Source organism: Klebsiella indica (assembly GCF_005860775.1).
Classification (GTDB): domain Bacteria; phylum Pseudomonadota; class Gammaproteobacteria; order Enterobacterales; family Enterobacteriaceae; genus Klebsiella; species Klebsiella indica.
Window position 1 is genome coordinate 57,672 of sequence record NZ_VCHQ01000011.1, and the last position, 57,671, is coordinate 115,342.

The window sequence follows — 57,671 nt, forward strand, 5'->3', positions numbered from 1 at the left end:
CTTCCGCCTCCTGAATTTCCCGCCGGGCGACGAAGAACGGGCATTCCCGGTAATAGTAGCAGTTACGGTTCAGGCAACTGGCTTTATCGGTGCTCAGACGGCTCCATAAAGAATCATCAATATTTTTATCGCTATGATCGCGCAGGCCGTCCCATTTATAGCTATCGAGATCGGTTTTCAGGGTCGCGCACAGCTGCTGTTCCGCCTGGTTATTGGGGGTCAGTTCGTCATCCAGAAAGGCGAGCAAATCCTGCTGCGTCGGCTCACTGCTGGCCAGCGCGGCCAGATTACGCGGGCAGACATAGCGGCCGCGGCCAAAAGCGGCGGTAAAGCGCAGGTCGGGGATAATTTTGCGCAGCAGCGGCAGATCTTTACTGTAGATTTGATCCTGTAGCGCAACGTTGGCGGTGCTGACCACCAGCGTTTTTTGATCTTCACGGGCAATGGCGATGCCGGGAATCAGGTATGACAAGGTTTTGCCGACGCCGGTCGGCGCTTCAATCGCCAGGTGCCGCCCCTCTTCCCCGGCGAGCGTCTTCGCCACATCGGCGATCATCTGCCTCTGCGGCGGACGGGGGATAAAGTCCGGAATCTGTTCCTGAAGCGCCTTATACCAGGCGGCAATTTGCGCTTTTAGCGCAGTGGTCAAAGCCATGAGAAAACCCGAATACTGTATAAACAGCCACTATTGTGCCATTTTTTCGCTAACGGAAGGAATGTCTTTCTGAGGAAACTGGAATTACGATCGAGCGTAGACATGCGAGAAGAACAGAACGTTCCGGGCAAGATCCCTTGCCCGGATAATCAAACCTGTAACGCTGACCGCGGAACCGCCGCGATAGCCACAGGAATGCGCTAATATCGCTACTCAGCAGCGCCAGGTTTGCGCGGGCGGCGGCGACGCGGCGGTCTACCGTCCTGGGTACGCGCTTTTGGCGCTTCGCCATCGTTCCGGCGCAGCGCGGACTGCTGAACGCGCCCCTGACCACCACGCCCTTGACCTCCGCGACCGCCGCCGCGCTGCTGGCGACCGTTCTGAATCGGCTCAGCCTTGATCGACGGGTCCGGCTCATAGCCAGCAAGGGCGATGCGCGGGATCTCTTTTTTCAGCAAACGTTCGATATCCCGCAGCAGTTTATGTTCATCTACGCAGACCAGCGACAGCGCTTCGCCGGTTGCCGCAGCGCGACCGGTACGACCAATGCGGTGCACATAATCTTCCGGAACGTTTGGCAGCTCGTAGTTCACGACATGCGGGAGTTCTTCAATATCCAGGCCACGCGCGGCGATATCGGTCGCCACCAGCACACGAATACCGCCGGATTTAAAGTCAGCCAGGGCGCGGGTTCGCGCGCCCTGGCTCTTGTTACCGTGAATAGCGGCGCTACGGATGCCATCTTTATTAAGCTGTTCCGCCAGATGGTTCGCGCCGTGCTTGGTACGGGTAAAGACCAGAACCTGCTGCCAGTTGCCTTCACCTATCATCTGCGACAACAGCTCACGCTTGCGCTTTTTATCGACGAAATGCACCCGTTGACTAACCTGCTCGGACGCGGTGTTGCGGCGAGCCACTTCAATTTCCAGCGGGTTATGCAGCAGTTTCTCCGCCAGCGATTTAATGTCGTCGGAGAAAGTTGCCGAGAACAGCAGATTCTGGCGTTTCGCCGGCAGTTTCGCCAGTACGCGACGAATATCGTGGATAAAGCCCATATCCAGCATTCGGTCAGCCTCATCCAGCACCAGCACTTCAACCTTATCCAGATTGACGGCATTTTGATGCTCAAGATCCAGCAGACGACCCGGCGTCGCCACCAGAATATCAACGCCGCCGCGCAGCTTCATCATTTGCGGGTTAATGCTGACGCCGCCGAAAACCACCAGAGAACGCACGTTGAGATATTTGCTGTAATCCCGCACGTTCTCACCAATCTGGGCCGCCAGTTCACGTGTTGGGGTCAGAATCAGGGCGCGCACCGGGCGGCGGCCTTTAGCATGCGGTTCTTTCTGGATCAGATGCTGAAGCAGCGGCAGCGTAAAGCCCGCCGTTTTACCGGTGCCGGTCTGGGCGCTGGCCATCAGATCGCGCCCCTGTAATACCGCAGGAATCGCCTGCTGCTGAATGGGGGTTGGCTCAACGTAGCCCTGTTCAGCGACTGCGCGCAGGATTTCAGGATTCAGGCCAAGGGAATCAAAAGACATAACAACTCCGAACCGCCCCGGCCCGTCACAGGCGTAGTTTTCAGGGAGATTATTGCGAAAGAGATGGCAAAAACCACAATGCCATGAAGGGGCGCATTCTAGCAGAATTTGTGACGGACCGCATAAAATATCCCACTGGCTTTTATCTGCAAAATAATGCTCGTCTGTTCTGCGACGAATTCAGTCGGGCAGAGGCTGGACAAGGTTACGGATTGGTCATATTCTTAATCAATCGATTGATTAATTTTTTCAGCACAATGACTTCGACCACCATAACCAGTAAAGGCGAACAGGCGAAGAGCCAGCTTATCGCAGCCGCGCTTGCCCAGTTCGGCGAATACGGCCTGCATGCCACAACCCGCGATATCGCCGCCCTGGCCGGGCAAAATATCGCCGCGATCACCTACTATTTTGGTTCCAAGGACGATCTCTACCTCGCCTGTGCCCAGTGGATTGCCGATTTTATTGAGCGAAATTTCCGCCCTCATCGCCAGTCGGCAGAGGAACTTCTCGCGCAACCTTCGCCGGATAAAGCCGCCATTCGCACCCTGATTCTGCACGCCTGCCAAAATATGATCTTGCTGCTGACCCAGGATAATACGGTGAATTTAAGCAAATTTATCTCCCGCGAACAGTTGTCGCCGACCCCGGCCTACCAGCTTATCCACGATCAGGTAATCGCCCCGCTACACTGCTATCTGACCCGTTTAATCGCCGCGTTCACCGGCCTTGACGCTAACAGCACACAACTGATTCTTCACACCCACGCGCTACTGGGGGAGGTTCTCGCCTTTCGTCTTGGTCGGGAAACGGTTCTGCGTCGCACCGGTTGGGTGGAGTTCGATCGAGAAAAAACTGAGCAAATTTTTGAGGTTATCGCTTGCCACATTGATTTCGTTCTACAGGGATTAGCGCAAAGGAGTCTGAAGTCATGAAAAAACCCCTCATCATCGTTCTGCTGCTGCTCCTTCTGGCCGCTGTGATTGGCGGTAGCTGGTGGTATCAGAGCCGTCAGCCAAAAGAGCTCACGCTATATGGCAACGTTGATATTCGTACCGTCAATCTGAGCTTCCGCGTGGGCGGGCGGCTGGCGTCGCTGAACGTTGATGAAGGCGATACGATAAAGGCCGGACAAACGCTGGGCGAGCTGGATCGCGCCCCTTATGAAAACGCGCTGCAACAGGCGCAGGCCAATGTTTCTACTGCGCAGGCGCAGTATGATCTGATGATGGCGGGATACCGTTCAGAAGAGATTGCTCAGGTTGCCGCCGCGGTCAATCAGGCGCAGGCGGCGTATGATTACGCACAGAACTTTTACCAGCGCCAGTCCGGGCTGCGTAAAAGCAGCGCCATCTCCGCTAACGATCTGGAAAATGCCCGTTCCTCACGCGATCAGGCCCTGGCCACGCTGAAATCAGCCCAGGATAAACTGCGCCAGTACCGGACCGGTAACCGCCCGCAAGAAATCGCTCAGGCCAAAGCCAGTCTTGAGCAGACGCTGGCCGCGCTGGCGCAGGCGAAACTCGACCTGCACGATACCATCCTGACCTCCCCTTCCGATGGAACGCTGATGACCCGCGCCGTCGAACCGGGCAGCATGCTCAGCGCAGGCGGCACAGTGCTGACGTTATCGTTAACCCATCCTGTTTGGGTACGCGCTTACATTGATGAAAAAAACCTCGGTCAGGCCCGACCGGGGCGCGAGGTCCTGCTCTATACCGACAGCCGGCCAAATAAACCTTACCGTGGGAAAATCGGCTTCGTCTCTCCCAGCGCGGAATTTACGCCAAAAACGGTGGAGACGCCCGATCTGCGCACCGATCTGGTTTATCGCCTGCGGATCGTGGTGACTGATGCTGATGATGCGCTACGTCAGGGAATGCCGGTCACCATCACCTTCAGTAACGGAAGCGGACAATGAATGAGGATGTCATCACGCTGAGCGGATTGACCCGACGTTTTCCGGGAATGAATCGTCCGGCCGTTGCGCCGCTGGATTGTACCCTTCGTTCCGGCTATGTAACCGGCCTGGTCGGCCCCGACGGCGCCGGGAAAACAACGCTGATGCGCATGCTTGCCGGGCTGCTGAAGGCCGACGAAGGTCGCGCAAAAGTAATCGGTTTCGATCCTGTTGCCGACGATAGCGCCCTGCACGCGGTGCTTGGCTATATGCCGCAGAAATTTGGCCTGTATGAAGATCTGACGGTCATGGAAAACCTGATCCTCTACGCCGACCTGCGCAGCGTCACCGGCGCAGCACGGGAGAAGACCTTTGCCCGACTGCTGGAGTTTACCTCACTTGGTCCCTTTACCAGCCGACTGGCGGGCAAGCTTTCCGGCGGTATGAAGCAAAAACTCGGTCTGGCCTGTACCCTTGTCGGCGAACCTCAGGTGTTGCTGCTGGACGAACCCGGCGTCGGCGTCGATCCCATCTCGCGTCGTGAATTGTGGCAAATGGTCCACGAACTGGCGGGCGACGGGATGCTGATCCTCTGGAGTACCTCCTATCTTGATGAGGCCGAACAGTGCCGTGACGTGCTGTTGATGAACGAAGGCCAGCTTCTTTACCAGGGCCCGCCAAAAGAGCTGACTCAGACGATGATGGGACGCAGTTTTTTAATCTCCAGCGCTGAGGAAAATAACCGCCGTCTGCTCCAGCGGACGCTGAAATTGCCGCAGGTGAGCGATGGCGTGATTCAGGGGAAATCGGTGCGCCTGATCCTCAAAAAAAATGCCAACATCCGCGACCTACAGAACGCCGCCGATATGCCAACGCTGGATGTGACCGAAACCGCTCCGCGCTTTGAAGACGCCTTTATTGACCTGCTCGGCGGTGCCAATACCGCTGAATCGCCGCTGGGGAAAATCATCCATACTGTTGAAGGCGCTCATGACGAGACGGTGATTGAAGCGCAGGCGCTGACGAAGAAATTCGCTGATTTCGCCGCCACCGACCATGTCGATTTCCAGGTTAAGCGCGGCGAAATCTTCGGCCTCCTCGGCCCTAACGGCGCAGGCAAGTCCACCACCTTCAAAATGATGTGCGGACTGCTGGTGCCCACCTCCGGTAAAGCGCTGGTTCTGGGCATGGATCTCAAAGTCAGCTCCGGCAAGGCGCGCCAGCATCTCGGCTATATGGCGCAGAAATTCTCACTCTATGGCAATCTTACCGTCGAGCAAAATCTGCGCTTCTTCTCCGGCGTTTACGGCCTGCGCGGGCGCCTGCAGGACGCAAAGATCGCCAGCATGAGCGAGGCTTTCGGCCTGAAAAGTATTGCCCGGCAGGCGGCCGATGACCTGCCGCTCGGTTATAAGCAGCGTCTGGCGCTGGCCTGTTCACTGATGCATGAGCCGGATATCCTGTTTCTTGATGAACCCACTTCCGGGGTCGATCCTCTCACCCGCCGCGAGTTCTGGCTGCATATCAACAGCATGGTGGATAAAGGCGTGACGGTAATGGTGACCACCCACTTTATGGATGAAGCGGAATATTGCGATCGCATCGGCCTGGTCTACCACGGCAAACTGATCGCCAGCGGTACACCGGACGACCTGAAAGCCCAGGCGGCGGATGATCAACAGCCAGACCCGACGATGGAACAAGCCTTTATTACCCTCATCCACGACTGGGATAAGGAGAACGCTGGTGAGCGCTAAAATACTATCGTGGCGGCGCGTGCGCGCCTTGTGCGTCAAAGAGACCCGGCAGATAGTCCGCGACCCCAGCAGTTGGTTGATTGCGGTGGTGATCCCGCTGCTACTGCTGTTTATTTTTGGCTATGGTATTAATCTTGACTCCAGTAAGCTGCGGGTCGGCGTATTGCTGGAACAGCAGAGTGAAGACGCGCTGGATTTCGTCCACGCCATGACCGGTTCACCCTACATTGACGCTACCATTAGCGACAACCGCCAGCAGTTAATGCAAATGATGCAGGCCGGGCAAATCCGCGCGCTGGTGGTGGTGCCGGTAGATTTCGCGCAGAAGATGGCTCGCCCAGGGGATAGCGCGCCAATCCAGCTTATCACCGATGGCAGCGAACCGAACACCGCGAATTTTGCCCAGAACTACGTCGAGGGTATCTGGCAAATCTGGCAGCAACAGCAAGCGGAAGATCGTGGTGAAACCTTCGAGCCGCTGATTGATGTCAGGGCCCGCTACTGGTTTAATCCGGCGACCATCAGTCAGCACTTTATTATCCCTGGTGCAATCACCATCATTATGACGGTAGTCGGCGCGATTCTGACTTCGCTGGTGGTGGCCCGCGAGTGGGAGCGCGGCACCATGGAGGCACTGCTGTCGACCGAAATTACCCGCGCCGAACTGCTGCTGTGTAAGCTGATCCCCTACTACTTCCTCGGCATGCTGGCGATGCTGCTTTGCATGCTGGTGGCGGTATTTATTCTCGACGTGCCGTTTCGCGGTTCGCTGATGATCCTGTTTTTTATCGCCAGTCTATTTTTACTGAGTACGCTGGGAATGGGGCTACTGATTTCCACTATCACCCGCAACCAGTTCAACGCCGCCCAGGTCGCGCTAAATGCCGCATTTTTGCCGTCAATTATGTTGTCCGGATTTATTTTTCAGATAGACAGTATGCCAGCGATAATCCGCGCGGTGACCTACGTGATCCCGGCGCGCTATTTTGTCAGCACCCTGCAAAGCCTGTTTCTGGCGGGCAATATTCCGGTGGTGCTGCTGGTAAACGTCATGTTCCTGATCGCTTCAGCGGTGATGTTTATCGGCCTGACGTGGCTGAAAACCCGACGTCGACTGGATTAATCCTGGCCCGCGTATTTTGCCCGGCGGCGCCATGGGTACCGGACCTGCGGGCCATGCAGACCCGGTAAGCGCAGCGCCACCCGACATGAGGACGGTACTATGTTTCATCGCTTATGGACACTGATCCGCAAAGAGTTGCAGTCGCTGTTGCGCGAACCGCAAACGCGGGCGATTTTGATTATGCCAGTGCTGATTCAGGTGCTGTTGTTTCCTTTCGCCGCGACGCTGGAAGTCACCAATGCCACCATCGCTGTCTATAGCGAAGACAACGGCCAGCACGCGGTGGAACTGACTCAGCGCTTCGCTCGCGCCAAAGCCTTCCCCCACGTCCTGTTGCTGAAAAGCCCGCAGGAGATAGGGCCAACCATCAATGAACAAAAAGCGCTACTGGTCGTGCGCTTTCCGCCGGATTTCTCGCGCAATCTGGATAGCTGGCAGGCCGCGCAGCTCCAGCTACTGCTGGATGGACGGAATTCGAATAGCGCGCAAATCGCCGCTAACTATCTCCAGCAGATTGTTAAAAACTATCAGCAGGAACTGATGGCGGGAAAAACAACCCTGAACAACAGTGAGCTGGTCGTGCGTAACTGGTATAACCCGAATCTCGATTACAAATGGTTCGTAGTACCGTCGCTGATCGCGATGATCACCACTATCGGCGTGCTGATCGTCACCTCCCTTTCCGTTGCCCGCGAACGCGAACAGGGCACGCTCGATCAGTTGCTGGTCTCGCCGCTGGCGACCTGGCAGATTTTTATCGGCAAAGCGGTACCGGCACTGATTGTCGCCACTCTGCAGGCAACCATCGTACTGGTCGTGGGGATCTGGGGCTATCAGATTCCCTTTGCCGGTTCGCTGCTGCTATTTTACTTCACGATGATTATTTATGGCTTATCGCTGGTAGGATTCGGGCTGCTGATTTCATCGCTGTGCTCCACGCAGCAGCAGGCGTTTATCGGCGTATTCGTCTTTATGATGCCGGCGATTCTGCTCTCGGGCTACGTTTCGCCAGTGGAGAATATGCCGCAATGGTTACAGGACGTCACGTGGATAAATCCTATCCGTCACTTTACCGATATCACCAAGCAGATCTATCTGAAGGATGCGAGTCTGGAAATTGTATGGGGAAGTTTGTGGCCGCTATTAGTCATAGCGGCCACCACTGGCTCAGTTGCGTATGCGATGTTTCGCAGAAAGATTGCCTGATTCCCGCCATCGTTCAAACCACAACGGACAGGCTGTCCTGTTGCATAGCTACCGATGCTTCTGGGGATTCACGGCGCTGTCGCCTTGCTGTAGCCCGAAAGCTTTAGGGTAGCGGTTTTTATCTTTCGCCAGCAGCGACACAATCGCCGGACCGGCCAGTATTGCCAGCCCGGCAAGGGCCAACAGCAGATTATTGTGCAGCACGCGCGACAGCAGCCACAGCACGATAACCGCCGCGCCGAAGTACCAGGTGGTGGTGAGTTCCTCAAGGAAATCACCCACATCGCGCCAGCGCTCATCGTGGTGACGCTGCAAAAACAGCATCGCCAGTAGCGTGACGCCATACAGCACACACAAACCTAACCCGACACGTACCAGCGCGCCGCTCATCCAGCCTGCCACCAGTACCGCCACGACCAGTAGATGCAACATAATCTGCCAGCAACTAAGACCCGTTGCGACGCGTACACGTTGTTGCCACTTCATGGCTTCTCTCCTGAAGGATTTTTCTCTGCTACTCAGAGTACCGCACTTTACGGAAAATTCCGTATCGCCGCATCTTTTTGTGACCTCGACTACACTATTTTATTCAGGAAAGCGACATTGACTGGAGAAATATGACCGAGCAAACGCGGCGATTTTCGTTAAACGTGCTGACAATTAACACCCATAAAGGCTTTACCGCGTTTAACCGACGCTTCATTTTGCCCGAATTACGCGAAGCGGTACGCAGCGTCAGAGCCGACATTGTTTGCCTGCAGGAAGTGATGGGCGCGCACGAAATTTATCCGTTGCGGTTCGAAAACTGGCCGGAGACGCCCCACTATGAATTTCTCGCCGACACGATGTGGAACAATTATGCCTATGGGCGCAATGCCGTTTATCCGGAAGGGCATCACGGCAATGCGGTGCTGTCGCGCTTTCCTATCGAACATTATCAAAACCTTGACGTTTCGGTCGGTAATAGCGAAAAACGCGGCCTGCTCTACTGCCGCATCGTGCCGCCCGAAAGCGAAACAACGCTCCATTTGATCTGCGTGCATCTGGGGCTGCGCGCGCATCAGCGTCAGGCCCAGCTCGCAATGCTGGCGTCGTGGGTGAACAGCCTCCCCACGGGGGAGCCGGTTGTGGTAGCGGGGGATTTTAACGACTGGCGGCAACAGGCTAACCGGCAGCTCAAAACGCAGGCCGGTCTGGACGAAATTTTTACCCGCGCCAGGGGACGCCCGGCGCGGACTTTTCCGGTCCGTTTCCCGCTGCTGCGCCTCGATCGCATTTATGTCAAAAATGCACATGCCAGCCGACCTCAAATGCTGGCCTTAAAACAGTGGCGTCATCTGTCCGATCATGCACCGCTTAGCGTGGAGATTTATCTGTGAAATGTCGCTGGCAGGAAGGAAACCGCATTCAGCTCTTAGAAAACGGCGATAACTATTATCCGGCGGTATTTGCCGCTATTGGTCGCGCGCGACAGCGGGTGATCCTCGAATCCTTTATCTGGTTTGAAGATGACGTTGGCTGGCAACTCCATGCGGTGCTGCTACGGGCTGCCCGGCGCGGCGTTCGCGTGGAAGTTCTGCTCGACGGCTACGGCTCACCGGATTTAAGCGATCGTTTTGTCGGCGAGCTCACCGCGGCCGGGGTGATTTTTCGCTACTACGACCCGCGCCCACGCATGTTCGGCATGCGTACCAATTTGTTCCGCCGCATGCATCGCAAAATCGTGGTAATCGACGACGTCATCGCCTTTGTCGGCGGAATTAACTACTCCGCCGAGCATATGACCGGTTACGGCCCGGAGGCCAAACAGGATTACGCCGTCCAGGTCGAAGGGCCGGTCGTACTCGACATTCTGCAATTTGAACTCGACAATCTGCCCGCCAGCGAAGCCACGCGCCGCTGGTGGTGGCGGCGTCGACATAAGCCCGAAGTTAACCTTCATCCCGGCGAGGCTCAGGCGCTGTTTATCTGGCGTGACAATCAGGAACATCGCGACGATATTGAACGTCACTATCTGAAGATGCTGACCAGCGCACGCCGGGAAGTGATTATCGCCAACGCCTACTTCTTTCCCGGTTACCGGCTGCTGCACGCCATGCGCAACGCCGCCCGCCGCGGCGTGCGCGTCAAGTTAATCGTTCAGGGTGAGCCGGATATCCCGATTGTCAAATTCGGCGCACGCTTGCTCTACCATTACCTGGTCAAAGGCGGGGTACAGATTTTTGAATATCGCCGCCGCCCGCTACATGGCAAAGTCGCGCTGGCGGACGACCACTGGGCGACTGTCGGATCCAGCAACCTCGATCCGCTCAGCCTGTCGCTGAATCTGGAAGCCAACCTGGTTATCCACGACCGCGAGTTTAATCAGACGCTGCGCGACAATCTAAACGGATTGATCGCCAACGACTGCCGCCAGGTTGATAAGCGCATTCTTTCCAGACGCACCGGATGGCGGCTCGGCGTCAGCGTCCTGGCATTTCACTTCCTGCGCCATTTCCCGGCCTGGGTCGGCTGGCTACCGGCGCATACGCCGCGACTGTCGCGCGTCCCGCCGCCGGTACAGCCAGAAATAGAAACTCAGGACCGGGCAGAACCCGAAAACCAGGAGGTAAAACCCTGATGGCAAAATCGCACCCACGCTGGCGCAGGGTGAAAAAAATCCTTACGGCGCTCTTTTTTATCGCCGTGGTCGTGCTGCTGGTGATCTACGCGCAAAAAATTAACTGGCAGGAAGTCTGGAAAGTTATTCGCGACTATAATCGCGCGGCGCTGCTTAGCGCAATCGGCCTGGCTATCGCCAGCTACCTGATTTACGGCTGCTACGATCTGCTTGGGCGCGCATATTGCGGCCACAGGCTGGCAAAGCGGCAGGTGATGCTGGTGTCATTTATCTGCTATGCCTTTAACCTGACGCTCAGCACCTGGGTTGGCGGTATCGGCATGCGCTATCGGCTTTACTCGCGTCTGGGGCTTAGCGGAGGCACCATTACCCGGATCTTCTCCCTGAGCATTACCACCAACTGGCTGGGGTATATCCTGCTCGGCGGCATCATCTTTAGCGCCGGGATGGTGCAGGTCCCGGAACGCTGGTATATCAGCCAGCAGTCGCTACAGATTCTGGGCACCGTTTTACTGCTGGTTTCCACGTGCTATTTATGGGCCTGCGCCTTCGCTAAAAAACGTCACCTGACGATCAAAGGCCAGCGGCTGGTACTGCCTTCCTGGCGATTCGCGCTGCTGCAGATGACGGTTTCCAGCCTCAACTGGATGGCGATGGGAGCGATTATCTGGTTATTGTTGGGGCCGCAGGTCGACTATTTCCTGGTGCTTGGCGTGCTGCTGGTCAGCAGTATCGCTGGCGTCATCGTGCATATTCCTGCCGGTATTGGCGTTCTCGAAGGGGTGTTTATCGCCATGCTGTCCGGAGAGGAGATCTCCCGTGGCGCCATTATTGCCGCCTTGCTCGCGTATCGCACATTGTATTATTTCCTGCCCCTGCTGTTCGCAACCATCGGTTATCTGATTCTGGAGAGTCAGGCAAAACATTTGCGGGAAAAGAATCAGCGCAGGCTGGCAGGAGAGAAGTGAAAATCCCCCAGTCACGAATTATATGACCGGGGACATTACAATACTCAGCGACGGTTGCCGAAGATACGCAGCAACATCAGGAACAGGTTAATAAAGTCCAGATACAGCGTCAAAGCACCAAGAATGGCGTATTTGCGCAGAGTGGAAGTATCGCGGACATCTATCTGCTCGCCAATATTTTTCAGCTTCTGGGTGTCATAAGCGGTCAGGCCGACAAATACCAGCACTCCGATATAGGTCACCGCCCACATCAGCGCCTCACTCTTCAGCCAGAAGTTAACCAGCGACGCCAGCAGGATACCGATCAGCGCCATAAACAGCATATTACCGAAGCCGCTCAGATCCCGCTTAGTGGTATAACCGTAGAGACTCATCACGCCAAACATCCCGCCAGCAACCACGAAAGTGCTGGCGATTGACGAGTAGGTATAGACGATGAAAATACTGGATAAGGTTAGCCCGGTTAGCGCCGAATAGAGCATAAACAGCGTTGTCGCCATCCCGGCGCTCAGTCGCTGTACCATACCCGAAAGCACGAATACCAACCCCAGTTGGGCAATGATCAGCCCGAAAAAGGTTATTTTACTGGAAAAAACAAACATCATAACGGCCGGAGTATTGGCGGCATACCACGCAATAAACGCGGTGAGCAGCAGCCCGACTGTCATCCAGCCATAAACCTGCGCCATATAGGTTTGTAGTCCGCTACGGCCCTGTACGAGGGTGCCGGAACGAGGGAATCTGTCCATAACTATCTCCTGATGAACGGAATTTATCTTCTAAGCGTATCACACTACCAACGTTCTGCCGCCTGCCGATCGCTATCTCGCGCATCCACCCAGCGCTCGCCTTCCGGCGTCGCCTCACGCTTCCAGAACGGCGCGCGGGTTTTCAGATAATCCATAATAAACTCCCCGGCGGCAAACGCGCTGCTGCGATGGGCACTGGTGACGCCGACAAAAACAATCTCTTCCCCCGGCCACATCTCGCCGATACGGTGAATCACCGTTATCCGGCCCAGCGGCCAGCGCTGACGGGCGAGATCAACGATCTCCGTCAGCGATTTTTCCGTCATCCCCGGATAGTGTTCCAGCGTTAACGCCTTCACGCTGTCGCCAAGATTATGGTTACGCACCTTACCGGTAAATGTCACCACCGCGCCGTCTTCATCACGCCCGGCAAGCCAGGCATACTCGTCGCCGACCTTAAAGCGGTCATGACTGACGATAATGCGGGTTTGCGTCATCTTATCCCCCGGTAACCGGTGGAAAGAACGCCACTTCATCACCCGCCGCCAGCGGATGATCGAAAGTGGTCAGCGTCTGATTCACTGCCGCCAGCAGTTTGCCCTCTTCCAGCGCCAGCGCCCAGCGACCGCCACGGGCGATCAGCTGCTGGCGAACGGCCTCAACCGTGGGGAGCCCATTTGGATCAAGAGTCAGGGAATCGGTGCCGAGCAGTTCGCGCACCTGAGCAAAAAAAAGTACGTTAATCATGGTTATTCTTCCACTCTGAAATCGCCGGATTTGCCGCCGCTTTTCGCCAGCAGGCGCACCGGGCCAATCACCATATCCTTCTGCACCGCTTTGCACATATCGTAAATCGTCAGCGCGGCGACGGACGCGGCGGTCAGGGCTTCCATCTCCACGCCGGTTTTGCCGGTCAGACGACAGAGCGATTCAATGCGCACCCGGTTGTGTTCGGGCTGCGCCTGCAGATTGACTTCGACTTTGCTCAGCATCAGCGGATGGCACAGCGGGATCAGCTCCCAGGTACGCTTTGCCGCCTGAATCCCGGCAATACGCGCGGTGGCGAAGACATCGCCTTTGTGATGGCTGCCGTCGATGATCATCGCAAGAGTCGTTGGCTGCATGTCGACATAAGCCTCGGCACGCGCTTCGCGAACCGTTTCCGCTTTCGCGGAAACATCGACCATGTGCGCTTCGCCCGCGGCGTTAATGTGGGTCAGTTGCGACATAACTTACTTCTTAATATGAGAGATAAAATTGCACGGACGGATGCGCGCATCGAGCTGCGGCGCAATAATATTGTCCCATGCGGTACGACAGGCTTTGGTTGAGCCGGGCATCGCAAAAATTAGCGTGCGGTTCGCCATCCCGGCAACGGCCCGGGATTGCAGGGTCGAGGTGCCGATCTCTTCAAAAGAGAGCATACGGAACACCTCGCCAAAACCTTCCACTTCGCGGTCAAACAGCGGCAGCAGCGCCTCAGGTGTTTGATCGCCATCGGTAAAACCGGTCCCGCCGGTGATCAACACCACCTGAACCTCTTCGCTGGCAATCCACGCCGACACCTGGGCGCGAATGGCATAGCGGTTTTCTTTGACAATCGCCTTATCGACGACCATATGCCCCGCTTCCTGCGCCGTATCGCGCAGCCAGTGACCGGAGGTGTCGTCCTCTTCGCCACGGCGGCTGGAAACAGTGAGAATAGCAATACGGGTCGGAATAAACTCAGCGCTGACCTGGCTCATTTGATCGCTCCTTAAAATGCATTATCCGCCAATATAGGACAGGTTCTGTGTAATACCGGTGTTGCCCTGGTGCAGGAAATGGGTCTGCTTTTTATGCGTTAACGCCTCGGCAATGCGCGCTTCCAGCTCCGGCTGCTGCTGTTCATCGGTGAGCAGATCGCGCAAATCGACTCCGCCCTCACCAAACAGACACAGATGCAATTTGCCGACGGAAGAGACGCGCAGACGGTTGCAGGTGACGCAGAAATCTTTCTCATACGGCATAATGAGACCAATTTCGCCAACATAATCCGGATGACAAAACACCTGCGCCGGGCCATCGCTACGCTGGCGGATCTGGTGGATCCAGCCGCGGCGCAGCAGCGCGTCGCGCAGCACCATGCCAGAGATATGATGGCGGCGAAACAGCCCGCCGCCTTCGCCAGTTTCCATCAGTTCAATAAAACGCAGTTGAATGCGGCGCGGCTGGATCCATGCCAGAAAGGTGTCGAGCTGGTGGTGATTGACATCGCGCATCAGCACCGTGTTGACCTTAACTTTTTCGAAACCAGCGGCAAAGGCGGCGTCAATACCGTCCATTACCTGGTGAAACTTATCCTGACCGGTAATGGCGTAAAACTGGCGAGCGTCGAGGCTATCCACGCTGACGTTAATCGCCGTCAGCCCGGCGTCGCGCCAGCGTTCCACATCGCGCGCCAGCCGATAGCCGTTGGTGGTCACCGCAATCTGACGAATAGCAGCGTTTTCCCGCACGGCGGCGATAATATCGGTGAAATCCCGACGCAGCGAGGGCTCGCCGCCGGTCAGACGCACCTTCTCCGTGCCCAGGGCCGCAAATGCGCGCGTGACATGACGCACCTCGTCCACGCTGAGAAAGCCTTTGTTGGTGACGGCGCCGGGTTGATACCCGTTGGGCAGACAATAGGTACAACGAAAGTTGCAGACGTCGGTAATTGACAGGCGCAAGTAATAAAACTTACGCGCGAATGCATCGGTAAGCTGTGAAGCCATATACACCTTTCCAAATACGGGAGACGCGGTCATTTCTTTCCACGCCCTGGTGGCAACCGAAGTTGTCACGGCCAAAGCACCATATCTTGCGACACAGGCACAGAGGCTAGAGTGTTAACGGATTATGCCGATAGTAGCGCGTTAATGACAGTTTCGCCATTTCCGATTTCGCTATATAATTATGTACATATCGCCACGATCATGCATTTTCGCTACAGAATAGCGAAAAACTACGCTTTTGCATTGATATCGGTCAGTTTGTCAGGATCCGGCCATCGTCTTTTAGGGGTAGATCGGTTACTGTGTGCCCGTTTAATTGAGATAAGGAATTTTTATGCGCAATCGTACTTTCGCCGATCTTGATCGCGTTGTGGCACTCGGCGGCGGGCACGGACTGGGTCGGGTAATGTCCTCCCTCTCTTCTCTGGGCTCGCGCCTCACCGGTATCGTGACAACAACCGATAACGGCGGCTCCACAGGGCGAATTCGCCGTGCGGAAGGCGGTATCGCCTGGGGCGATATGCGCAACTGTATTAATCAATTAAGTGCCGGGCCTAGCGTAGCCTCCGCGATGTTTGAGTATCGTTTTAGCGGTAATGGCGAACTTTCTGGCCATAACCTTGGAAATCTGATGTTAAAGGCGCTGGATCATCTTAGCGTAAGGCCTCTGGAAGCGATCAACTTAATCAGAAACTTTCTCAAAATCGACGCATTTTTGATCCCGATGTCGGAACAACCGGTCGATCTGATGGCCATTGACCACGAAGGACAGGAAGTTTACGGCGAGGTCAATATCGATCTGCTCGCCAGCGTCCCACAGAAATTGATGCTCACCTCGCCGGTTCCCGCCACTCGCGAAGCGATAGAAGCCGTCGCCGAAGCCGATTTGATCCTGATCGGCCCGGGCAGTTTTTATACCAGCCTGATACCTATTCTGCTGCTTGAAGAGATGGCGCAGGCGCTGCGCCGCACGCCGGCGCCAATGGTGTTTATCGATAATCTCGGCAAAGAACACAGCCCGGCGGCCAGCCTGACGCTGGCGGACAGAGTGGCGATTATGGAGCAATATATTGGCAAACGGGTGATTGATGCCCTGGTTATCGGCCCGAAAGCCGATCTCGCGGGGATTGACAACCGGGTGGTCATTCAGACGCCGCTGGATGCCAGCGATGTACCCTACCGCCACGATCGCCAGCTATTACGTCGTGCGCTGGAAAAAGCGATTCAGGAATTAGGTTAATCCCGGACTCACTTTTCAGAGAACGTATTGCCATCAGGCTGAGAATCTTAAGGTTGTCTTAAAATAGAATCGGCAGCATAGCGGACACTCAAGGGAGCGAACTTTTCTCTTAACCGCTATTCCCACGAGTATCGGGCAACAGACGATATTTTAACGCCATGTAGAGAGGCCAGCCGATGAAAGTGTTAGTCATTGAAGATGATGCGCTCCTGTTACAAGGATTAATTCTGGCGATTCAAAGCGAGGGCTATGTTTGCGACGGTGTATCAACCGCTCACGAAGCTGCGCTCTCTCTGGCCGGTAATCACTACAGTCTCCTCGTTCTCGATCTGGGTCTGCCTGATGAGGACGGTCTGCATTTCCTGGCGCGTATACGGCGGGAGAAATTCAGTCAGCCCGTGCTGATTCTCACCGCCCGCGATACCGTTGATGACCGCATCAGCGGCCTGGATACCGGCGCAGATGACTATCTGGTTAAACCCTTTGCCCTGGGAGAGCTGAACGCGCGTATTCGCGCCCTGCTGCGGCGTCATAACAATCACGGCGACAACGAACTGACTATCGGTAATCTGCGGCTGAACCTCACCCGGCGGCTGGTCTGGCTTGACGAGCAATCCCTGGATTTGACCCCTAAGGAGTATGCTCTGCTTTCTCGTCTGATGATGAAAGCGGGTAGCCCGGTGCATCGCGAGATTCTCTATAATGATATTTACAACTGGGATAACGAACCCGCTACCAACGCGCTGGAGGTACATATCCATAATCTACGCGATAAAGTCGGCAAATCACGCATCCGCACGGTTCGTGGATTTGGCTACATGCTGATCAACACCGTTGAAACAGAATAACGCTATGGCTCTGTTTGTCAGTGAAACCTGGACCATGCGCCATCGGCTGCTGCTGACCATTGGCGCGATTCTGGTCGTGTGCCAATTGATTAGCGTGTTCTGGCTGTGGCACGAAAGCAAAGAGCAGATTCAGTTGCTGGTGGCCAGCGCCATTGAAGGGCACAATAACCAAAAACATGTGACGCAAGAAGTCCACGAAGCGGTGGCCAGTCTGTTAATCCCAAGCTTGCTGATCATCGGCCTGGCGCTGTATATCTGCCTGCTGGCGGTGAAGAAAATCACCAAACCGCTTTCCAGCCTGCAGCTTGAACTGGAGAATCGCACGCCGGACAATCTGCAGCCTATCGCTCTGAATGAGTCGGTACCGGAAGTCACCGCGGTGACCACCGCGATTAATCAACTGGTATCACGCCTGAATTCCACGCTCGATCGCGAGCGCCTTTTCACCGCCGATGTCGCCCATGAACTGCGTACGCCGCTGGCCGGGCTGCGTCTGCACCTGGAACTGCTGGAAAAAGTGCATGGCGTTGGCGTAGTGCCGCTGATTCTGCGCCTCGATCAAATGACCAGCAGTATTACCCAGCTACTTCAACTGGCGCGCATTGGTCAGTCGTTCTCCGCCGGAAACTATCAGCAAGTTGCGCTGAAAGAGGATGTTATCGAACCGCTCCAGGAGGAGCTTGAGGCCATGCTGGAGCAGCGGCAACAGAAGCTGGCGCTGCACGACAAGGAGGGCAAGGTCGTTGTTTCAGGCGACGTCACGCTGATGCGGGTTATTCTACGCAATCTGGTGGAAAATGCGCATCGCTACAGCCCGACAGGATCGACAATTACCCTGTCAATAACGCCAGGCCCGTCGCCCGTTCTGGCAGTAGAAGACGAAGGCCCCGGAATTGATGAGGCGAAAAGCGGTGAATTGAGCAAAGCGTTCGTTCGCATGGACAGCCGCTACGGCGGTATTGGCCTGGGGTTAAGTATCGTCACTCGTATCGCCCAGTTGCACGACGCCAGATTCTTTTTGCACAACCGTCGGCCAGGGCCTGGCGTTCGCGCCTGGATACTCTTCCCGAAGGCTTCCCGTCAGAATGTCAGCAGCCATTGATGAAAGAAGGCGACGACGATAACAAAGGCGCAGGAGACGGCCAGATATTCGCAGAAAGTTAATTTTTGCATGACGCTATCCTCATTAAATTGAGGAGAGTTTCGCCAAACAATATTAAGCCAGTATTAAGAGGCGGCGAAAAACAGCCCGACGAAGCAATAATTTTTTTACGGCGACAAAACCACGCAGCAAACTGTGCCCCACTCTGCCAGAAGCCGCGACGCTTATCCGCCAGCAAAATCCACGCAGCCTCCCCCCCGGACCACATGAACGAAGCGTGGACAGGGGATTTTTCCACCGGTTACGAAGCCGCAATAAACAGTTCACGCAGTTGATGAAGCTGGTCGCGAATTTGCGCCGCCTCTTCGAACTCCAGATTTTGCGCATGCTGCATCATCTGCGCTTCCAGTTGATGAATTTTCTGCTGTATCGCTTTAGGCGTCAGCGCGACGGTATCCGCCTCAACCGGTGAACGAGACTTACCGCGCCCCTTAACTTTGGTTTTCGCGATATTCTGCCCCAGGGCCAGAATATCCACCACTTTCTTATTGAGGCCCTGTGGCACGATGCCGTGTTCTTCGTTGTACGCCTGCTGCTTCTCACGACGGCGTTCGGTTTCACCGATCGCTTTCGCCATCGACGGGGTGATCTTATCACCGTAAAGAATCGCCTTGCCGCTGATATTACGCGCCGCGCGACCAATAGTCTGAATCAGCGAGCGTTCGGACCGCAGGAAGCCTTCTTTGTCGGCATCGAGGATTGCCACCAGCGAGACTTCCGGCATATCCAGCCCTTCACGCAGCAGGTTGATGCCCACCAGAACGTCAAACTCGCCCAGGCGCAGGTCGCGAATGATTTCCATGCGTTCCACGGTGTCGATATCCGAGTGCAGATAGCGCACCCGCTCGCCGTGCTCTTCCAGATACTCCGTTAAGTCTTCCGCCATACGTTTGGTCAGGGTGGTGACCAGCACGCGTTCGTTGATCGCGGTGCGAATGCGAATTTCCGAGAGCAGGTCATCCACCTGGGTAGCCACCGGGCGCACTTCAATAACCGGGTCAAGCAGCCCTGTCGGGCGCACTACCTGATCGATCACTTCGTCGCCGGATTTATCCAGCTCATAGGCGCCCGGCGTTGCTGAGACATAGATCGTCTGCGGCGCCAGCGCCTCAAACTCTTCAAACCGCAGCGGGCGGTTGTCCAGCGCCGACGGCAGCCGGAAGCCATATTCCACCAGCGTCTCTTTGCGCGCCCGGTCCCCACGGTACATGCCGCCGATTTGCGGGATAGTCACGTGGGATTCATCGATCACCAACAGGCCATCAGCCGGCAGGTAATCGAACAGGGTCGGCGGCGGCTCGCCCGGCCCGCGCCCTGACAGGTAGCGCGAGTAGTTTTCAATCCCCGAGCAATAGCCCAGTTCGTTCATCATTTCGAGATCGAACTGCGTACGCTGGCTCAGCCGCTGCTCTTCCAGCAGCTTGTTGTTCTCCAGCAGCACCTTGCGCCGTGCAGCCAGCTCAACTTTAATCTCTTCCATCGCCTGCACGATGCGCTCGCGCGGCGTGACGTAGTGGGTTTTCGGGTAAACGGTAAAGCGCGGGATCGTCGACTCAACGTGGCCGGTCAGAGGATCGAACAGCGACAGGCGCTCAACCTCGTCATCAAACAGCTCAACGCGCAGGGCAATATCGTCTGATTCCGCCGGAAAGATATCAATGACCTCTCCGCGCACGCGAAAGGTGCCGCGCTGGAAAGCCTGATCGTTACGGGTATATTGCAGTTCAGCCAGGCGACGCAAAATGGCGCGCTGGTCAATCAACATACCGACCGTCAGATGCAGCATCATCTTCAGGTACAGGTCCGGGTCGCCCAGGCCGTAGATAGCGGAGACCGACGCCACCACCACCACATCACGCCGCTCCAGCAACGCTTTGGTTGCAGACAGACGCATCTGTTCAATATGTTCGTTAACGGACGCATCTTTCTCAATAAAGGTGTCGGAGCTTGGCACGTAGGCTTCTGGTTGGTAGTAATCGTAATAGGAGACGAAATACTCCACTGCGTTTTCGGGGAAAAACTCTTTCATCTCGCCATACAGTTGCGCCGCCAGGGTTTTGTTCGGCGCCAGCACCATCGTCGGACGCTGCAGATCGGCAATGACGTTGGCAATGGTGAACGTTTTACCGGAGCCGGTCACGCCGAGCAGCGTCTGATGCGCCAGACCATCCTCCAGCCCCTCTTCCAGACGACGGATCGCTTCCGGCTGGTCACCGGAAGGACGGAAAGCAGAATGCAGCTTGAACGGTTTACTCATCAATCAGGACCTGAAGAAGGGTTGAACGGCAGGTGTTTAATTCTACCTTTCAGTACAATTTTTGCCAATAAAAAATACTGGATATAAAAACAGTACCATATTATCGTATTCTGGCAAACTGGATTTTTTTATCGTCATTAACGGCGAATCACCACGCTCATACGGGATAATCCACCAGACAGTGGGGTTATCCCCAGAAATTTTTGACATTTAACATTTGTCAAGCAAGCAGATGAATGTTTTATGGCCATCGATGACACTTTTCTGACAGGCATTGATTTTATATAATCAATTGATATTTAAAGAGATTAAATAAAAGATGGCTTTCACATCAATTCAGCCGCAGGCCGCATATTCTCTAGCTTACCGCAAGTTTTCTAACTCTAATACACAAGGTTATCCACAGGAATAGTGGATAACTGTCTCCAGCCCATGACCTGTGCCACCCGGAGAACATTGCTCGCCACGAGGAAACCCGCGATGAAAAAAAATTATTGAATTTTTTTTGCTGCCTACTGGCTAAAAACAGGCGGATTTTTTATGACTTTTTGCACCACATTTCAGCGTACTGGCACCGGGAAAGTGCAATATCTCGCCTGGCTCCCCCCCCTTTTTACCTGGCTACATCTGTATTCACCAGCAAATACCGAAAGTTCTTTTTCCTGGCAAGAGATTTGCAGAATCTTCTCGTCGCCCGCTCGCCCAGGAAAGGAGAAAACGTCTATGTTGAATCTACGAGCCGTGAACCACTATTACGGAAACCAGCACTCGCTGTGGAATGTTGATCTTGAGCTGATGCCCGGTAAGTGCACTTGCGTAATGGGGCGCCAGGGGATGGGGAAAACCACGCTCGTCAACTGTATTACCGGCTATCTGCCCGTTGCCAGCGGCAGCATGACCTGGCAGGACGTGGGAGCAGCACCCTACGATCTGATGCCCCTCTCCGCCCAGTCGCGTAGCGCTATCGGTATTGGCTATGTCCCGCAGGATAAGCGTATCTTTTCGCAGCTGAGCGTAGAAGAAAATCTGCATATCGCCCTCGCGGCCAGCAGAGAGCCTGATTTAGCGGTAGCAGGCGAAATTTACGATCTGTTTCCGGAGCTCTACTCCCTGCGACAAAGCAAGGGCATTACGCTAACCGCTGACGATCAGTACCAGTTAGCCCTGGCGCGGGCGCTGATAACCCGTCCGCGCCTGCTAATCCTCGACGAACCTTCGCGCGGCAGCGGCCAGCGCTTCCTGCATAAGTTGGGCGATTTATTGGTGCGTCTGAATCGCGATATTGGCCTGACGGTGCTGATCGCCGAGCAGCACCTGCCGTTTATTCGCCGGGTAGCGGATCGTTTTTGCCTGCTGCACTGCGGGCGCAGCGTCGCCCAGGGGGACGTTATTCAGCTGGATGAACCGCTGCTGGAGAAATGGATGACCCCCGATCCAGCGCGTTAAGGTCGAGGTACTGTCCGAGGCCTTCGTGCGGTACGGCATCCCCCAGCCACGGTATCTCGCCGAGAAACGGTGCCTTCAGCATCCGTTGTAACGTCACCAGATACTCAGCGTGGCGCATGCCTGGCGGCTGGATATCGTTGGCTATCCATCCCGCCAGCGGCAGTCCGGCCTGGCGCACCGCCTGCGCGGTAAGCATCGCATGGTTGATACACCCCAGTTTGACCCCCACCACGAGTATCACCGGCAGTTGCTCCTTTTGTACCCAATCAGCGAACGTGAAGGTTTCTGAAAGCGGCGTAAACCAGCCGCCCGCCCCTTCAACCAACAGCCAGTCCGCCAGCCCCTCCAGGGCGCGCAAGCCAGCAGAGAGCGCCAAAGCGTCAATCGGCCTGCCTTCGTCAGCACTGACAATGTGCGGCGACGTCGGCTCGGCAAACGTGTAGGGATTCACCTGCTCATAGCGTAGCGCGACCCGGCTGTTGCGCTGCAAAGCCAGCGCATCGTCATTGCGTAGCCCTTCAGCCGTATATGCGCTGCCGGAAGCAACAGGCTTATAGCCAACACTCCTGAAGCCTGCGCGGTTAGCCGCCTGTAGCAGGGCGCAACAGGTCACGGTTTTGCCGACTTCGGTATCGGTCCCGGTGACGAAAAAGCGTTTAATCACGTTCGATAACTCCTGTAAACAGATAATACGTCAGCGGACACTGCCCCTGCTGCTGTGGCCAGGCGATCTGAAGCTGGCGCAGTTTGCCGCGACTGAGCGGCGCGGGAGTGCGCCCCCGATGCAAATGGGTTGCGCCAATACCTTTCAGCGACCGCATCGCGCTGAGCGCATCGGTAAACGACAGAGTGATAACGTGGACGCGGCTGGTGACGCGGCGACCCGCCAGCGCCTGACTCACCGCCCGTTCGCTGAGAAAACGGTTGGAATGCGGCAGGTCGTCAATGGCTCGCCAGGCCTGATTCAGTTCCGGCAAAGAGCCTGCCAGCAGGGTACTGAACGCAACCCGGCCGCCGGGACGCACTACCCGACACAATTCGTTGATAGCGGTAGCGAGATTATCGCACCACTGAACGGCGAGGTTGCTCCACGCCAGGTCAACGCAGCAGTCCGCCAGCGGCATCGATTCAATATCCCCTGCGACGTAGCGATGGGCGCTGTCCCCGCGTCGGGCTTCCGCCAGCATATCGACGGAAAGATCCAGCGCGGTTACCCGACTCCCCGCCTCCCGCCAGGCGCGGCTCATTGTACCGGGACCGCAGCCCGCATCGAGCACGTCAGGAAAGCCGTTTATAGGGAGTTGATCGCGCAGCAGGGAGGCGCTGAGACGCTGTAGCTCGTCATGTTGCGTGTAATGGCCGGCCGCGCGGCCAAATGCCGCCGCCACCGCGCGCTTATTCACCGCCGCCATGCAGCACCTCCAGCAGGCGGACAATATCGGCGGACTCATGCGCCGCCGTCAGGGTCAGGCGCAGGCGCGCGCTACCGGCGGGAACCGTCGGCGGGCGGATTGCCATGGCCCAGCAGCCCTGCTCGCGCAGGCGCGCCGCCAGCCGCAACGCCCGGGCGTTATCGCCAACGATCAGCGGCTGGATCGCGCTGGCGGATGGCGTCAGTTCGCCGGGATACGTGGCTATTTCACGGCGAAAATCGGCAATATGGCGGGCCAGTTTTTCCCGTCGCTGCTGGCCGTCGCTGCTGCGTATTACGTCCAGCGCGGCGCTGAGCGCTACCGCCTGCGCCGGAGGCATAGCGGTGCTGTAAATCAGATGGCGGGCAAACTGCAACAGATAATCCGCCAGCGCGTCACTGCACAATATCGCCGCCCCGCTGACGCCAAAGGCTTTACCGAAGGTGACGATAAGCAGCTCCGGGCGCACCTGCTGTGCGTGACAACTGCCGCGGCCCTCTTCGCCGACCACGCCGATGCCGTGCGCATCGTCAACCAGCAGAAGCGCCCCGGCGGCCTGAGTCTCCCGCTGGATATCTGCCAGCGGCGCGCTATCACCATCCATGCTGAAGATGCCTTCGGTCACCGCCAGTTGTTGGCCGGATAGCGATTTTTCCAGCAATTGGTTGAGATGCCGGTGGTCATTATGCTGAAAACGACGCAGTTGCGCCGGACTGAGGCTGGCGGCCTCCAGAAGCGAAGCATGGCTGAGCCGATCGGCGACAATGTGGTCTTCTTTACCCGCCAGGGCGGCGATCGCTGCCTGATTTGCGGCGAAGCCGGAGATAAACAGCAGCGCGCGTGGATAGCCCAGCCAGTCGGCCAGTTGCTCCTCCAGGGCGCGATGCGCTTCGCTATAACCGCTAACGTGACCGGAGCCGCCGCTACCGACGCCATAACGTTCCGCTCCCTGCTGCCAGGCTTTGACAATTGCCGGATGCTGGCTGAGGCCAAGATAATCGTTACTGGAGAAATTGAGCCAGCGTCGCCCTTCGCGAATGAGCCAGCGCCCTGCGCCTTGTGTTACTGGCTGACGATGACGCAGGGCGTCCGCCCTCCGCCGCTCTTCCAGCGCCAGCGCGATACGTTGCTGCCAGCTCATAGCGCCGCCGCGTTGTAATATTCCTCAGTATCAGGGGTCATCAACGCCTGCTCCAGACGCTGCTGCTGGGCATTATCGCCTTCCTGCACCGCTGTTTGCTGCGGGTTAATGCCCAGTTTGCGGAACAGCTGCAGATCTTTGTCCTCTTCCGGGTTCGGCGTCGTCAGCAGCTTGCAGCCGTAGAAGATGGAGTTGGCTCCGGCCATAAAACACATCGCCTGGGTCTGTTCATTCATCTGCTCGCGACCGGCGGAGAGGCGCACATACGAACGTGGCATCATGATACGTGCGATGGCGATCGTGCGAATGAAATCAAAAGCATCAACATCGTCGTTATCCGCCAGCGGCGTGCCTTTAACCTTCACCAGCATGTTGATCGGCACGCTTTCCGGCGGTGTTGACAGGTTAGCCAGTTGCAGCAGCAGTCCGGCGCGGTCTTTCACCGTTTCGCCTAAGCCGACGATACCGCCGGAGCACACTTTAATCCCGGCATCGCGCACTTTGTCGAGGGTATCAAGGCGCTCCTGATAAGTGCGTGTGGTAATAATATTGCCGTAGAACTCCGGCGAGGTATCAAGATTGTGGTTGTAGTAATCCAGTCCGGCGTTAGCAAGGCGTTGCGCCTGACTGTCATTCAGGGTGCCGAGGGTCATGCAGGCTTCGAGCCCCATCGCCTTCACCCCTTTCACCATCTGCTCAAGGTAAGGCATGTCCCGGTCATTAGGGTTTTTCCATGCCGCGCCCATGCAGAAACGGGTTGAACCGGCTTTTTTCGCCTGGCGCGCCGACTCCAGCACCTGTTCGACCTCCATCAGGCGTTCAGATTCGAGGCCGGTCTTATAGCGCGCGCTTTGCGGGCAATATTTACAGTCTTCCGGGCAGGCGCCGGTCTTAATCGACAGCAGCGTACTGACCTGAACCTGGCGCGGATCAAAGTGCTGGCGGTGGATCTGCTGGGCTTCAAACAGCAGATCCAGAAAAGGTTTATTAAATAACTCAGTAACTTGCGACATTGTCCAGCGTGGATGGTGAGCCATTATCCTCTCCAGGGGGTTTCGTTAATTGTCCGTTCATTTTATACTTGTAAACCTAAATGTTTTTAAAATGGTTTACAAGTCGATTATGACAACGGACGATCTGGCCTTCGATCGGCGCCACATCTGGCACCCTTACACTTCAATGACTTCCCCTCTGCCGGTCTATCCGGTGGTGGCCGCCAGCGGCTGCGAGCTTACTCTCGCCAGCGGCGAACACCTGATCGACGGCATGTCGTCGTGGTGGGCAGCCATTCACGGCTACAATCACCCACGGCTTAACGCGGCAATGAAAACGCAGATTGACCGGATGCCGCACGTGATGTTCGGCGGGATCACCCATCCTTCCGCCGTCGCGTTGTGCCGCCAGCTGGTGGCGATGACGCCAACCCGCCTTGAGTGCGTCTTCCTCGCCGACTCCGGTTCCATTGCCGTCGAAGTGGCGATGAAAATGGCGCTCCAGTACTGGCAGGCAAAGGGCGAACCGCGCCAGCGTTTTCTCACCTTCCGCAACGGCTATCACGGCGACACTTTTGGTGCGATGTCGGTCTGCGACCCCGATAATTCAATGCACAGCCTGTGGCAGGGCTACCTGCCGGATAATCTGTTTGCCCCGGCGCCGCAAAGCCGCTTCGATGGCGAATGGGATGAGCGGGATATGGCGCCGTTCGCCCGTCTGATGGCCGCCCATCGCCATGACATCGCGGCAGTCATTCTGGAGCCGATTGTCCAGGGGGCTGGCGGAATGCGGATGTATCATCCGGAGTGGCTCAGACGAATTCGCAAAATGTGCGACCATGAAGGCATTTTGCTGATCGCCGATGAGATTGCCACCGGTTTTGGCCGGACCGGTAAGCTGTTCGCCTGTGAGCACGCGGATATCGCCGCCGACATTCTGTGTCTCGGTAAAGCGCTGACCGGCGGCACCATGACCCTTTCCGCCACGCTGACCACCCGCCAGGTAGCGGACACCATCAGCAACGGTGAAGCCGGTTGTTTTATGCACGGTCCGACATTTATGGGCAACCCGCTGGCCTGCGCGGTGGCCACGGAAAGCCTGCGCCTGCTGGCAAGCGGCGAATGGCGGCAGCAGGTGGCGGCAATTGAGGCGCAGCTTAAAGCCGAACTGGCTCCGACGCGAGGATCCGCGCAGGTTGCCGATGTTCGCGTGCTCGGGGCAATAGGCGTGGTCGAAACCCACCGGCCGGTAAATATGGCCGCCCTGCAGCGCTTTTTCGTCGGGCAAGGCGTGTGGATCCGCCCCTTCGGTCGCCTAATCTACCTGATGCCACCGTATATCATCACGCCAGAGCAGCTGACCCGTCTGACGCAGGCGGTTAACGCCGCAGTGCAGGAAGAAACGTTTTTTTGCGAATAAGAGACGGTAATGCCGCAGCTCACGCGCTACACTTTTTTGCTACTCAGTAGATGAATTTGAGGAGAGGCAATGAAACTCATCAGTCATGATTTACAGGACGGCGAGAAGCTGCCCAGCCGTCATGTTTTCAACGGCATGGGCTACGATGGCGACAATATTTCACCACATCTGGCGTGGGATGATGTCCCGGCAGGAACGAAAAGCTTCGTAGTCACCTGCTACGATCCCGATGCGCCAACCGGCTCCGGCTGGTGGCACTGGATTGTGGCGAATCTGCCTGCTGATACCCGCGTTTTACCGCAGGGTGCAGGTTCCGGTCAGGCAGAGTTGCCCAGCGGGGCGATTCAGACCCGTACCGATTTTGGTCAGACCGGATACGGCGGCGCAGCGCCGCCGAAAGGTGAAACCCACCGCTATATCTTTACCGTTCATGCGCTGGACGTGGATAAAATTGATGTCGACGAAGGCGCAAGCGGCGCGATGGTGGGCTTTAACGTCCATTTTCACCGTCTCGGCAGCGCATCAATTAGCGCGTTGTTTAGCTAACGATCCTGAAAGCGGCGCACTGCGCCGCCTCCGGGCAGAAATACGCGCGCAATATCTCATACGGTTTTATCATCACGTGTTTACCTGGCTATTTTTATCAGTTCAAGAAGACAAACCGCATTAATATCCATCGTTATTTCTGTTGACCAGTTGCGCACGATGAATTCATCATGAACGCTGAGCGTCGGCTCGGAACGTAGGGTAATGTAACGCATGGTCTCTTCATCCCGGTCATAACGCGTAGGATGCAGGCCATATTGATGGTATAACGCACCATTTTTCTGATCAAAAACCCATTTCTTTATTCTCCAGATACCCGGTTCACCCAAATCAAGCTGGATAGTAAAGCGCTTGCTGTAATCATTCAGAAAATGTTGTTGCACTGATAATAAGGGGTTAATGGTCACGGCATTGAGTAATAACAACTGCCGGGTATTGCCAGTACGAGTCGCGATCCAGTCAGATCCCGTATCACAGATAACGCCATTTAGACGTTCTTTTATAGAAACAATGTGAAATACCGGCCTTTTCGTCATACCGCTGAAGAATAATGAAAGACTATTATTGTTGATCGTATTACTGACGCAAACCTCTTTTTGCTGTTCAGAATTAAGCCATAAACCGACCATCACCACCTCCTCAGGAAGTGAAAGCAACATATCCATCAACAGAGCGCCGCGGAAAAAGGGCCCATTAATCATTAAAGTATTACCGGTAAGCGTACTCCATGACTGGAGATAAAGCTGGCAATGAAGATTATGTTTTTTTAACAGCTGGATGATCTCGTCAATCTGAACTTGTGCAACTTTATTATTTTCAAGCGGTTTAAATTCGGGTGAATTTAACTGGTCATCATGTTCATTAGAAATGATGGAAAATGCAATAAATTCGATTTCCTTTAGTAGCTCGACAGGTGGAAGACTCACACCGTTTTTATCATTAAACCAGGCCAGACCGACACTCGCATTAGGGAGCAAATCACGAATTAACTGCAATTGTTTTTGCGTCATTTCGCAAGAAATCTCCCCATTACACATTGAATACTCAAGGAGAAATGACCAGCCCCGCAGATACTCCTCGCCGAGCAACAGGAGGCTATGAAGAATAAACTCTTCAATCCTCGCTATTCTTTCGCTGATCGCAGAAAGTCTGACAACAAGTTGCAGGTTCATTTTTTTCAGGAAATTTAATGCGATATCAAGATTGCTCCATGGAGACCATGTTGGATTTAACTCCCCAGTATGAATATTCTGTAATGGGAAAATTTCTTCGAGCGGATCGTTAATTTCTACTTGTATATTCTTCAATCCTGAACTCAGGCAGATCAATTGCTGTTGAACGTGCTCTTTCAGTAATTCTGTAAAGCTTCCCACGGCGATCACGTAGCACCGGGATTTGACCTTATCAATTTCACCGGAGAAAGAGGGAGTAATCCGTTCTATTTTGAGATTGAGCTCCTCTTTATGGTCCAGTTGGTTAGTTGCTGAAGATGCCTGGGACAGGAGTGAAAAAAGCATAACAGAGCTGACTTCCCGAGTTTTCGGCATTTCCATCGAAATTGATTTATCTATTGCAGGAACAATAGCACCGGCCTTGACGCCTTTGCGCCAGTCGCCGGGGGTTAATCCATACCGTTCACGAAATAGCAGAGAAAATCGATGCATTGAGCAGAATTTATTATCGCTGACAATTTGGCTAATCGGACGAGATGTTAAAGCGATCTCTTTCACAGCGTGCTCAAAACGGAGTTCCGTCAAAAATGTACGGAAATTCTGACCCACTTCGGCAGAAAACTGACGGGATAAGTGAGCGCTGGTAACGTGGAGCAAAGACGCTATCAAATTTAACGAGATATCTTCCTGATAGTGTTCCCTCATCCATGAAACCGCTTTGCTGATTCTTAGACTCAACCGGTTTGCCTGGTGAACAGGGGCTGACGACTTAAAATATCTCAGCAGAAGGCATACGATATCCAGTAGAAAACGAATGGCCTCCAGACGCCAGGTTTCGCTGTTTTGTTTAAGCCAGAGCATAGCAACATTTTTAACTCGTTCGCCGATCATGGCCGCCTGCTCCGGGAACCGATGTGCATCAATACTAAAATTAAACGGATTAAGCCCTCCGGGCCGATTAAATAATAAGAATGGTGATATGCTTATGATAATTATAATATTATCCCTTTCTCCCGACACCCGAAATGCGGTATTGAAGTTGATAATCTGAGCCTCATTATCCCGAAGCACCTGCCCCGCTTCACCAGCTAAATTGAGCACAACTTCTCCACGCAGAATTAAAATAATCTGGAGCCGGTTCTCCGGGGGAAAACTCTGACTAATGACGTTCAGAAACTGCAAAGAAAATTCCTCTGCCAACTCACTCATAGTGATTTTCCAGTTGGATAACATTTGAAAACAAAATATCAAAAGATCATACTGAAAATTTTGATTTAGCCTGGAAAACCCTCATAAACATCACAAAAAAGCAATGGGTATATGCCATTAATCGACCTTTTTTTAGTCAGTTGGATATTTCATCATAACAGCGTAAATTCTGATCCACTTCTTAAGGAGTATTCTTATGACTTTACAGGAATTTATCGACTGTAACGCCACCAGATATTCGGAGTTACGCAGGGATATACATCAGCACCCTGAAATTGGCCTCGAGGAATTTCGTACCAGCGAGATTGTCGCTAACCATCTGGAAAGCCTGGGCTATGAAGTTTGTCGTGGAATGGCAAAAACGGGGGTTGTCGGTACTTTACGTGTCGGGAACGGAGACAAGGTGCTGGGGATCCGCGCCGATATGGATGCTCTGCCAATGTGTGAAACTAGTGGAAAAGCATGGCAAAGTGTTGTCGATGGTAAGTTTCATGGCTGCGGTCATGATGGCCACACTGCCACTCTACTGTTTGCGGCCGAATGGCTGGCAAAAGAAAAAAACTTTAATGGTACGCTGCATCTGATTTTCCAGCCCGGGGAGGAGCTTCTTTATGGCGGGAAAATGATGCTTGATGATGGCTTATTTGACCGCTTTCCCTGTGATGCTATTTTCGCCCTGCACAACATGCCAGGCTGGCCGCAAGGAAGCTTCCATTTCCGTAAAGGAGCGATGCTCTCATCATGTGATACTGTACAAATTGATATCAAAGGAACCGGTGGTCATGGCGCAATTCCGGAAAAAACCGTGGATTCGGTGGTAGTCGCCTGCTACGTGGTTACAGCTTTACAAACCATTATTTCCCGTAATATCACCCCTTTTCAACCCGCGGTAGTTACCGTCGGCACGATTCAATCCGGTACAGTTGCCAATATCATCAGCGACATTGCCACGCTGAAGCTCAGTATCCGCACGCTCGATCCTGATGTACGTACTCAGGTACTTAAACGCGTCCATGATATTGCTGTCAGCCAGGCTGAAAGTTTTGGCGCGACAGCCGATGTGCTACATCTGCAAGGAAGCCCGGTATTAGTCAACAATCCAGAGATGACTGATTTCGCTGTTAATGTCGCCCGGGGAATATTTGATGATTCATTGATCCATTCTGATGCATCCCCGGTGATGGCAAGCGAAGATTTTGCATTTATGCTTGAAGCCAACTCCAATGGCGCATATTTCTTTATTGGTGCGGGCGAAGGTTGTTCTGTACACAATCCAGGATATGACTTTAATGATGAAATAATGAAACCAGCAGTAACTTTCTGGGCAAAACTAGTTGAACAGTTTCTTAAATAAGTAAGACATAGCTTATATTTCTGGCCGCGGCAAATAAAAGAAGGAACAATCTTATTCACCGTAGACTCTCTTAAGCAATCATATCGCTCCTGGTATATGCCTGAACTTTCAAATGCCTGTTTCCTGGCTATATCGACCATTTCTTGTAATCAGCCTGAACAAGTTGATAAGGGATCTGATATTTTCCGCCACGGTACATACTGAATAATTTTTGCATATACATCCAGATTGAGCAATGCATATAAATTATTATAAAGAGGAATACATGGAATCAAATAAAAAAGAATATCAGGGTAATGCCCGGTTAATTCTCGGCATAGTCCTGTTAGTATTAACCTTCTGGATGTTTGCACAATCGATGCAGGCAGCCCTGATACCTATCATTTCAAAAGATTTTGGCATTATGAATGATCCAGCAAAAATGGATTTATTAAATTTTGCTGCATCAATAACACCTCTATTTTCCGCAGCATGCATCGTTGCTGCCGGCGGTCTGGCCGACAGATTTGGTCGAATGCGTTTCGCTTTTATTGGCGTAGTATTGAGCGTTTTGGGTTGCATAATTATTGCTCTTTCACCTAACGTTGAAATACTGATTGTAGGACGCGGCATTCAGGGATTATCAGCAGCATGTATTATGCCCTCAACTATCGCGCTAATGAAAACGTACTTTGAGGGAAAAAAACAGGCTACAGCCCTTACCTGGTGGTCAGTTGGTTCATGGGGAGGTTCCGGTTTCTGCGCCATTTTGGTTGGTCTTATTGAGCCCTCGTTTGGCTGGCAGGCCATTTACTGGCTTAGCGCTGTCGTCGCGATTATTGGCCTTCTGTTGATGGCCGGAACGCCAGAATCCAGGGCTGCGGCGACAGATAAAAAATTTGATAGTCAGGGAACGCTCATTTTTATCGCATCATTGATTGCGCTTGTCCTGGCCGTTTCTAAAGGACGGAGTTGGGGTTATGGTGATATCCGCTTTATTGGGTCTATGGTATTTGCCGTCATCGGTCTCATTTGTTTCTATTTTATTGAGAAACGCGCTCCGGCAAGAGGCATTGCCCAGTTGGTTGATTTCTCACTCTTCCGCTCACGCGGCTATTTCGGCGCCACCTTATCGAACTTCCTGCTAAACGCTATCGCAGGAGCTATGGTTATCGTAAATATCTATATGCTGCAAGGACGCGGACTTAATACCAGCGAAGTAGCAACAATGACGATTACCTACGCGGTGGCGGTGCTCGCCCTACTTCCTGTCGGTCAGAAAATCCTGTTTATCTTTGGCAGCAGGTTACCGATGATTATCGGGACGGTAATCACTTTTTCAGGGGTTATTCTGATGTCGATGACCAGCGTAGAAGACCTGGCGGTCTATAAAATTCTGGTGATGGCAGGCTACGCAATGTTTGGTCTGGGGCTGGGTATTTATGCTACCCCCTCCACCTATACCGCCGTCTCCTCCGCTCCGCAGGAAAAAGCCGCAGTGGCGGCAGGAATCTATAAACTAGCCAGCTCGTTAGGCGGTGCGATGGGAGTGGCATTATCGCTGGCGGTATATTCAGCATTTGATGATATCAATCAGGCAGGTTTCGCAGGATTATGGTTGAATGTGGGCTTCGGTATCCTTGCCCTTTTATCGATCCTGTTTGTGATTCCAAAGCAGCAAAAAACGTTAGCGCCGAAAGCTGTCTGATCAACCGGTACAGCGTGTTTCGTAATGACCTGTGCCGCGATAATTTTTATCCGACAACAAATATGTCGGCCCCGGGGAGGCCATCCTCCTGGGGCGGACACAAAAAACAACGATGCTTTAGCATTGTTCGGAAAGCACGGCGGGCAGCAGCCGCGCCAGATGACGCGTCGCCAGAAGTTCAATAGCGGTTTCAATATCCGGAGCGAAGAAACGGTCTTCGGTATAATGGGCGACCTTTTCGCGCAGCAGGCGACGCGCTGTTTCCAGCAGCGGACTGCTGGTCAGTCCTTCACGCATATCCAGCCCCTGTACGGCGGCCAGCCACTCAACCGCCAGCACTCCGCGGGTATTCTCCGCCATCGCCCACAGACGACGACCAGCGGCCGGGGCCATGGAAACGTGGTCCTCCTGGTTGGCGGAGGTCGGCAGGCTATCCACGCTGTGCGGGTGCGCCAGCGCTTTGTTTTCGCTGGCCAGCGCCGCCGCCGTTACCTGAGCGATCATAAAGCCGGAGTTAACGCCGCCATTTTTCACCAGAAACGGCGGCAGTTGCGACATATGGCTGTCCATCATCAGGGCGATTCGCCGCTCCGACAATGACCCTATTTCGGCAATGGCCAGCGCGATATTATCCGCCGCCATCGCCACCGGCTCGGCGTGGAAGTTACCGCCGGAGATCACATCGTTTTCGCTGGCAAAAACCAGCGGATTGTCGGATACCGCATTGGCTTCAATCAGCAGTACCTCCGCCGCCTGGCGAATCTGGGTCAGGCAGGCCCCCATCACCTGCGGCTGACAGCGCAAGGAGTACGGATCCTGCACCTTGCTGCAGTTATGGTGCGATTGTGAAATGGCGCTGTCGTCGGCCAGCAGATGGCGATAGAGCGCTGCGGCGTCAATTTGCCCGCGCTGACCGCGTGCTTCATGAATGCGCGGGTCAAACGGGCGACGCGAGCCAAGCGCCGCTTCAGTGGTTAATGCCCCGCAAACCACCGCGGAAGCAAACAGATCTTCGGCTTCAAACAGACCGCGCAGCGCAAACGCCGTCGAAACCTGGGTGCCGTTAAGCAGCGCCAGCCCCTCCTTCGCCGCAAGACTGATTGGCACAAGCCCGGCCAGGCGTAACGCGTCCATCGCGGGAAGCCATTCACCGCCCCGCACGCGGGCTTTACCTTCGCCAAGCAGGGCTAAAGACATATGCGCCAGCGGCGCGAGATCGCCGGAGGCCCCGACCGAACCTTTCGCCGGGATCCATGGCGTCACGCCCGCGTTAACCAGATCAATCAACGCCTGAATGACGCTCAGGCGAATCCCGGAGAAGCCGCGCGACAGGCTGTTAATTTTCAGCACCATAATCAGGCGCACCAGGTCATCATCCAGCGGTTCGCCAATTCCCGCCGCGTGGGATAGCACCAGCGAACGCTGGAGATTTTCCAGATCTTCAGTAGAAATGCGCGTTTGCGCCAGCAGGCCAAAACCGGTGTTTATACCATACGCGGTTCGGCCTTCCGCCAGAATCGCATTCACACAAGCAACGCTATCATCAATAGCCGCAATAGCGCGTTCGTCGAGGAGGAGCTTCAGTGGCTGACTGTAGACATCGCGCAGTTGCGACAGGCTAAGCTGGCCCGGAATCAATGTTAACGCGTTCATTTAGCATGCTCCTGGATTGCCGCCGACCTCGGAAGAGGCAAACCTTATTTTACTCCGCACTTGATAGCGACAACGTATCCCGCTTCGGCATGGCGCGCGATGCCTGTTGCCAGAGCGTGGTGCAGAACACGGACAGTATTGATTTTGCGACATCGGGGAAACCTCCTGACAATTTACGTTAGGCATATAGATACACATACTTGTATATACAATAGCATGCAAGCCAGGATTTAACAGAGATGATGCATTTTTGTTATATTGCGTCAGCAATCACATTTTACTGATCGTCATAGAGATCAAGACGTAAAAGCAGACGTACATAGCGCCACTGCAGCGTGACAGCTTGACAAACGGAGAATGTGGGAAAGAATGCCGGGCTCGGATCTTGCCGCTGCTGCAATGCACATCGGTAGCGATGGCGGCAGGAACGCATCGCATCCGCAGTACGATTTAGAGCACATATGTTATTTCTTTGTGATCAATCGGCGCGCCGGGGGCTTGCCACTGTGTAAAGAGCGCAACTTTTTTACGCAACATCTTCCCGTTTCGCTTAACTTGGTATAAAACAGCAGGCTTTAAAGGAGTTATACCCGTCATCGTTCGAGTTGCCTGTAAGCCTGGCCGCACCGGTTCCGCCTGGTGGTCGCGTTATCTGCGTACAGCATGCAGAATGAGAGAGCAGATGTCTCTCAACGCAGGCCTGCGCGCCGTGCAAAGACGCCTGAAGCGTTTTTGTCCTGAAACTTGAATGGGTCAGGGTATATCTATTTGACTGATTTTGCCTGGAGCAACATGAACACACTATCCGTTTCCCGCCTGGCGCTGGCCCTGGCCTTTGGCGCGACGTTGTCCGCCTGTAGCTCAACGCCCGCCGATCAACAGCCCTCAACGCAGACAGCGCCGGGCACGGCTTCTCGTCCCATTTTAACCGCCGATGAAGCAAAAAACTTTTTACCGGCGAGCTATTTCCAGTCACTGGATCCTAACGCAGCGGTCTGGCGTCCGTCTGCAATCAGCCTCCCGGCAAAACCTGACTTTATCGTCGGGCCCGCGGGAACGCCGGGCGTGACCAATACCAGCATTCAGGCGGCGGTGGATGCCGCAATTACTCGCCATTCCAGCCGTCGTCAGTTTATTGCCATCATGCCGGGTGACTATGCCGGCACAGTGTACATTCCGGCCGCTCCTGGCTCCCTGACGCTTTATGGTACTGGCGAAAAGCCCATTGATGTGAAGATCAGCGAAGCAATCGATTCAGAAATGGATCCCGTTTCCTGGCGTCGCCAGATTAATCCGGGCGGAAAATATATGCCGGGTAAACCCGCCTGGTATATGTTCGACAGTTGCCAGAATAAGCGTACCGCCACCGTTGGCGTGATGTGTTCTGCGGTATTATGGTCGCAGAACAATGGGCTACAACTGCAAAACCTGACCATTGCCAACAACCTCGGCGACAGTGTTGACGCGGGAACCCATCAGGCCGTGGCATTACGTAGCGATGGCGATCAGGTACAAATTAACAATGTGAATATCCTTGGCCGACAGAACACTTTTTTTGTGACCAACAGCGGCGTACAAAACCGCCTGCAGGATAATCGTCAGACCCGTACGCTGGTGAGTAATAGCTACATTGAAGGCGACGTCGATATTGTTGCGGGCCGCGGAGCCGTGGTGTTTGATAATACCGATTTCCGCGTTGTGAACTCCCGCACCCAGAAAGAAGCCTATGTGTTCGCGCCGGCCACGCTCAAGAGCGTGACCTACGGTTTCCTGGCGATAAATAGTCGCTTTACCGCTTCCGGTGATAACGTTGCCCAACTGGGGCGCTCTCTGGACGTTGACGGCAACACCAATGGCCAGGTTGTGATTCGCGACAGCGTGATTAACGGGGGTTTTAATGTAGCCAAGCCCTGGGCTGATGCCGTCGGTTCAAATCGCCCGTTTCGTGGGAATACCGGAACGGTGGATGACAAAGGTAACCTGCAACGTAACCTGAATGATACAAACTTCAACCGCATGTGGGAATACAATAACCGCGGCGTGGGAAGCGTTGTTGTCGCAGAACCGAAGCAGTAATATCGCGAATCTGGGGGAGTGTGACTCCCCCTTAATCCCTCCGCGATAAATCAACCTGGCACAGATTCGCGCACGGCTCACAGTCGTGCCTCGCAAATAAGCGTCTGAAATAAACAATCTCCTGTCGCCAACAGCACGGTAATTTGAAATATGACGGATTTAACGCCACGACTGGAGATATAATGTTGCGCAGGAATTGGGGCCAATTCCCAAATATGGGTACGCGCTTTAGCCTGTGTTCCCGATACCGTTCAGTTCCACACGCGATATTGGCGGAAAACCTCAGGATACCGTGTCTCCCTGGACTATCAGACAGACGAACAGCCATGTATCGCGGCATTCTGTTTTGCACGCAACAGCGCCATGGTTCTCAACCGTCTGTATAATGATGGATCTTGTTGCATAATCAGTTTGCGCACTAAGGAGTTCCGTTCTCTATAAATCAGTTTATCACTCACCCTCAATTCCCGAGAGATCTCTTTAATTGACAAACCTTCCAGTAAATGGAAAACAATTTGTTGTTCTCTCAGAGTAAACAAGAAATAATTGTGATACCTTTTTTTGTTTCCGGTGATAATAGAATGACAATGTATCAAAAACAACTCCATTCGCCCTTTAATAACTGAAAGCTCGTTACGTCCTCCCAGATGTAACATTGACGTTTTATCAGGACTGTACATATCGACAAAAAATAAAACGTTACTGAATACAACTCTTTTATCATCCAGCCATTTAGCAGAAAAAATAATATCATTTTCAAAAGGCTTGCTACGTGTTTTACTGGTATCAACAAATCTTAATGAGAAGGGAATAAAATTTACATATTTATCAATGAGATGAAATGGAATATCCTCTTGTAACTCACGTTTTAGTTCAGATGACAAGAGTAATTCTTCAAAAACCGAATGTACCGCAATACCATCATATACATTTTTTGTCAGATAAATAAACTTATAGCGTAGCAATGATGAGTTAAAGCCCAGCATAGTAATATCTCTCATTATTGTAAATTAACACGCTCCACGCCGTAATCATCAATCCAAATAAAAGACTTTATATTTTCATTCACCGCAACTAATTTCCCAAGAGATATATCCAGCGAAGAAAATGGAGAGATAATGCCATCGGAAGGTAAATTCTTTATCTCTTTACCGCTTTGTAATGTAATTTTCGATAAGGTATAATGAAATGGTGATTTATTCTCTATACGAATACACATTTCATTACCACAGTGTACTTTCAATGTTTTAATTTTTTCAATCTCACGCTCAACATCATATTGCGCCAGGGACTGCGGGCGGTAAAATATTTTAATACGCGTGCGAAAGGCCATTTGCAACATGGCCTTGCCCTCTTGAGCATTCGTTTTCTGCGGGATCTCTAATGCATTCAGCCAAAACAACGATTCTTTATTATCAGGTAACGTATTTTGATTATTAATCAACTGGAGCCGCACGACGCGAGAATTATGACCATTCAGTCGGAATATGGGGGGTAAAATCATGAACGGCATCTTAATTGCCTCCGGTTTGTCCATAATATCACCCCGGTCAGTCCATAGTTGCATCAGAACCGCATTATCACCTTCATTCTCAATTTTAAATGATACGTCATGCTCATTTTCATTCAGAATCAGCCGCGTAAAATTAATATATGTTGCTGAGAATGTCGATGAACAAAAGAATAGCAACAACGCGACAGAAAAAAGCTTTGTAAAAAAAATCATAATGCGGTTCCTGATCACAACTTTTATTTATAAATTAACGTAAACGTGACCGCTCCATTAACATTTCCGGAAGACACACTCTCTTCAGTTTGATATAGCCCTGCCCGTAATGGCACTGTATAGGTTGCATTCTCGAGAGAGGGATCATAATCAGTTAACAAATAGGATGTATTAAATGATATCGGTACATCCTGATCATTCAATAACTGAAGACTGACCCCGCTGGCCGTCGATGTCGCACTGCTGGCAAATACTCCCTGAGAGTTATCGATTATCGACGTTGTTGGTGTAAATTGATAACCGATACTGGCTAAACCTGACGGACACTTGGTAAATACCAGTGAAAAATCGGTCCTTGATGTAGTGTAGCCCACGCCCGTGAAACTTGCACGATTGGCTGGTGGAAGTTCCACATTAACATCAGAGGTTGTGCAGGTGCCGCCAGTCGTCGAAATAACCAATCCCCCGGCACGATACTGCGCAATCATATACGTACCACCACCGACAAAGACTGTGCCGCCATAAGTTTGATAATGGCGCATATACATCGGGTCGAAAATAGGGGTAGAACCTGCGGTTAATGTTGTCGCTGTTTTCACAAAGCGGACCTGTACATCAACACCAATATACCATGAATTAGGGCCATCGTAGCTCGCATTAAATAATTGTGAGGGCGTTTGATAAACGCCATTATTAATAGTCAGCGGGTACCAGTCACTGACCTGACCTTTAACGGTATAGCGCCATCGTGCGACATAACCTAAGCCCGTTTTAACCGTCGTGTTATAAACAGTATACGTTTGGCCATCAATCGACATCGTTCCCCAAATCGTGTATGGAGGATAGCCCTGAACCGCCATTGGTATCGCTTGATCCTGATACGCGGTCCTGTGGTTACAGGTCCATGCCGTAGGATCTGATGACGTCAACCAGGTGCCCAGTAGATCCCCTACCGCCGCATCTTTACCCACCTGCACTGTAGTCGAATCAAAAAGTTGATAGTAACCATTGGTTCTCTGGCAGTCGACCCATGTACCATCAGCCCTGGCAAAACCACTCGCTCCAGCGAAGACAAATAAGTACAAAACTAAACTCCGTACTATTTTTATCATTATGCCCTTCTCCTGTTATTGGCAAACCGCATTGGCTTGTGGCAAACCGGTACCTGTTCCTGCCGCTTTAGCAGGAAGTGCGTAAGTGAATGAACATGTCTGGCTACCGTGGTTTCCCCATTTCACATGGAGTTTCCCTGTTTCATTCTTAACTCTAACAAACGCCTGTCCACCTTGTGTGACATAACCGACAGAGTGGTTATTTTCATCCATAATCTCAGAACCGAACGGTAATTCTTCCGAGGGATGGCTTAACGTCAGAAGTAGAGAATGACCAATATCCGTCTTATATTTCATCAATACAACTGCCCCGGCCGTTGGCACAATATTCTGACTGGTCACATCCAGCGAAACATCATTCGATAATCCTTTCGGATCGAGCTCTATAGTATTCTGACGATACGGCGTTAAATAAGGCACTGCGGCTTTACCATAGCGATTTAAACTCAGGCTACTGTTATTGGTTATTCTTGCTCCGGCGGCATTATCCGCTTCGATAATCGCTATCGTATCCCCCATCACAGGCGTGAGTACGATACCACTTTGCCAGGCGACAACACCGCCAGATAAATTCATACCGTATTGTTGATAACCGCTTCCTGCTGAAATGCTGGCCCCGATATTGCTCCAGGGGGATGTCCAGTTGCCACTGACCCCTCCGGTCGTTTTCGTACCCGATTGCTTGTAGCGATCAACACTGCCAAAAGCACTATAGTTATACTGACGATTATTGCCGGCTGTTCCGGCAATGGAGTTTTGAATTCCCCGGTGATCGCGCTCTTGAATATAGGTAGAGTTGAGGTAAGCCGAACGACCGCTTTCCCCAAGCGGTAAAGAGATACCGATGGCAATCTTATTATCCCATTTATCCTTCACCAAATCGCGAGTTCGGCTGGCATTGATATTCAAATTGAAATACTTAAAGGCATTGGTATACCCAAACTGATATTCGGTATCCTGACCACTTCGGTTCCAGTAATTCTGAGTACTGGCGCTGATATTAAAGCTTCCCCAGGTATCATTAATCGTTTGCGTCGCACTAATCTGTAAGCGATTTTTACGGTTCACCGTATCATTAAACCAACTACTGCTGCGCTGTTGACCATCACGTAACATCATTGCATCATCAATGCTGTAATAACCTGAACTGGAATAGCGATAGCTGGCCAGAGTGACGTTGGTATTGACAACCGGCAATATTTTAGCAAAAGAAAAACGAATACTTTGCCCTTCACGTTTAATATCATCGCGAAGCGTACTGCGCGCATGAGTAATATCCGTTGAAATCGCCCCAATTGCGGTATTTAAAGCTATACCACCGGCGACTGACTGGTAATTTTCACCTGCCAATATACCGCTATAGCCTGTAATCAGGTTAGTAAAGCCATGACGTAGGGTTCCCATGATAATATCCGGGTCTTCATCAACTACCGTATTACGATAACGTCCCCCCATTAGGGTGTAACGTGTGGTGCCTGGACGTAAAAGTTCGGCAATAGATGCATAGGTCACGGTGAAGCTATGCTCGCTGCCATCGGCCTCTTTTATGGTTACCAGTAAATCGCCCCCCGTACCGGTGGGATACAGATCATCAATGACAAACGCCCCAGGAGGTACGGTTGTTTCATAGATCCGCATACCTCTCTGGCTGACACGAACCAGCGCGTTGGTGTTGGCAATTCCGGTAATTATCGGCGCGTAACCGCGTTGAGAATCCATGTACATACGATCGTCTGACGACATCATCACGCCGCGGAAGCCAATACTATCGAAAACTTGTCCATCGGTAGACGATTCCCCGACAACCAACTTGCTACGTAATGGGACAATCGCGCGTTCGAGATAGGTATTGGCATTGTTATAATCCCAACCTCTCCCTTCGCTCCAGCTAAATGAACCGCGATAACGCAGACGCCAGACATCCCAGTTAATTCCGCCTCTCAGTCCAAGATATTGAGTGGAAAGAGAGTCAGCTCCTGACATTCTGGAGTGGTAAGTGTTATAATCATATTGCAACGTCGCTGCCGGGATCCCGTTATCCCAGAGTTCAGGGCTAACATAACCCCGGGCATGGCGTAATAAGTAGATCTGTGGCGACTGCATATTAATACGTTGCGTCGCTACATCAAAGTTCGCTACCAGGTCCGGATATATCTCTTCAGCACGTACACAAGCATTATCGGCTTTTAATCTTTGGATAATCTCTGGTTTGATTTTATCCAGATCAATTCCTGACAGTGAAACCAGTTTCAGATTAAAACACGGTCTTGCTATCGTTGTTTGACGATCATCTTTATCGAATTTAACATCAACACGCCCCTTCCATTTATCATTAACATAAAGATCGACGGTATAATTTCCGCTGGCAACGGGATTCCCCCGGGAATAAGCACTGACATCAATAGCTGAGCGTAAAAACTCACTATTGAAAATAACCTCATCACTTTGTGGTGCGGCTGCTGCCTGAGAAACAAAAATTGATACAATGACAAACTGTGCTATCAGCGTTAAACCAATCGAAGAGGGATTTTTTTTATTTACTTTGCAATACCTGCTCATTTTTTGTTTCTCCTCCATAATCATTAATCACACTGTAAAACAGAGTGAGACCATCCAGTCTTTCTGATTTTTTAGTAACTAACTGGAGATTCGTCTCTCCCTTAGGTGCAATCATTCGTTGAGGAAAATTCTCAACGGAAGCAACTATCGCAGACTCCTTTGTTCTCCGAACATCAACACTGCTTAATGTAATAAAATAAGGGGAGTCATTTTTAATATTTAACGTGTTACCTTTTCGGTTAAATTTGAGTTTTTTATAGGATTCCAGCGCGCTGTATTCAAGGCCAGCCGGGCGATAGAATAGTTTTATTCGCGTGCGAAATGCCAGTTGCAAAAGATTCGTGCCAGCTTCGATCATTTTTGTCGGTTTTGGCGGCACCTCCAGCATATTAAACCAGTACAATGACTCTCTGTCCTGAGGGAGGGAGGCATCAGTGAACATGATCCTCGCTGCCTGTCCTTTATTCGGATCGATGCGCACAACAGGAGGGGTGATAATAAAGGGGACGGTTACCTCACCGGGTCTGGATTTAGGATTGCCATCATCAATCCATAATTGTAATAGATAAGGGTTCTTACCATTATTTTTTAATTGTACAACCGATTCTTTATCTTTCGCATTGAAAATGATGCGCGTTCCGTTAATCGCAACGTCGGCCACCGTTTCAGCAGAGATGAAAAACGATACAATCAAAATTAAACAGTGGGGAATTTTTTTTAACATCAAAGAACCTCATCATTGACAGGAGTAAAAGCATTCGCTTTTACTCCTGTGAATCTATTACTCGTAAACCATGGTGTAATCAACCTGCGTGGTTACAGCGCCGGCGGTTGCTGCTGCTGTTGCATAATATTGCGCATAATAATTCAGAACACCGCTGCCAGAGCTGATATCAACCGGAATATCATTCTGACCAGTCGCTACTGACGCACCAGCAACAATAGCTTCACTATTGGCATTCAACAGTTGGACCTGTACATTGCCCGCAGCATCGCCAGCGGTAGTATCAATATTCAGACGTCCAGTCTCGCTATCAACATAAGTGCCCGGCTCAAAATAGGTGCTTGCAGTATTTAAAGCCGTCCCAGTACAACCGGAAAGTGAAATATTGAACGGTGTTGCACCCGCAGTCGCTCCTGGTGAAGGCAGAGCGGAAACTGAAACTGTCGGTAACGTTACCGTTGCATCAGCGGCACCGCCATCTACAGAGATAGTGCATGTGGTATCGGTAACCTGCCCATTGATAGTAATGGTTCCATCCACAGCAGAAGCGGAAGTTGCCACGACAGAAGACAATGCCAGAGCCAGTGCTGAAATAGCATATTTATAATTACGCATATATAGTTCCCTATTTGGGTTAAGATGTACAACAACACAAAAATGATATTGAAATAACTAACAGCACTTCCTTAATTCCTCAGAAATAAGAAAGTATCAATATCATCTAATTTTCATAACAATAATATACAGCAATTTATTGATACGCAATAATAGGAAAATTCAACCACATTTATATCCTGATAATTTATTTAGGATAAACCCAGGTATCTTATTTATTTATACGTAATATACAAAAAACACACTTTAATAGTTTTTTACTCTGCCATTTTTTACAAAAAAAAATAAATCACTATAATTTTTATTATTTGATCCAGATCAAATATACGGGTATTTATTAACAAAATCCTAACAATTTAGAAGTATTTTTGTACATTTTATAATCAATAAGAATTCATTTTTAGTACATTTAATGTACTTGTTTACTGTTTATTCTCCTTTCCATCAGAAATAGTAGAAATATCGTAAGTGGGACATTATTCACAAGAGTAAAAATACTTTAAAATACATAGAAATAAAAATTTATAATTCACAACACTCCACTAAGAAAGAAAAATCTTAATTCCTCTTAATCGTTGATAAATTATTCGGCGCTACTTGCTTGTTGCATTTTTCATCAGTTAGATTTATTTTCTTATAAACAGATAAATTTCAGCCAGAATGACTATAAAACGTATCATCAAACAACATTCACATTATAAAATCCCATAAAGACCCTGTTTATCAGGTAGATTCAGTATCTGGACATTTATCTATAGTAGAAAAATCCTGGGAAAGTGAACGTAAATGGTGAAAGACGCCATCTGTTTTCCCGCTTTTTCTGCCTGAGCGCATGCACAGACGCCCATCAGATATTGCGCTTGCCGTATGCCCCCCCGTAAATCGCCCAATTGACGAAAGTACTGTTCCCATCAATGCTCCCGTGTATTAACAGCGTATAAAGTACGGCCGTCCGACGCTAAGGCGATCCATAAATCGGCGCGAAAACGATAAGTCAGGGTTCTTTTACGGCAACACTGGCATCACTCGTCGGTGAATGGATACGCGATGATCTGGTTCAAAGAAGGCGCCGGTCAGGCATTATTTGGCGGGGTTGAGTGAAACGAAGGTCGATACCGCATCGCGGATGACATGCTGATTTACAGAGATGAACAACTATATACTCGCCATACTTCAGGTTGCATGCGTGGTGGCTTCTGAATGACTCGTCTCATCCATGAGACTTGCCCTTACGGGCCGTCGCTTTACGACGTTCAAATCCGTTCCTGACAGATCTGTCATTCCCCCCTGTCACATCACTATCTATGCTCCGGGGAATTGACTCTCTTGCCGTATGATCCGGCCTCTGCCTCATGCCTTCGGTGCCAGCACATACGCTGTGCAAAACGGTTAACCGTCTTGTCCCGCAACTCGCATGATCTAACGTACAGAGACGATTGCATGGAAAGGGCGTACAGTGAGTCAATCACAAAACATTGTTCCTGCCTCTTTCACTTCCCCATTCCCGGAGGCATCCGGTACTGCAATGAGGTTTATCATCTCGTCACTTAGTAGGCGTTCACCACCACCCACATCGGGCCCTGGCCGACGGCATAGCGCCCTTTCTCCTGCAATAGCCCCTGCTCGCCATGAATCTCATACACCGCGATATGATGCGATTTCTGTCCGGCGGCAATCAGGTATTTTCCGCTGTGATCGAGGTTGAAGCCACGTGGCTGGGCTTCGGTATTCTGATAGCCTTCAACAGACAGCACGCTACCATCTTCGGAGACGCTGAAGATGGTAATAATGCTGGCGGTACGATCGCAGGCGTAGAGATGACGACCATCCGGGGTCAGGTGAATATCCGCAGCCCAGCGTACATCGCTGAAATCAGGCGGCATCATATCCAGAGTCTGCACACACTCAATTTTGCCATGCAGATCTTTCAGCGCCCAGACATCAACGGAGCTATTCAGCTCATTTACGCAATAACCGTATTGCTGGTTCGGGTGGAACACCATATGACGCGGACCAGCACCTTCAACAGTGGTCACTTCCGCGGGTTCCTGCGCGCTCAGGAAACCATCCTCGCTCAGGGTAAACAGGCAAATACGATCCTGCTTCAACGCTGGCACCCACAGCGTACGATTATCCGGGGAGATGTTTGCTGAATGGCAGCCCTCCAGCCCTTCAACCACGGTCACCGTTTCCCCTGGCAGCCCCTCCACCAGCGGCGTGACGCTGACGCAGCCCGCATTATAAGAGGCACTAAATAAAAAGCGCCCCTGACGATCGGTGGAAATATGCGTCGGGCTGCCCGGCAATGCCGCCTCACCAGCAAAGGTCAGGGCGCCATTATCAGGCGCAATGCGGTAAGCCAGTACGCGAAACTCCGGACGCACGCCAACGTAGAGATACGCTTTGTTCGGGCTCACCACCATCGGCTGCACCTGACCAAATGCATCAACAACCTGCACCAGGGTCAGCTTTCCCTCAGGATCCAGATCCCAGACATGAATCTGTTGGCTTTCCGGGCTGGCGGTATAAACGGTTTGTTTCATGAATGCTCCTTTCCTCACTGCGCATGGAAAATTTATCTTTCACGGCTATAGCTGCCTGAAAAATACACTATGCAAACACACTCTCATTCAAGATACCTCGCGGTAGCTCAAAGGTTAACGTGTATCGGCTCTTTTGGCGGTAGATACTGAAAAGTTTCCCCGAACAGCACAGCGGTGTACCATCAGGGCAAGAAAACTTTTCATCATCAACCGGAAACAACACATGACCTCACGCGTGATTGCCCTGGATTTAGACGGCACGCTATTGACCAGCAAAAAAACTATCCTCCCCGCGTCGCTCGACGCACTGGATCGCGCTAAAAACGCCGGATACCAGGTGATCATCGTCACCGGTCGACATCACGTCGCTATCCACCCTTTTTATCAGGCACTGGCTCTGGATACACCTGCAATTTGCTGTAATGGCACTTATTTGTATGATTATCATGCAAAAAAGGTTATTGAGTCCGATCCGATGCCGGTAGACAAGGCCCTGAGCCTGACGGAAATGCTCAACGAGCATGATATCCACGGCCTGATGTACGTCGATGACGCCATGCTATACGAGCAGCTCACCGGCCACGTTATCCGTACCACCAACTGGGCGCAGTCTCTCCCCGTCGGGCAGCGTCCGGTATTTACTCAGGTCGACTCGCTGGCGCAGGCCGCGCGCCAGGTTAATGCCGTATGGAAATTCGCCCTCACCGACGAAGATACCGCGAAACTGCAGCATTTCGCCCGGCACGTCGCTCAGACGCTGGGGCTGGAATGCGAATGGTCGTGGCACGATCAGGTTGATATCGCCCGCGCGGGAAACAGTAAAGGCCAACGCCTGGCCAGGTGGATCGCGGCGCAGGGGCTGTCAATGCAGGACGTGGTGGCCTTCGGCGACAACTACAACGACCTCAGCATGCTGGAAGCGGCCGGTACCGGCGTAGCGATGGGCAACGCGGTGGATGAAGTCAAAGCCCGGGCCAACGTGGTGATTGGTGAAAACGAAACCCCCAGTATCGCCGACTACATCAACCGCTATTTGTTGTAATCAGGCGGCTATCGACACGCTTTTAATTTGCGCATACAACGGCTGCCCGGGGGTAATTTGCAGGTCATCGCGGGCCCAGGGGCTGATACGCGCCCACAACGTACGGCCGCTAATTTCCAGCCTGACCTCGACCTGCCCACTGCTTTCAATGCACTGCACCACCCGTGCGGGCAAAATATTGCGGATACTGGTTTGTTGCCCGGGTTGCAGTACCAGAGAGACATCGGAGGCCTGAATACGGATGCGTACCGTTTCTCCTTGCGGCCGGTCAAGCTGATTGACCCAAAGCCGTTGGTCGCCGAGCGCCAGCGCGGTCATCGCATATTGCTGATGCTGCTCGACAACGGTGACATTCAGGATGGTGCTTTGTTGCTCCTGCGGTAACCAGGGATGCATCACGCTGCTGCTCCACACCTCTTCCAGATCGCCCAACGCTTTTACTTTCCCCTCTTCCAGTACCAGTACTTTATCCGCCAGATGCTGGATTTCATCCAGCGAGTGGCTGACGTACAGCATCGGGATATGAATTTCGCGCGCCAGACGTTGCAGATAGGGCAACAGCTCGCGCTTACGCGGAATATCCAGCGATGCCAGCGGTTCATCCAGCAGCAGCAATTCCGGTGCAGTGAGCAATGCCCGGCCAATGGCGACTCGCTGCTTTTCGCCACCGGAGAGATCGCCCGGCAAGCGGTCCAGCAGCGGAGCAATACCGAGCAGCTCCACCAGCTTATCGAACTGATCGGTCATATTCTTCGCCATGCCGTATTTCAGATTGCCCCGTACCTTGTAGTGCGGAAACAGGCGGGCATCCTGAAAGACGTAGCCAATGCGGCGTTTTTCAGGAGCCAGACAGATGCGGTTTTCAACATCATTAAGCACTCTACCGTTAAGCACAATACGCCCCTGCTGAGGACGCGTCAGGCCGCTAATGGCGTTAATCAGTGATGTTTTTCCCGCACCAGACACGCCAAAAATCGCGGTAATACCGCTGGCGGGAAGTGTCTCGCGGATCTGCAGACAATGGGTGCCCAGCGTCTGGGTAAAATCGAGTTCGAGCATGCTTATTTCCCCGTCCGCTTACGGCTGAGACGGGCCAGCCATTCAGAAATCATCAGCGATATCAGCGCCAGAACAATCGAAATCAAACATAACCGCGCCGCCGCCCCTTCACCGCCGGGGGTCTGAATCAGGGTATACATCGCCGAAGGGATCGTCCGTGTTTCGCCGGGAATATTGGACACAAAAGTGATGGTTGCGCCAAATTCGCCCAGCGAGCGGGCGAAAGCGAGCACGGTGCCGACGATAATACCGGGCAGCGTCAACGGTAATGTAATGGTGAAAAATACGCGCCAGCGGCCTGCCCCCAGGGTGCGTGCCGCCTGTTCAAGCCTGACATCGACCCCTTCCAGCGCCAGACGAATGGCCCGTACCATCAGGGGAAAAGACATCACCGACGCCGCCAGTACCGCGCCGCGCCAGCTAAACGCGAAACTCAGACCAAACCAGTCATAAAGCCAGCTACCGATAAACCCGCGTCGCCCCATCGCAACCAGCAACAGATAACCCACGACCACCGGCGGTAACACCAGCGGCAAATGGATAACGCTATCGAGCAGCGCCTTACCCGGGAAATTCCGTCGCACCAGCAGCCAGGAAAAGAAGATCCCAAAAGGTAAGCTAAACACCACCGCCAGGGATGAGACTTTCAGGCTCAGCAGTACCGCCTGCCATTCGGGATCGCTTAAGAACATTAGTGAGTAGTAAACCCGTAACGTTTAAAGATTGCAGAAGCTTGTGGCCCTTTCAGATAATCATAAAAGGCGCTTACCGTCGCATTTTTATGCCCGTCGACTATAGCCAGCGGATATTCTACTTTCTTATGAGAATCTTCAGGGAAGGTTCCGACAACTTTTACGCCTTTGCTGGCAACGGCATCAGAGCCATAAACAATGCCCAGCGGGGCTTCGTTACGCTCAACCAGCGCCAGCGCGCCGCGAACGTCTTCCGCCGGCGCCAGTTTAGGCGACAAGGTTTCCCAGGCCCCCAGTTTTTGTAACGCTTCTTTAGCGTAAATGCCAGCAGGCACGTGCTCCGGGTCGCCGACAGCCAGACGGCCACCTTTCAACAAATGGGTCCAGTCGGTTTTATCATTAATGGTGAAAGCTTCCTGGGGGCTGGCTTTCGGCGCAACGACAACCAGGCTATTGCCCAGTAACGTGGTGCGTGAAGCGGTATCGATCGTTTTTTTCCCGACCGCGTAATCCATCCATTTTTGGTCCGCAGAGATGAACAAATCCGCAGGCGCTCCCGCTTCAATTTGTCGCGCCAGTGTAGATGAAGAGGCAAAGGAAGAGACCACGTCTACGTTTTTCTCTTTCTTATACTCTTTCGCAATATCCTGCATCGCGTTAGTGAGCGATGCCGCGGCAAACACCGTGATTTTACCTTCGTCCGCCAGCGCGTGACCAGCAACAGAGAGCGTTAACGCCGCTCCGGCAAAAAAACGTAACCATTGACCTGTCATCTGAAACTCCTGTGGGCTCGTTATGTAGGAGATAATATAACGACAAGTACAGGATTTTCCCAGAGTAAAATTAGGGATAACCAGAAACAGATCAATTGTTGAGAGAAATAAAAACGCCCGACAAAAGCGGGCGCGGGGGAGAAATCAGTGGTTTTGCGGCCTGCTGTCTTTGCGGCCCGCGCCGGAAAGGAAGTTAAAGACTTCACCCAGCCCGTAAATTAACCCCAGGATGACGGCCATCACCACCGGCACCATGACGACAGCAAAAACCAGACTTTTCAATAGCTCTAACATGGTTGGCTCCAGAAAGTAGGAATAGCGCATTGTAACCAATTCGGCAGGAAAAACACGCCCCATTTGTGCGGCGCCTCACTGAGTAGCGCGACAGATGCATCTTGCAAGATAGCCGCTATCGGTCACAATACCCTTTTTCATCAGGATATGATTATGCAGGCTGAAATTCTTCTTACCCTCAAGTTACAGCAGCGCCTGTTCGCCGATCCTCGCCGTATCGCCCTGCTGAAACAGATTGACCAGACCGGTTCCATTAGCCAGGGGGCAAAAAACGCGGGTATCAGCTATAAAAGCGCCTGGGATGCAATTAATGAAATGAATCAACTGAGCGAACAGACTCTGGTCGATCGCGCCACTGGCGGTAAAGGCGGCGGTGGCGCGGTTCTCACCCGCTACGGGCGACGACTGATTCAGCTTTACGACCTGCTGGCACAGATTCAGCAGAAAGCGTTCGATGTGCTGAGCGATGATGATGCCCTGCCTCTCGATAGTCTGCTGGCGGCTATTTCGCGTTTTTCTCTGCAAACCAGCGCCCGCAATCAGTGGTTTGGTACCATTACCGGTCGCGACCACCAGCAGGTGCAGCAGCATGTTGAAGTGCTGCTGGCCGACGGGCAAACCCGTTTTAAAGTCGCCATTACCGCACAAAGCGCCGATCGTCTGGGCCTTAATGAAGGCCAGGAAGTCTTAGTGCTGCTGAAAGCGCCGTGGGTTGGCATGACCCGGGATCCTGCGCGAGCTCAACAGGCGGATAATCAACTAACCGGGCGTATCAGCCATATTGAACATGGGCCAGAACAGTGCGAAGTGCTGATGGCGCTCCCGGATGGTCAGAATCTTTGTGCTACCCTTCCGGTGGAACAAACGCGCGAGCTGGCGGAAGGTGTAGAAGCAATCGCCTATTTCAACGCCGATCGTATCATTCTCGCCACCTTGTGCTAACGGCATTGACATTGTGCTTGTGAAGACGTATCCCTGAAGCTCATCGCTGCAAAAAGTGGGATATAAAATGTCATTGTTGCAAATTTCGCAAGGCACGTTTCGCCTGAGCGACACAAAAACGTTAAATATTGAGCACCTCAGCGTGCATGCGGGCGAAAGCTGGGCTTTCGTCGGCAGCAACGGCAGTGGGAAATCGGCCCTCGCCCGGGCGCTGTCCGGCGAACTGACGCTGCCTGGCGGGCAGCGGCAGTGTAACTTTTCCCGCATCACCCGCCTCTCCTTTGAGCAGTTGCAGAAACTGGTCAGCGATGAGTGGCAACGTAACAACACCGATATGCTGAGCCCCGGCGAAGATGATACCGGGCGAACAACAGCGGAAATCATCCAGGATGAGGTTAAGGACGCTTCCCGCTGCGCCCGGCTCGCGGAACAGTTTGGCATCACCGGCCTGTTACCGCGCCGCTTTAAATATCTCTCCACCGGTGAAACGCGCAAAACCCTGCTGTGCCAGGCGCTGATGGGCAACCCTGATCTGCTGATCCTTGATGAGCCGTTCGACGGCCTTGATGTCGCCTCCCGCCAGCAACTGGCGGCGCTGCTGGCAACCCTGAACAACGAAGGTATCACCCTTGTACTGGTTCTCAATCGTTTCGACGAGATCCCGACGTTCGTACAGTATGCTGGCGTGCTGGCGGATTGTGTCCTTAGCGAAACCGGTGAAAAGCAGGCCCTGCTGCAACAGGCGCTGATTGCTCAACTGGCGCATAGCGAGAAGCTTGACGGCATGGCGTTACCTGAACCGGATGCCCCGGCCGCGCGGCATACGCTGGACGCCAGCGCGCCGCTCATCGTACTCAAAGAGGGTAGGGTCTCTTATAACGACCGTCCGATCATTAACCACCTGAACTGGACGGTAAATCCTGGCGAACACTGGCAGATAGTCGGCCCCAACGGCGCCGGGAAATCAACGCTGCTCAGCCTGGTCACCGGCGATCATCCACAGGGATACAGTAACGACCTGACGCTGTTTGGCCGCCGTCGCGGCAGCGGAGAAACTATCTGGGATATCAAAAAGCATATTGGTTACGTCAGCAGCAGCCTGCACCTGGAGTATCGCGTCAGCACCAACGTGCGCAACGTTATTCTCTCCGGTTACTTCGACTCCATTGGCATCTACCAGGCCGTTTCCGACAAGCAGCATAAGCTGGCGCAAAAATGGCTGGATATTCTGGGCATCGACAAACGCACCGCCGATGCCCCGTTCCACAGTCTCTCATGGGGGCAGCAGCGGCTGGCGCTGATCGTCCGCGCGCTGGTCAAGCACCCTACCCTGCTGATTCTCGATGAGCCGCTACAGGGGCTGGATCCGCTCAACCGCCAACTGGTGCGCCGCTTTGTCGATGTGTTAATTAGCGAAGGGGCGACGCAACTGCTGTTTGTATCCCACCACGCCGAAGACGCCCCGGATTGTATTACTCACCGTCTGGCGTTTATCAGCAGTGGAGACGGTTACACTTACCAGGTCGGTCCACTGGAAAATTAAGCCTGTACAGGGGTCTGCAGATCCCTGGTTTTTTCGGAATAATATCCACACAATAGAGTATCAATTTGTTTTTAAAAGACAAAAAAGAGAATTTCGCAACGCCGCCTTTGAGTGTAAACGATTCCACCAATTTGCCCTGTGTCACACTTTTCACTTCTTTGATATGCTATCTTCATCTCACACGATAAGCCTATTGGAGCGAATCATGAAAGTACTGGTTACAGGTGGTAGCGGTTACATTGGAAGTCATACCTGCGTTCAACTGCTACAGCAGGGACACGAGGTGATTATTCTCGACAATCTCTGCAACAGTAAGCGCAGCGTATTGCCGGTGATTGAGCGTCTCGGCGGGAAAAGCGCCACCTTTGTTGAAGGCGACATTCGTAATGAAGCGCTGATGACGGAAATCCTCCACGATCATGCGATTGAAGCCGTGATCCATTTCGCCGGCCTGAAGGCCGTCGGGGAGTCCGTCGCTAAGCCGCTGGAATATTATGACAATAACGTAACCGGTACACTGAAATTAGTTTCCGCCATGCGCGCCGCGGGCGTGAAAAACTTTATTTTCAGCTCCTCCGCCACCGTCTACGGCGACCAGCCCAAAATCCCTTATGTCGAAAGTTTCCCGACCGGTACGCCGCAAAGCCCTTACGGCAAAAGCAAACTGATGGTCGAACAGATCCTCACCGATCTGCAAAAAGCTCAGCCGGAGTGGAGCATCGCCCTGCTGCGTTATTTCAACCCGGTCGGCGCGCATCCGTCGGGTGACATGGGTGAAGACCCTCAGGGTATCCCCAACAACCTGATGCCGTACATCGCACAAGTCGCCGTTGGCCGTCGCGAATCGCTGGCGGTGTTTGGTAACGACTATCCGACCAAAGATGGCACCGGCGTGCGTGACTATATTCACGTGATGGATCTGGCCGATGGTCACGTCGTGGCGATGGAAAAACTGGCCGGTAAAGCTGGCGTGCATATCTACAACCTTGGCGCCGGCATCGGCAACAGCGTGCTCGACGTCGTCAATGCCTTCAGCAAAGCCTGTGGCAAACCGATTAACTACCACTTCGCGCCACGCCGCGATGGCGACCTCCCGGCCTACTGGGCGGACGCTGAAAAGGCCGATCGCGATCTGAACTGGCGAGTGACCCGCAACCTTGACGAAATGGCGCAGGACACCTGGCACTGGCAGTCCCGTCATCCGCAAGGTTATCCAGACTAAGGAACCTTCATGAGCGTATTTAACCCCGTCGACCATCCGCATCGTCGTTATAACCCGTTAACCGGGCAGTGGATTCTGGTTTCTCCGCATCGCGCAAAGCGCCCCTGGCAGGGTGCGCAGGAGACACCAGCAAAACAGACGTTGCCCGCGCACGACCCGGACTGTTTCCTGTGCCCGGGTAATACCCGCGTGACCGGTGACAAAAACCCGAACTACACCGGCACCTTTGTTTTTACCAATGACTTTGCGGCGTTGATGAGCGATACCCCTGACGCTCCGGAAAGCGACGACCCGCTGATGCGTTGTCAGAGTGCCCGTGGCACCAGCCGGGTCATCTGCTTTTCGCCAGACCACAGCAAAACGCTGCCGGAGTTGAGCGTGGAGGCGCTGGAAGGCGTGGTTAAAACGTGGCAGGAACAGACCGCGGACCTCGGGAAAAGCTATCCCTGGGTCCAGGTTTTTGAAAACAAAGGCGCGGCGATGGGCTGCTCCAACCCGCATCCTCACGGTCAGGTGTGGGCAAACAGCTTCCTGCCTAACGAAGCGGAACGTGAAGATCGTCTGCAAAAAGCGTACTTCACCGAGCACGGCGCGCCGATGCTGGTGGATTACGCGCAGCGCGAATTCGCCGACGGTAGCCGCACGGTCGTCGAGACCGCACACTGGCTCGCCGTTGTCCCTTACTGGGCGGCATGGCCATTCGAGACGCTGCTGCTGCCGAAAACACACGTCCGGCGCCTGACTGATTTAACCGACGACCGGCGCAGCGACCTTGCGCTGGCGCTGAAAAAGCTGACCAGCCGTTACGACAACCTGTTCCAGTGCTCGTTCCCCTACTCTATGGGCTGGCACGGCGCGCCGTTTAACGATGAAAACAATGATCACTGGCAGCTGCACGCTCATTTTTATCCGCCGCTGCTGCGTTCCGCCACGGTGCGCAAATTTATGGTCGGCTATGAAATGCTGGCCGAAACTCAGCGTGACCTGACGGCCGAGCAAGCTGCTGAACGTCTGCGCGCTGTGAGCGACGTCCATTTCCGCGAATCCGGAGTATAACCATGAGTCTGAAAGAGAAAAACCAAGCCCTGTTTGCTGAAAAGTTCGGCTATCCCGCCAGCCATGTTATCCAGGCGCCTGGCCGGGTTAACCTGATTGGCGAACACACCGACTATAACGATGGATTCGTGCTGCCCTGCGCGATTGATTATCAGACGGTGATCAGTTGCTCACCGCGCAACGATCGTACCGTGCGGGTGATTGCCGCCGATTACGACAGTCAGAGCGATGAATTCTCCCTCGATTCGCAGATTACCCGCCACGACACCCAGCAGTGGTCGAACTATGTTCGCGGCGTGGTAAAGCATCTTCAGCAGCGCAACAACCACTTCGGCGGAGCGGACCTGGTCATTAGCGGTAACGTGCCACAGGGTGCGGGATTAAGCTCCTCAGCTTCACTGGAAGTCGCCGTCGGCACCGTATTTCAGCAGTTGTATCACCTGCCGCTCGACGGCGCGCAAATCGCGCTCAACGGCCAGGAAGCGGAAAACCAGTTCGTCGGCTGCAACTGCGGCATCATGGATCAGTTAATCTCCGCGCTCGGTAAAAAAGATCACGCGCTGCTGATCGACTGCCGATCATTAGGCACTAAGGCGGTTTCAATGCCGAAAGGCGTCGCGGTGGTGATTATCAACAGTAATTTTAAACGCACTCTGGTGGGCAGCGAATACAACACCCGTCGTGAACAGTGCGAAACCGGCGCCCGCTTCTTCCAGCAGCCCGCCCTGCGCGATGTGACCCTCGACGAGTTCAACGCCGTCGCCCACGAGCTTGACCCGGTGGTCGCCAGACGCGTTCGCCACGTACTGACCGAAAACGCCCGTACCGTAGAGGCCGCTACGGCGCTGGAAAAAGGCGACCTGCAACGAATGGGTGAACTGATGGCGGAATCTCATGCCTCCATGCGCGACGATTTTGAAATCACCGTACCGCAGATTGATACGCTAGTGGATATCGTCAAAGCGGCCATCGGCGACAAAGGCGGCGTCCGCATGACCGGCGGCGGTTTCGGCGGCTGTATTGTCGCGCTGATGCCGGAGGATCTGGTCGAAGGCGTACAGCAGGCCGTTGCCCAGGCATATGAAGCGAAAACCGGGATTAGAGAAACGTTCTATGTGTGCAAACCCTCTCAGGGAGCCGGACAATGCTAAACCAAACAACCGGGCTGGCGCCGGACGGCCTGCCGTGGAATATCCTCACCCTGCGTAATGACGCGGGGATGACGGTCACCGTAATGGATTGGGGCGCGACGCTGCTTTCGGCGCAGGTCGCCCTGGCTGACGGCAGCGTACGCGAAGCGCTGCTCGGCTGCGCGACGCCGAGCGACTATACGCATCAGGCCGCTTTTCTCGGCGCGTCCGTTGGCCGTTACGCCAACCGTATCGCCAACAGCCGCTTCCTCCTTGATGGTCGAACCGTCAATCTGACGCCTTCCAACGAGGCTGGACATCAGTTACACGGCGGGCCTGACGGTTTCGATAAGCGCCGCTGGCAAATTGTCAGCGCCGATGATCATCACGCGCTATTCTCACTCTCATCCGCCGATGGCGATCAGGGATACCCCGGCAATTTAACGGCAACCGCGCACTACCGCCTGACTGACGATAATCGGATCTCTATTGAGTATCGCGCCACCGTTGACCAGCCCTGCCCGGTGAACCTGACTAACCACGTCTATTTCAACCTGGATGGCATACAGAGCGACGTGCGTAACCATAAGCTGCAAATTTTTGCCGAGGCTTACCTCCCCGTAGAAAGCGACGGTATTCCGGGGGGAAACCTGCAAAGCGTTGCTCTGACCGGCTTTGATTTTCGTACGCCGAAGATGCTGGCGGACGATTTCCTGCGTGATGAAGACCAGCAGAAAGTGAAAGGTTACGACCACGCCTTTCTGCTCCAGGCGCAGGGAGATGCCCAGGTTCCGGCAGCTCACGTCTGGTCCCAGGATGAAAAGCTGCAGATGACGGTGTATACCTCCGCTCCGGCCCTGCAATTCTACTCCGGCAACTACCTGGGCGGCACGCCGTCGCGCAGCGCGCAACCCTACGCTGACTGGCAAGGCCTGGCGCTGGAGAGCGAGTTCCTGCCGGATTCGCCGAACCACCCGGAGTGGCCGCAGCCGGATTGCGTTCTGCTTCCCGGCGAAGAGTACGTCAGCCTGACGGAATATCAGTTTATCGCCAGATAATGCCTCACCCTCCACGCCAGGTGGAGGGCTTTTTTCCCCTTTCGCTGAAAAATTCGTCACTTACAGACAAAAACACAACCTCTGTTTTACAAGTATCTTACACTGGGCCACTATTTTCGCTATGGTTAGGGATAAGCATTGCCGTGAGGTAAATCGTGGCAATATAATGAGAATAGTTATCAATCAATAAATATATACACTACCAATTTCGAGTCGCCTCAAAGCGGCAAATGAGCGAATCCCAGGAACATAGTGAACGATGCGACCGGGGTGAGTGAAAGTAGCCAGCGATGAGGTGACGTGAAAGATGACGTGTATTGAGGAGTAAGTGTATGGCTGTAACTAAGCTGGTACTCGTTCGTCACGGCGAAAGCCAATGGAACAACGAAAACCGTTTCACCGGTTGGTATGACGTTGACCTGTCTGAGAAAGGCGTGGGTGAAGCAAAAGCAGCCGGCAAGCTGCTGAAAGAAGAAGGCTTCAGCTTCGACTTTGCTTATACCTCTGTGCTGAAACGTGCCATCCACACTCTGTGGAACGTGCTGGACGAACTGGATCAGGCCTGGCTGCCGGTTGAGAAATCCTGGAAACTGAATGAGCGCCATTACGGTGCGCTGCAGGGTCTGAACAAAGCGGAAACCGCTGAGAAATATGGTGATGAGCAGGTTAAACAGTGGCGTCGTGGCTT

The 57,671-nt window shown here is 53.1% G+C and carries 52 protein-coding genes and 1 riboswitch (2 of these 53 cut by a window edge); of the genes, 25 read left to right on the top strand and 27 right to left on the bottom strand.

Translation table 11 applies throughout. The annotated features are described in order from the left end of the window. Window positions 1–655, bottom strand: the 5' portion of a protein-coding gene (dinG, locus tag FE839_RS09445) for an ATP-dependent DNA helicase DinG (RefSeq protein WP_138360580.1). 1,490 nt of this gene lie to the left of the window's left edge; the window shows 655 of its 2,145 coding nt (coding positions 1–655); the start codon lies at window positions 653–655; the stop codon falls past the left edge of the window. A 209-nt stretch (window positions 656–864) separates the two neighbouring features. Further along, the gene (gene rhlE / locus FE839_RS09450; RefSeq protein ID WP_138360581.1) at window positions 865–2,199 is read right to left on the bottom strand and encodes an ATP-dependent RNA helicase RhlE; all 1,335 of its coding nucleotides are present in this window, start codon (window positions 2,197–2,199) and stop codon (window positions 865–867) included. 257 nt (window positions 2,200–2,456) lie between these two features. Here rhlE and cecR point away from each other — a divergent pair, with 257 nt between their 5' ends. From cecR to FE839_RS09475, 5 genes are all read left to right on the top strand, one after another. Further along, window positions 2,457–3,134: a transcriptional regulator CecR gene (gene cecR / locus FE839_RS09455; RefSeq protein ID WP_138360582.1), complete on the top strand. Its 678-nt coding sequence runs from the start codon at window positions 2,457–2,459 to the stop codon at window positions 3,132–3,134. Then, window positions 3,131–4,120: a secretion protein HlyD gene (gene hlyD, locus FE839_RS09460; protein WP_138360583.1), complete on the top strand. Its 990-nt coding sequence runs from the start codon at window positions 3,131–3,133 to the stop codon at window positions 4,118–4,120. The genes cecR and hlyD overlap by 4 nt, the downstream gene beginning before the upstream one ends. Beyond that, complete coding sequence (locus FE839_RS09465) at window positions 4,117–5,856, top strand: ATP-binding cassette domain-containing protein (RefSeq protein ID WP_138360584.1); 1,740 nt, start codon at window positions 4,117–4,119, stop codon at window positions 5,854–5,856. The genes hlyD and FE839_RS09465 overlap by 4 nt, the downstream gene beginning before the upstream one ends. Then, entirely contained in the window at window positions 5,846–6,979 is a 1,134-nt protein-coding gene (locus FE839_RS09470) for an ABC transporter permease (RefSeq protein WP_138360585.1), read from the top strand. The genes FE839_RS09465 and FE839_RS09470 overlap by 11 nt, the downstream gene beginning before the upstream one ends. 99 nt (window positions 6,980–7,078) lie before the next feature. Beyond that, window positions 7,079–8,185 (top strand): ABC transporter permease, encoded by a 1,107-nt coding sequence (locus FE839_RS09475; protein ID WP_138360586.1) that lies wholly within the window; start codon window positions 7,079–7,081, stop codon window positions 8,183–8,185. Between the two features lie 48 nt (window positions 8,186–8,233). Here the strand turns inward: FE839_RS09475 and FE839_RS09480 are convergent, their stop codons facing one another. Further along, window positions 8,234–8,671: a YbhQ family protein gene (locus FE839_RS09480; RefSeq protein ID WP_138360587.1), complete on the bottom strand. Its 438-nt coding sequence runs from the start codon at window positions 8,669–8,671 to the stop codon at window positions 8,234–8,236. Window positions 8,672–8,802: 131 nt separating this feature from the next. Here FE839_RS09480 and FE839_RS09485 point away from each other — a divergent pair, with 131 nt between their 5' ends. The 3 genes from FE839_RS09485 to FE839_RS09495 are packed head-to-tail and all read left to right on the top strand — an operon-like array spanning window position 8,803 to window position 11,773. Next, a complete protein-coding gene (locus FE839_RS09485; RefSeq protein WP_138360588.1) occupies window positions 8,803–9,564 on the top strand; it encodes an endonuclease/exonuclease/phosphatase family protein in 762 nt (253 codons plus the stop codon). Next, window positions 9,561–10,805 (top strand): cardiolipin synthase ClsB, encoded by a 1,245-nt coding sequence (gene clsB / locus FE839_RS09490; protein WP_138360589.1) that lies wholly within the window; start codon window positions 9,561–9,563, stop codon window positions 10,803–10,805. Before FE839_RS09485 ends, clsB begins: the two co-directional genes overlap by 4 nt. Further along, window positions 10,805–11,773, top strand: a complete 969-nt coding sequence (locus tag FE839_RS09495; protein WP_138360590.1) for a lysylphosphatidylglycerol synthase domain-containing protein — start codon at window positions 10,805–10,807, stop codon at window positions 11,771–11,773. Before clsB ends, FE839_RS09495 begins: the two co-directional genes overlap by 1 nt. Window positions 11,774–11,817: 44 nt before the next feature. Here the strand turns inward: FE839_RS09495 and FE839_RS09500 are convergent, their stop codons facing one another. The 6 genes from FE839_RS09500 to moaA all read right to left on the bottom strand — a co-directional run bounded on the left by FE839_RS09500 (window position 11,818) and on the right by moaA (window position 15,278). Then, window positions 11,818–12,522 (bottom strand): Bax inhibitor-1/YccA family protein, encoded by a 705-nt coding sequence (locus tag FE839_RS09500; protein WP_138360591.1) that lies wholly within the window; start codon window positions 12,520–12,522, stop codon window positions 11,818–11,820. A 44-nt stretch (window positions 12,523–12,566) separates the two neighbouring features. Then, complete coding sequence (gene moaE / locus FE839_RS09505; protein ID WP_138360592.1) at window positions 12,567–13,019, bottom strand: molybdopterin synthase catalytic subunit MoaE; 453 nt, start codon at window positions 13,017–13,019, stop codon at window positions 12,567–12,569. Window position 13,020: 1 nt separating this feature from the next. Continuing rightward, on the bottom strand, window positions 13,021–13,269 hold the full coding sequence (moaD, locus tag FE839_RS09510; RefSeq protein WP_138360593.1) for a molybdopterin synthase sulfur carrier subunit: 249 nt from the start codon (window positions 13,267–13,269) through the stop codon (window positions 13,021–13,023). A 2-nt stretch (window positions 13,270–13,271) separates the two neighbouring features. Further along, window positions 13,272–13,751, bottom strand: coding sequence for a cyclic pyranopterin monophosphate synthase MoaC (gene moaC / locus FE839_RS09515; RefSeq protein WP_138360594.1), 480 nt, complete (start codon window positions 13,749–13,751; stop codon window positions 13,272–13,274). Between the two features lie 3 nt (window positions 13,752–13,754). Beyond that, complete coding sequence (gene moaB / locus FE839_RS09520) at window positions 13,755–14,267, bottom strand: molybdenum cofactor biosynthesis protein B (RefSeq protein WP_138360595.1); 513 nt, start codon at window positions 14,265–14,267, stop codon at window positions 13,755–13,757. A 21-nt stretch (window positions 14,268–14,288) separates the two neighbouring features. Continuing rightward, window positions 14,289–15,278: a GTP 3',8-cyclase MoaA gene (gene moaA, locus FE839_RS09525; protein WP_138360596.1), complete on the bottom strand. Its 990-nt coding sequence runs from the start codon at window positions 15,276–15,278 to the stop codon at window positions 14,289–14,291. Next, window positions 15,266–15,404, bottom strand: a riboswitch (molybdenum cofactor riboswitch). It overlaps the preceding gene by 13 nt. A 208-nt stretch (window positions 15,405–15,612) precedes the next feature. Between moaA and yvcK the strand changes: the two genes are divergently transcribed. The 3 genes from yvcK to pmrB all read left to right on the top strand — a co-directional run bounded on the left by yvcK (window position 15,613) and on the right by pmrB (window position 18,468). After that, window positions 15,613–16,518, top strand: a complete 906-nt coding sequence (gene yvcK / locus FE839_RS09535) for a uridine diphosphate-N-acetylglucosamine-binding protein YvcK (RefSeq protein WP_138360598.1) — start codon at window positions 15,613–15,615, stop codon at window positions 16,516–16,518. Window positions 16,519–16,694: 176 nt separating this feature from the next. Beyond that, window positions 16,695–17,366, top strand: a complete 672-nt coding sequence (gene pmrA / locus FE839_RS09540; RefSeq protein ID WP_138360599.1) for a two-component system response regulator PmrA — start codon at window positions 16,695–16,697, stop codon at window positions 17,364–17,366. 4 nt (window positions 17,367–17,370) lie between these two features. Next, window positions 17,371–18,468 carry a two-component system sensor histidine kinase PmrB gene (gene pmrB / locus FE839_RS09545; protein WP_138360600.1) on the top strand — a complete coding sequence of 366 codons (1,098 nt, stop codon included), beginning with the start codon at window positions 17,371–17,373 and terminating at the stop codon, window positions 18,466–18,468. Between the two features lie 301 nt (window positions 18,469–18,769). On the opposite strand, the gene uvrB is transcribed toward pmrB, so the two are convergent. After that, the gene (uvrB, locus tag FE839_RS09555) at window positions 18,770–20,785 is read right to left on the bottom strand and encodes an excinuclease ABC subunit UvrB (protein ID WP_138360602.1); all 2,016 of its coding nucleotides are present in this window, start codon (window positions 20,783–20,785) and stop codon (window positions 18,770–18,772) included. Between the two features lie 723 nt (window positions 20,786–21,508). Here uvrB and FE839_RS09560 point away from each other — a divergent pair. Then, window positions 21,509–22,231 carry an ABC transporter ATP-binding protein gene (locus FE839_RS09560; RefSeq protein ID WP_138360603.1) on the top strand — a complete coding sequence of 241 codons (723 nt, stop codon included), beginning with the start codon at window positions 21,509–21,511 and terminating at the stop codon, window positions 22,229–22,231. Here FE839_RS09560 and bioD read toward each other — a convergent pair. The 4 genes from bioD to bioB are packed head-to-tail and all read right to left on the bottom strand — an operon-like array spanning window position 22,173 to window position 25,821. Further along, on the bottom strand, window positions 22,173–22,895 hold the full coding sequence (gene bioD / locus FE839_RS09565; RefSeq protein ID WP_138360604.1) for a dethiobiotin synthase: 723 nt from the start codon (window positions 22,893–22,895) through the stop codon (window positions 22,173–22,175). The genes FE839_RS09560 and bioD overlap by 59 nt on opposite strands. Then, window positions 22,888–23,643 carry a malonyl-ACP O-methyltransferase BioC gene (bioC, locus tag FE839_RS09570; RefSeq protein ID WP_138360605.1) on the bottom strand — a complete coding sequence of 252 codons (756 nt, stop codon included), beginning with the start codon at window positions 23,641–23,643 and terminating at the stop codon, window positions 22,888–22,890. Before bioC ends, bioD begins: the two co-directional genes overlap by 8 nt. Continuing rightward, the gene (gene bioF / locus FE839_RS09575; protein WP_138360606.1) at window positions 23,627–24,784 is read right to left on the bottom strand and encodes an 8-amino-7-oxononanoate synthase; all 1,158 of its coding nucleotides are present in this window, start codon (window positions 24,782–24,784) and stop codon (window positions 23,627–23,629) included. Before bioF ends, bioC begins: the two co-directional genes overlap by 17 nt. Next, window positions 24,781–25,821, bottom strand: coding sequence for a biotin synthase BioB (gene bioB / locus FE839_RS09580; protein ID WP_138360607.1), 1,041 nt, complete (start codon window positions 25,819–25,821; stop codon window positions 24,781–24,783). The genes bioF and bioB overlap by 4 nt, the downstream gene beginning before the upstream one ends. A gap of 85 nt (window positions 25,822–25,906) precedes the next feature. Between bioB and bioA the strand changes: the two genes are divergently transcribed. Together bioA and FE839_RS09590 are read left to right on the top strand one after the other, a co-directional pair. After that, window positions 25,907–27,196 (top strand): adenosylmethionine--8-amino-7-oxononanoate transaminase, encoded by a 1,290-nt coding sequence (gene bioA / locus FE839_RS09585; RefSeq protein WP_138360737.1) that lies wholly within the window; start codon window positions 25,907–25,909, stop codon window positions 27,194–27,196. Window positions 27,197–27,265: 69 nt separating this feature from the next. After that, on the top strand, window positions 27,266–27,742 hold the full coding sequence (locus FE839_RS09590) for a kinase inhibitor (protein ID WP_138360608.1): 477 nt from the start codon (window positions 27,266–27,268) through the stop codon (window positions 27,740–27,742). Between the two features lie 80 nt (window positions 27,743–27,822). Here the strand turns inward: FE839_RS09590 and FE839_RS09595 are convergent, their stop codons facing one another. Further along, complete coding sequence (locus tag FE839_RS09595) at window positions 27,823–30,123, bottom strand: helix-turn-helix domain-containing protein (protein WP_171034856.1); 2,301 nt, start codon at window positions 30,121–30,123, stop codon at window positions 27,823–27,825. Window positions 30,124–30,319: 196 nt separating this feature from the next. On the opposite strand from FE839_RS09595, the gene FE839_RS09600 reads away from it, so the two are divergent. After that, window positions 30,320–31,477: a M20 aminoacylase family protein gene (locus FE839_RS09600; RefSeq protein WP_138360610.1), complete on the top strand. Its 1,158-nt coding sequence runs from the start codon at window positions 30,320–30,322 to the stop codon at window positions 31,475–31,477. A 265-nt stretch (window positions 31,478–31,742) separates the two neighbouring features. Further along, window positions 31,743–33,164, top strand: a complete 1,422-nt coding sequence (locus FE839_RS09605) for an MFS transporter (protein WP_171034857.1) — start codon at window positions 31,743–31,745, stop codon at window positions 33,162–33,164. A 117-nt stretch (window positions 33,165–33,281) separates the two neighbouring features. On the opposite strand, the gene hutH is transcribed toward FE839_RS09605, so the two are convergent. Further along, complete coding sequence (hutH, locus tag FE839_RS09610; RefSeq protein ID WP_138360612.1) at window positions 33,282–34,817, bottom strand: histidine ammonia-lyase; 1,536 nt, start codon at window positions 34,815–34,817, stop codon at window positions 33,282–33,284. Between the two features lie 792 nt (window positions 34,818–35,609). Here hutH and FE839_RS09615 point away from each other — a divergent pair. Continuing rightward, a complete protein-coding gene (locus FE839_RS09615) occupies window positions 35,610–36,893 on the top strand; it encodes a putative acyl-CoA thioester hydrolase (protein WP_138360613.1) in 1,284 nt (427 codons plus the stop codon). A gap of 308 nt (window positions 36,894–37,201) precedes the next feature. Here the strand turns inward: FE839_RS09615 and FE839_RS09620 are convergent, their stop codons facing one another. The 7 genes from FE839_RS09620 to pgl all read right to left on the bottom strand — a co-directional run bounded on the left by FE839_RS09620 (window position 37,202) and on the right by pgl (window position 46,172). Further along, on the bottom strand, window positions 37,202–37,879 hold the full coding sequence (locus FE839_RS09620; RefSeq protein WP_138360614.1) for a helix-turn-helix domain-containing protein: 678 nt from the start codon (window positions 37,877–37,879) through the stop codon (window positions 37,202–37,204). Window positions 37,880–37,893: 14 nt separating this feature from the next. Then, window positions 37,894–38,619 carry a fimbrial biogenesis chaperone gene (locus FE839_RS09625; RefSeq protein WP_138360615.1) on the bottom strand — a complete coding sequence of 242 codons (726 nt, stop codon included), beginning with the start codon at window positions 38,617–38,619 and terminating at the stop codon, window positions 37,894–37,896. A 23-nt stretch (window positions 38,620–38,642) separates the two neighbouring features. Beyond that, complete coding sequence (locus FE839_RS09630) at window positions 38,643–39,731, bottom strand: fimbrial protein (protein WP_138360616.1); 1,089 nt, start codon at window positions 39,729–39,731, stop codon at window positions 38,643–38,645. 15 nt (window positions 39,732–39,746) lie between these two features. Beyond that, window positions 39,747–42,290 (bottom strand): fimbria/pilus outer membrane usher protein, encoded by a 2,544-nt coding sequence (locus FE839_RS09635; RefSeq protein WP_138360617.1) that lies wholly within the window; start codon window positions 42,288–42,290, stop codon window positions 39,747–39,749. Beyond that, a complete protein-coding gene (locus FE839_RS09640) occupies window positions 42,265–43,014 on the bottom strand; it encodes a fimbrial biogenesis chaperone (protein WP_138360618.1) in 750 nt (249 codons plus the stop codon). The genes FE839_RS09635 and FE839_RS09640 overlap by 26 nt, the downstream gene beginning before the upstream one ends. A gap of 57 nt (window positions 43,015–43,071) precedes the next feature. Further along, on the bottom strand, window positions 43,072–43,629 hold the full coding sequence (locus FE839_RS09645) for a fimbrial protein (protein WP_138360619.1): 558 nt from the start codon (window positions 43,627–43,629) through the stop codon (window positions 43,072–43,074). 1,547 nt (window positions 43,630–45,176) lie between these two features. Further along, window positions 45,177–46,172 carry a 6-phosphogluconolactonase gene (gene pgl, locus FE839_RS09650; protein WP_138360620.1) on the bottom strand — a complete coding sequence of 332 codons (996 nt, stop codon included), beginning with the start codon at window positions 46,170–46,172 and terminating at the stop codon, window positions 45,177–45,179. A 223-nt stretch (window positions 46,173–46,395) separates the two neighbouring features. Between pgl and FE839_RS09655 the strand changes: the two genes are divergently transcribed. Next, window positions 46,396–47,214 (top strand): pyridoxal phosphatase, encoded by an 819-nt coding sequence (locus FE839_RS09655; RefSeq protein WP_138360621.1) that lies wholly within the window; start codon window positions 46,396–46,398, stop codon window positions 47,212–47,214. Here FE839_RS09655 and modC read toward each other — a convergent pair whose 3' ends face one another. The 4 genes from modC to FE839_RS09675 form a co-directional block, all read right to left on the bottom strand. Continuing rightward, window positions 47,215–48,273 carry a molybdenum ABC transporter ATP-binding protein ModC gene (gene modC / locus FE839_RS09660; protein WP_138360622.1) on the bottom strand — a complete coding sequence of 353 codons (1,059 nt, stop codon included), beginning with the start codon at window positions 48,271–48,273 and terminating at the stop codon, window positions 47,215–47,217. A gap of 2 nt (window positions 48,274–48,275) precedes the next feature. Continuing rightward, window positions 48,276–48,965 carry a molybdate ABC transporter permease subunit gene (gene modB, locus FE839_RS09665; protein ID WP_138360623.1) on the bottom strand — a complete coding sequence of 230 codons (690 nt, stop codon included), beginning with the start codon at window positions 48,963–48,965 and terminating at the stop codon, window positions 48,276–48,278. Beyond that, window positions 48,965–49,738 carry a molybdate ABC transporter substrate-binding protein gene (modA, locus tag FE839_RS09670; RefSeq protein WP_138360624.1) on the bottom strand — a complete coding sequence of 258 codons (774 nt, stop codon included), beginning with the start codon at window positions 49,736–49,738 and terminating at the stop codon, window positions 48,965–48,967. The genes modB and modA overlap by 1 nt, the downstream gene beginning before the upstream one ends. A gap of 144 nt (window positions 49,739–49,882) precedes the next feature. Further along, window positions 49,883–50,032: an AcrZ family multidrug efflux pump-associated protein gene (locus FE839_RS09675; protein WP_138360625.1), complete on the bottom strand. Its 150-nt coding sequence runs from the start codon at window positions 50,030–50,032 to the stop codon at window positions 49,883–49,885. 153 nt (window positions 50,033–50,185) lie between these two features. Here FE839_RS09675 and modE point away from each other — a divergent pair, with 153 nt between their 5' ends. The 7 genes from modE to gpmA form a co-directional block, all read left to right on the top strand. Next, a complete protein-coding gene (gene modE / locus FE839_RS09680; protein WP_138360626.1) occupies window positions 50,186–50,974 on the top strand; it encodes a molybdenum-dependent transcriptional regulator in 789 nt (262 codons plus the stop codon). A gap of 67 nt (window positions 50,975–51,041) precedes the next feature. Beyond that, complete coding sequence (modF, locus tag FE839_RS09685) at window positions 51,042–52,517, top strand: molybdate ABC transporter ATP-binding protein ModF (protein ID WP_138360627.1); 1,476 nt, start codon at window positions 51,042–51,044, stop codon at window positions 52,515–52,517. A gap of 205 nt (window positions 52,518–52,722) precedes the next feature. After that, window positions 52,723–53,739, top strand: a complete 1,017-nt coding sequence (gene galE / locus FE839_RS09690; RefSeq protein WP_138360628.1) for a UDP-glucose 4-epimerase GalE — start codon at window positions 52,723–52,725, stop codon at window positions 53,737–53,739. Window positions 53,740–53,748: 9 nt separating this feature from the next. Further along, window positions 53,749–54,795 (top strand): galactose-1-phosphate uridylyltransferase, encoded by a 1,047-nt coding sequence (galT, locus tag FE839_RS09695; protein ID WP_138360629.1) that lies wholly within the window; start codon window positions 53,749–53,751, stop codon window positions 54,793–54,795. 2 nt (window positions 54,796–54,797) lie between these two features. Beyond that, window positions 54,798–55,946 (top strand): galactokinase, encoded by a 1,149-nt coding sequence (gene galK, locus FE839_RS09700; RefSeq protein ID WP_138360630.1) that lies wholly within the window; start codon window positions 54,798–54,800, stop codon window positions 55,944–55,946. Next, a complete protein-coding gene (galM, locus tag FE839_RS09705; RefSeq protein WP_138360631.1) occupies window positions 55,940–56,983 on the top strand; it encodes a galactose-1-epimerase in 1,044 nt (347 codons plus the stop codon). The genes galK and galM overlap by 7 nt, the downstream gene beginning before the upstream one ends. 332 nt (window positions 56,984–57,315) lie before the next feature. After that, on the top strand, window positions 57,316–57,671 hold the start of the coding sequence (gpmA, locus tag FE839_RS09710; protein WP_138360632.1) for a 2,3-diphosphoglycerate-dependent phosphoglycerate mutase. It continues 397 nt past the right edge of the window; the window shows 356 of its 753 coding nt (coding positions 1–356); its start codon is at window positions 57,316–57,318; the stop codon falls past the right edge of the window.

What these genes read in the sequence shown, in the direction of transcription:
- rhlE (WP_138360581.1), bottom strand. Translation starts at nt 2,199, where the DNA reads ATGTCTTTTGATTCCCTTGGCCTGAATCCTGAAATCCTGCGCGCAGTC.
- cecR (WP_138360582.1), top strand. Translation starts at nt 2,457, where the DNA reads ATGACTTCGACCACCATAACCAGTAAAGGCGAACAGGCGAAGAGCCAG.
- hlyD (WP_138360583.1), top strand. Translation starts at nt 3,131, where the DNA reads ATGAAAAAACCCCTCATCATCGTTCTGCTGCTGCTCCTTCTGGCCGCT.
- FE839_RS09465 (WP_138360584.1), top strand. Translation starts at nt 4,117, where the DNA reads ATGAATGAGGATGTCATCACGCTGAGCGGATTGACCCGACGTTTTCCG.
- FE839_RS09475 (WP_138360586.1), top strand. Translation starts at nt 7,079, where the DNA reads ATGTTTCATCGCTTATGGACACTGATCCGCAAAGAGTTGCAGTCGCTG.
- FE839_RS09480 (WP_138360587.1), bottom strand. Translation starts at nt 8,671, where the DNA reads ATGAAGTGGCAACAACGTGTACGCGTCGCAACGGGTCTTAGTTGCTGG.
- FE839_RS09485 (WP_138360588.1), top strand. Translation starts at nt 8,803, where the DNA reads ATGACCGAGCAAACGCGGCGATTTTCGTTAAACGTGCTGACAATTAAC.
- FE839_RS09495 (WP_138360590.1), top strand. Translation starts at nt 10,805, where the DNA reads ATGGCAAAATCGCACCCACGCTGGCGCAGGGTGAAAAAAATCCTTACG.
- FE839_RS09500 (WP_138360591.1), bottom strand. Translation starts at nt 12,522, where the DNA reads ATGGACAGATTCCCTCGTTCCGGCACCCTCGTACAGGGCCGTAGCGGA.
- moaE (WP_138360592.1), bottom strand. Translation starts at nt 13,019, where the DNA reads ATGACGCAAACCCGCATTATCGTCAGTCATGACCGCTTTAAGGTCGGC.
- moaD (WP_138360593.1), bottom strand. Translation starts at nt 13,269, where the DNA reads ATGATTAACGTACTTTTTTTTGCTCAGGTGCGCGAACTGCTCGGCACC.
- moaC (WP_138360594.1), bottom strand. Translation starts at nt 13,751, where the DNA reads ATGTCGCAACTGACCCACATTAACGCCGCGGGCGAAGCGCACATGGTC.
- moaB (WP_138360595.1), bottom strand. Translation starts at nt 14,267, where the DNA reads ATGAGCCAGGTCAGCGCTGAGTTTATTCCGACCCGTATTGCTATTCTC.
- moaA (WP_138360596.1), bottom strand. Translation starts at nt 15,278, where the DNA reads ATGGCTTCACAGCTTACCGATGCATTCGCGCGTAAGTTTTATTACTTG.
- yvcK (WP_138360598.1), top strand. Translation starts at nt 15,613, where the DNA reads ATGCGCAATCGTACTTTCGCCGATCTTGATCGCGTTGTGGCACTCGGC.
- pmrA (WP_138360599.1), top strand. Translation starts at nt 16,695, where the DNA reads ATGAAAGTGTTAGTCATTGAAGATGATGCGCTCCTGTTACAAGGATTA.
- pmrB (WP_138360600.1), top strand. Translation starts at nt 17,371, where the DNA reads ATGGCTCTGTTTGTCAGTGAAACCTGGACCATGCGCCATCGGCTGCTG.
- uvrB (WP_138360602.1), bottom strand. Translation starts at nt 20,785, where the DNA reads ATGAGTAAACCGTTCAAGCTGCATTCTGCTTTCCGTCCTTCCGGTGAC.
- FE839_RS09560 (WP_138360603.1), top strand. Translation starts at nt 21,509, where the DNA reads ATGTTGAATCTACGAGCCGTGAACCACTATTACGGAAACCAGCACTCG.
- bioC (WP_138360605.1), bottom strand. Translation starts at nt 23,643, where the DNA reads ATGGCGGCGGTGAATAAGCGCGCGGTGGCGGCGGCATTTGGCCGCGCG.
- bioF (WP_138360606.1), bottom strand. Translation starts at nt 24,784, where the DNA reads ATGAGCTGGCAGCAACGTATCGCGCTGGCGCTGGAAGAGCGGCGGAGG.
- bioB (WP_138360607.1), bottom strand. Translation starts at nt 25,821, where the DNA reads ATGGCTCACCATCCACGCTGGACAATGTCGCAAGTTACTGAGTTATTT.
- bioA (WP_138360737.1), top strand. Translation starts at nt 25,907, where the DNA reads ATGACAACGGACGATCTGGCCTTCGATCGGCGCCACATCTGGCACCCT.
- FE839_RS09590 (WP_138360608.1), top strand. Translation starts at nt 27,266, where the DNA reads ATGAAACTCATCAGTCATGATTTACAGGACGGCGAGAAGCTGCCCAGC.
- FE839_RS09595 (WP_171034856.1), bottom strand. Translation starts at nt 30,123, where the DNA reads ATGAGTGAGTTGGCAGAGGAATTTTCTTTGCAGTTTCTGAACGTCATT.
- FE839_RS09600 (WP_138360610.1), top strand. Translation starts at nt 30,320, where the DNA reads ATGACTTTACAGGAATTTATCGACTGTAACGCCACCAGATATTCGGAG.
- FE839_RS09605 (WP_171034857.1), top strand. Translation starts at nt 31,743, where the DNA reads ATGGAATCAAATAAAAAAGAATATCAGGGTAATGCCCGGTTAATTCTC.
- hutH (WP_138360612.1), bottom strand. Translation starts at nt 34,817, where the DNA reads ATGAACGCGTTAACATTGATTCCGGGCCAGCTTAGCCTGTCGCAACTG.
- FE839_RS09615 (WP_138360613.1), top strand. Translation starts at nt 35,610, where the DNA reads ATGAACACACTATCCGTTTCCCGCCTGGCGCTGGCCCTGGCCTTTGGC.
- FE839_RS09620 (WP_138360614.1), bottom strand. Translation starts at nt 37,879, where the DNA reads ATGCTGGGCTTTAACTCATCATTGCTACGCTATAAGTTTATTTATCTG.
- FE839_RS09625 (WP_138360615.1), bottom strand. Translation starts at nt 38,619, where the DNA reads ATGATTTTTTTTACAAAGCTTTTTTCTGTCGCGTTGTTGCTATTCTTT.
- FE839_RS09630 (WP_138360616.1), bottom strand. Translation starts at nt 39,731, where the DNA reads ATGATAAAAATAGTACGGAGTTTAGTTTTGTACTTATTTGTCTTCGCT.
- FE839_RS09635 (WP_138360617.1), bottom strand. Translation starts at nt 42,290, where the DNA reads ATGAGCAGGTATTGCAAAGTAAATAAAAAAAATCCCTCTTCGATTGGT.
- FE839_RS09640 (WP_138360618.1), bottom strand. Translation starts at nt 43,014, where the DNA reads ATGTTAAAAAAAATTCCCCACTGTTTAATTTTGATTGTATCGTTTTTC.
- FE839_RS09645 (WP_138360619.1), bottom strand. Translation starts at nt 43,629, where the DNA reads ATGCGTAATTATAAATATGCTATTTCAGCACTGGCTCTGGCATTGTCT.
- pgl (WP_138360620.1), bottom strand. Translation starts at nt 46,172, where the DNA reads ATGAAACAAACCGTTTATACCGCCAGCCCGGAAAGCCAACAGATTCAT.
- FE839_RS09655 (WP_138360621.1), top strand. Translation starts at nt 46,396, where the DNA reads ATGACCTCACGCGTGATTGCCCTGGATTTAGACGGCACGCTATTGACC.
- modC (WP_138360622.1), bottom strand. Translation starts at nt 48,273, where the DNA reads ATGCTCGAACTCGATTTTACCCAGACGCTGGGCACCCATTGTCTGCAG.
- modB (WP_138360623.1), bottom strand. Translation starts at nt 48,965, where the DNA reads ATGTTCTTAAGCGATCCCGAATGGCAGGCGGTACTGCTGAGCCTGAAA.
- modA (WP_138360624.1), bottom strand. Translation starts at nt 49,738, where the DNA reads ATGACAGGTCAATGGTTACGTTTTTTTGCCGGAGCGGCGTTAACGCTC.
- FE839_RS09675 (WP_138360625.1), bottom strand. Translation starts at nt 50,032, where the DNA reads ATGTTAGAGCTATTGAAAAGTCTGGTTTTTGCTGTCGTCATGGTGCCG.
- modE (WP_138360626.1), top strand. Translation starts at nt 50,186, where the DNA reads ATGCAGGCTGAAATTCTTCTTACCCTCAAGTTACAGCAGCGCCTGTTC.
- modF (WP_138360627.1), top strand. Translation starts at nt 51,042, where the DNA reads ATGTCATTGTTGCAAATTTCGCAAGGCACGTTTCGCCTGAGCGACACA.
- galE (WP_138360628.1), top strand. Translation starts at nt 52,723, where the DNA reads ATGAAAGTACTGGTTACAGGTGGTAGCGGTTACATTGGAAGTCATACC.
- galT (WP_138360629.1), top strand. Translation starts at nt 53,749, where the DNA reads ATGAGCGTATTTAACCCCGTCGACCATCCGCATCGTCGTTATAACCCG.
- galK (WP_138360630.1), top strand. Translation starts at nt 54,798, where the DNA reads ATGAGTCTGAAAGAGAAAAACCAAGCCCTGTTTGCTGAAAAGTTCGGC.
- galM (WP_138360631.1), top strand. Translation starts at nt 55,940, where the DNA reads ATGCTAAACCAAACAACCGGGCTGGCGCCGGACGGCCTGCCGTGGAAT.